Origin of the sequence: Neobacillus piezotolerans, assembly GCF_003362805.1 — a bacterium.
GTDB lineage: Bacteria > Bacillota > Bacilli > Bacillales > Cytobacillaceae > Bacillus_D > Bacillus_D piezotolerans.
In genome coordinates this window covers 1-55,888 of the sequence record NZ_QNQT01000017.1, presented here as the reverse complement: position 1 = coordinate 55,888, position 55,888 = coordinate 1, and the positions used below count along the sequence as shown (strand labels likewise).

Sequence of the window (55,888 nt, the reverse complement as noted above, 5' to 3'; positions counted from 1 at the left end):
TGTTCTTCCAAACTTCTTCTTCTTATCCAGTTTTGAGGGAATGAAATTTCTCTTGAAAAAACCTGAAAAGGCATTATAATAGAATATGTCTAATTCATTGTCTGGCAGTTATGGCGAGAAGGCCACACCCGTTCCCATACCGAACACGGAAGTTAAGCTTCTCAGCGCCGATGGTAGTTGGGGCCTTGCCCCTGTGAGAGTAGGACGCTGCCGGGCTATGATTATTAGGTTCACAACAGAGTATGAATTTCATACTATTCCGCAGTAGCTCAGTGGTAGAGACGAGCATCCCTGCCACGAATAAGCTGCGAGTTGTGCACGCCGAGCCGCTTCTTGCGGGTCTTCCTGAGGCGGGAACACAATTGCAATACTGGAGTATAGATATACTAATTATTCCGCAGTAGCTCAGTGGTAGAGCAATCGGCTGTTAACCGATCGGTCGTAGGTTCGAGTCCTACCTGCGGAGCCACTTTTAAAAATTTGGAATAATGCTTCCATAGCTCAGTAGGTAGAGCACTTCCATGGTAAGGAAGAGGTCAGCGGTTCGAGCCCGCTTGGAAGCTTATTTTTATGAAGGCCCCTTGGTCAAGCGGTTAAGACACCGCCCTTTCACGGCGGTAACACGGGTTCGAATCCCGTAGGGGTCACCATTTATATGGAGGATTAGCTCAGCTGGGAGAGCATCTGCCTTACAAGCAGAGGGTCGGCGGTTCGATCCCGTCATCCTCCACCATAAATTTTAATAGTATTCTATTATGCCGGTTTAGCTCAATTGGTAGAGCAACTGACTTGTAATCAGTAGGTTGGGGGTTCAAGTCCTCTAGCCGGCACCATTTTTTCGGTGGGGTAGCGAAGTGGCTAAACGCGGCGGACTGTAAATCCGCTCCCTCAGGGTTCGGCGGTTCGAATCCGTCCCCCACCACCATTTCCTGAATAGGTTCAAACGAAAAGAGCTATACTATGTATGTTCTTTTTATGTTGTATGAGCACTCCGGTTTCGGGGACAATAATATTATTGGGCTATAGCCAAGCGGTAAGGCAACGGACTTTGACTCCGTCATTCGTTGGTTCGAATCCAGCTAGCCCAGTCTTTTTTTATTTAGAGCAACGAGCATAGCTTTATAAATTAGCTATGAATTGCGAAGCATTTGACTTACTAATTTTAATTTTAGGGGACTTTATCCCATATCGAGCCATTAGCTCAGTCGGTAGAGCATCTGACTTTTAATCAGAGGGTCGAAGGTTCGAGTCCTTCATGGCTCATTTTGTTGTTTAAATGAACCTTTTGTAGTATAGTATTCATATACGCGGAAGTAGTTCAGTGGTAGAACACCACCTTGCCAAGGTGGGGGTCGCGGGTTCGAACCCCGTCTTCCGCTCCATCCGGGGCCTTAGCTCAGCTGGGAGAGCGCCTGCTTTGCACGCAGGAGGTCAGCGGTTCGATCCCGCTAGGCTCCACCATCACATCTTACATAAAGACCTTTTTGCCTTAAATCCATTTGGATTTAAGGCTTTTTTGTTCTTTTAAAAACTTTAGATACTCCGGCCTGTGTTTTGTTGTTCACTAGGTTTTGATGGATAAGCAAATCCAGATGAGTAAAGTCAGTAAAGTTAAAATGCGCGAAGGATTTCACTCAAAATTGCGTTGTGCGACAAAGAGATTAGATCGGGAAAGCAACAATTCTGCTTCCATTTTAAAGTACAAAAAAGTATTAAGCTTACCCGCGATCCTGTATATATATTCAAAGGTTTGTCGAGTTGAGTCAGTGGAAAGCAAGCGGTTACAATATGTAATAAAGGGGGAGTTTAAAATGAAAAAGTTGTCCATTATTGGAATGCCAATGGACCTTGGGCAGTTGCGAAGGGGAGTGGATATGGGTCCAAGTGCAATCCGCTATGCTGAAGTTGTCGAACGGCTGAAAACATTGTTTGATGAAATAGAGGATTTGGGGGATATACCTGTCGGAAGGCCCGAGGTTGTCATCGACAGGGAGTCCAAGTTAAGGAATCTTGAACTTGTTACTGAGAAGAATGGCAAGCTCGCCGAAGAAGTGGATAAAGTTGTGCAAAGGGGTTGGTTTCCGCTAGTCCTTGGGGGCGACCATAGCATAGCAATTGGCACATTGGCTGGCGTTTCCAAACATTATAAGAACCTTGGCGTCATTTGGTATGACGCGCATGGTGATTTAAATACGGCTGACACGTCGCCTTCCGGGAACATCCACGGCATGCCTCTTGCGGTCAGCATGGGAATCGGGCATAAAATGCTGACGGAACTAGGCGGCTACTGCCCTAAAGTTAGCCCGGAGAATATTGTCATTATTGGCGCGAGGGCGCTTGATGAGGGAGAAAAGGACCTGATTAAGGAAAAAGGCATTAAAGTTTATACAATGCATGAAATTGATCGAATGGGCATGGCAAAAGTAATGGAGGAGACAATTGCCTATCTTAAAAACAGGACGGACGGAGTCCATTTGTCTCTCGATTTAGACGGGCTCGATCCCCAGGATGCACCCGGGGTAGGAACTCCTGTATTTGGCGGAATCACCTACCGGGAAAGCCACCTGGCGATGGAAATGCTGGCCGAAGCCAACTTGATTACTTCAGCGGAATTTGTTGAGGTGAATCCTATTCTTGATGAACGGAACAAAACGGCAAAAGTAGCTGTGGAACTGATGGGATCTCTATTCGGCGAGAAGCTTTTGTAAGGGCAATATTGTAAAAAACAAGAAACCAGCTGTCACTTTGATGAGTAGCAGCTGGCTTTTTAAATGGATTACGAACTTAATTTATTTTTGATTAATCATGAGATGGTATGTGTTCAGCAAAGAGTCCAGTTTGGTGCTGGCCTCGATTACGTTTCTGTCTGTAAGGGATGCTTTGGAAGCAAGCTGGACCATTTCTCTCCGGGATGTTTCAATTTCCCTGGCCAGACGGGATAGCTGACAATGCATGGGTACCAATTCCTTTCTCAAAGTTACTATTTTTATCTCCGTTCTTTCATAATTTCAAACCTCAGAGATAGATATATGGTAAGATTTTGTTAAAATTGTTTTTAAATAAATGAAACCTTTTTGCAAGCGGTTCGTACTATCGCATAGCCGCAATTGGAGGCGGAGGTAAAACATTGGATGCTCTTGTCAAAAAAAGAATAAAACAAATAAAAAAAGGCGACCAGGATGCATTTGCCGAGATTGTCGAGCTGTACAAGGATAAACTGTACCAGCTGGGATACAGGATGCTTGGGAACAGGCATGAGGCAGAAGAAATCGCCCAGGAAGCCTTTATCAGGGCATATGTCAATATTAACAGCTATAACCAGGAATATAAATTCTCGACATGGCTGTACAGGATTGCGACCAATCTCTGTATTGACAGAATCCGTAAAAAAAAGCCGGATTATTATTTAGATGCCGAGATGGCCGGAACGGAAGGACTGACCCTCTATTCCAGGATCCCATCTGATTCCCCCCTTCCTGAAAAAGAGGTAGAGATGATGGAACTTCAGGAGACCATCCAGGGGGAAATAGTGAAGCTGCCCGAAAAATACAGGTCAGTCATTGTCCTGAAATATATCGAAGAATTGTCGCTTAACGAAATAAGTGAAATACTCGATTTGCCCCTTGGTACGGTAAAAACCAGGATTCATCGAGGGCGGGAAGCATTAAGGAAACAATTACGACATGTATAAGAGGTGAATAATGTGAACTGTCCTGAGGAAATAATTGTTTATATGCATGAATATCTTGATGACGATTTAGATCCAGAGCATGAACAGGTATTAAAGGATCATTTGGGCACGTGCAAAGCCTGCCAGACCGTCTTCCATGAAATGAAGAAGACGGTTGCCCTTATTCGTAGTACCGCCAATGTCCATGCTCCTGATAATTTTACCCAATCGGTTATGGCAAAGTTGCCCAAGGAAAAGAAAAAGATTGGAATGCAGCGCTGGATGAAGCGGCACCCGTTTGTTACAGCGGCCGCGGTCTTTATTTTCCTAATGGCTGGCAGTCTTTTCTCTGCCTGGGATAGTGACCGTGAATTCTCGACCACTAACGCTGGCCAGGTCGTCGTTAAGGACCATACAGTAATTGTCCCGGCAGGTAAGGTTGTAAAAGGGGACCTTATTGTAAAAAATGGCGATATAAAAATTGAAGGGGAAGTTCAGGGTAATGTCACTGTAATAAACGGGGAACAATACCTTGCTTCCGCGGGAAATGTGACGGGGAAAATAGAAGAGGTCGACCGCGCCTTCGATTGGATTTGGTATCATATTAAAAAAACGGCAACAGAACTTGTAAGCCTGGATGGCAAAAAGGAGCCTGACAAAAAATAAGCCACATCGGTGGCTTATTTTTGTTATCGGCCTACCGAGGGAACGATTTGCGTTTGGCACAGCACTCCTCGTTCTGAATCATTTTATGGTATAATGAGAAAGTTACATATGATATTGAATTGTTAGTATTTTTTTCAAAACGAAGCTGGCACCAAGTTGCCGGATGCATCAGGCATTCGGACATATGCTTTTTCACTTTAATAAGGGCTGGTTTTTCGGCTCTTTTCCTTAAATATACGACCGGAGGAAAACCAATGTCTTTTGGAGATTTTTCACTTTTTAAATCTTTGGCCAGCATAGTCGACATTGCCATCGTCTGGTACGTCGTCTATAAACTGATTATGTTAATAAAAGGGACAAAGGCGGTCCAGCTTTTAAAAGGGATCTTTGTCATTCTAATAGTGAAGGTACTCAGCGACTTTTTTGATTTAAGGACATTAAGCTGGATTGTGGACAACATTATTACATGGGGTTTCCTCGCAATCATCATCATATTTCAGCCTGAATTAAGAAGAGCGCTTGAACAGCTCGGCCGCGGACGGTTTTTTTCGAGAAGCAGCGGGCAGGAAGAGGAAGAACTCGAAAAAACGGCGTCCGCCATTTTCAAGGCCACCGATTATATGGCGAAGCGGAGAATTGGGGCTCTTATTTCAATTGAGCGGGAAACAGGGATGACTGACTATATTGAAACAGGCATCCGGCTTGATGGGAAGATTTCTTCAGAGCTGTTAATCAATATTTTTATTCCGAATACGCCTCTGCATGATGGGGCTGTTATCTTGCAAAAAAATAATGTAGCCGCAGCCGCATGTTACCTGCCATTATCGGAGAGCCCGTTCATTTCGAAGGAGCTCGGGACAAGGCATAGAGCAGCGCTCGGAATCAGCGAGGTGACCGATAGCATCACCATCGTTGTGTCCGAGGAAACAGGAAGCATCTCGCTTACAAAGAACGGGGAGTTGTACCGGGATTTAAGCATGGATACCTTCAAGGATATGATAAACAATGAAATTGTAGGAAAAGACAGGGGAAAAACAACATCTTCAACCCTTTGGAATTGGAGGATGAAGAAAAATGGATAAAATGCTGGATCACAGCTGGTTTGTAAAAGTTGTCGCCCTGTTGCTCGCATTCCTGCTTTATTCCTCTGTACCGGCAACCGAAGGAAAGAAGCCGAATGAATTTTACGTACCGGGCGATGAGACGGCGGAAACGATAAAAGATGTTCCCGTCAATGCGTATTATGATACAAAAAATCTCATCGTAACGGGGATACCCGATACAGTGAACCTAAAAATTACCGGGCCGAAGAGCCACGTCCAAAATGCTAAAGCATTGAGGAATTTTGAAGTGTATGTGGACCTCGAGGGGGCCCAGATTGGGAACAGGTCTGTTAAACTGAAGGTTCGCGATTTATCTGATAAACTGGATGCGGTGGTTTCTCCATCAACGGTGAATATTTCAATCCAGGAGAGAATAACGAAGGAATTCAGTGTCGAACCCGAGTACAACACCTCAATGGTAAAAGACGGGTTCGCGGCGTCATCGCCAAAGGTTAACCCGGATAAAGTGAAGATCACCGGCGCGAGGGATATCATTGACAGCATCACCTATGTAAAAGCCACTGTTGATTTGAAGAGGCCAATTGAACAAACCACAACAAGGGATGCAAAAATACGGGTATTTGACAGAGAACTGAACAAACTCAGTGTCATTGTTGAACCTGATTCGGTAGAAGTGACCATTCCAATCAAAAGCTTGACGAAGCAGGTGCCGATCAATATCGTCCAAAAGGGCTCCCTGCCAGACGGACTGGTACTTGAATCAATTGACGCCGATGTGAAGGAAGCTGTCATCACCGCCGATGAGGACGTCCTTGCCGCCACAAAGGCAGTAAGGGCAGAGGTAGATTTAAGCAAAATAAAAGAGAGCGGAACGGTAACTGTTCCGGTTATCATTTCGGAAGGAATTAAAAAGGTTTCTCCTGAACTTGTCAAAGTAACTGTCAAGGTACGATCTGATGAAGAGGAAAAGCAGATTTCTTCCATCCCGGTGAGCATCAGGGGCCTTTCCCCCGATCAAAAGGTTGTTTTCAAAGACCCGGAGGGCGGAAATACAAGCCTGCTTGTCTATGGTCCAGCCGATAAAATAGATTCGATCGGACCTTCCGACTTCCGGCTTTTTGTTGAACTTACGGGTTTGGATGAAGGCGATCATGATGTTGACATAGAGGTCGACGGGCCTAAAGATGTTTCCTGGAGGATGGCCAAAACAACGGCTACCATTACAATAACAAAAACAGATGCATAACCACCATTTGATGTGGATTCAGTAGAAGGAGCGATTGTAGAATGGGAAAATATTTCGGGACCGATGGAGTACGGGGTGTCGCCAACAGCGAACTGACACCGGAACTTGCTTTTAAATTGGGAAGGTTTGGGGGATTCGTCCTCACGAAAGACAAAGAGAGGCCAAAAGTGATTATCGGGCGTGATACCCGCATATCCGGCCATATGCTTGAGGGTGCGCTTGTCGCTGGCCTCCTTTCGATTGGAGCTGAGGTAATGAGGCTTGGCGTTATCTCCACTCCTGGAGTAGCATATCTAACCAAGGCTTTGGGAGCGCAGGCGGGCGTAATGATTTCAGCTTCGCACAATCCTGTTGAAGATAACGGAATTAAATTCTTTGGTCCGGATGGATTCAAACTTTCCGATGAACAGGAAAATGAAATTGAACAGCTGATGGACTTGCCGGAGGACAACCTTCCCCGTCCAGTGGGTGCCAGCCTTGGCCTTGTGAATGACTATTTTGAGGGTGGACAGAAATATCTGCAATACCTTAAACAAACGGTTGATGAAGACTTTTCCGGCATCCATATCGCGCTTGATTGCGCGCACGGGGCGACATCTTCTCTGGCAACCCATCTGTTTGCCGATCTTGAAGCAGACCTATCAACGATGGGAGCTTCGCCAAACGGCCTGAATATTAACGCGGGAGTCGGATCCACCCATCCAGAGGCACTGGCTGCTTTTGTAAAGGAAAAGGATGCGGACATCGGGCTTGCATTTGACGGAGATGGAGACCGAGTCATTGCAATTGATGAAAACGGAGCTGTCGTGGATGGCGACCAAATCATGTACATTTGCGGCAAGTATTTAAAGGAACAAAACAGGCTGAAGCACTCTACGGTCGTATCAACCGTTATGAGCAACCTTGGATTTTATAAAGGGCTAGAGAGGAACGGCATTCAAAGCGTCCAGACAGCAGTTGGCGACCGCTATGTCGTTGAGGAAATGAAGAAGAATGGTTACAATCTTGGCGGAGAACAGTCGGGGCATATCATTTTCCTTGATTACAATACAACCGGTGATGGGCTTTTGACCGGCCTTCAGCTTGTGAATATCATGAAAGCGACAAAGAAGCCGCTATCCGAGCTGGCGAACGAAATCCAGAAATTCCCGCAAATCCTTGTCAACATCCGGGTAACAGACAAATACCATGTTACCGACAATGACAAAGTAAAAGAAATCATTACCCAGGTTGAAACGGAGATGGCTGGAAACGGGCGCATCCTTGTCCGTCCATCGGGGACAGAGCCACTTGTGCGGGTCATGGCGGAAGCTCCGACAGAGGATCTGTGCAGGGACTATGTCAACCGGATTGCAACGGTAGTAGAAGCAGAAATGGGTCTAAAGGAGTAGTGCTTATCCAATGCATAAGGGAACGGAAGTGTTCCCTTATGCATATTTTATTATCATCCAAGCAGTTTTTAGTCCAATCTCCCTGGGTAAAAAACAAGGAACTCTTCATCTTGACGCATACACTATCTTCATGTAACATGTAAACTGCTTGTTTGCTAAATAGTTTTGAAAAAAATTCCAATTTATTCAAGAATAGAAAGGTGGACAGGGGTTTGCAAAGTTATAAAAGCGCCAGAACTAACCTGGACGAAGAAGGGGTTAGTTGACGAGGTGGAGGTTTATCGAATGTTTCGGCGGATGCCTCCCGGCCGCAGCGCACGGCCGAAAATTGCTCCTTAAATCATTGAGGCGACTCAATGGACAAAGGGACGCAAGCTGCGCACTCATAAAGGATGATTTGCCAAGGCATCCTAATAGAGAACAATACGGAGATAAGGGGGCAAGCTTTGCCCTCGGCACGGTCTTGCCCTCTTTGCAACAGGAGGACTAGAATATGTGTGGAATCGTTGGATATATAGGAAATAAAGATTCAAAAGAAATTTTGCTGAAAGGCCTTGAAAAGCTTGAATACCGTGGTTATGATTCTGCGGGAATCGCTGTCATGAGCAACGAAGGCGTTCAGGTATTCAAGGAAAAGGGCCGGATTGCGGATCTGAGGAAAATCGTTGACACATCCGTCATCGCGAATGCCGGAATTGGCCATACCCGCTGGGCAACCCATGGCGCGCCAAGCACCAGGAACGCCCATCCACACAGGAGCGGCACGAGCAGGTTTACACTCGTCCATAACGGTGTAATCGAGAACTATTCGGAGCTTCAGCGCGATTATTTGCAGGGTGTCGAGCTACAAAGCGATACAGATACGGAAGTCATCGTCCAGATGATCGACCTTTTTGCGAATGAGGGCCTGAGCACGCTTGAGGCGTTCTGCAAGACGCTTACCCTTCTTAAGGGTTCGTATGCACTTGCTTTGCTCGATGAGGAAGACAACGAAACCATCTATGTCGCGAAAAACAAGAGCCCGCTGCTTGTAGGCCTTGGCGATATGTTCAATGTTGTCGCCAGCGACGCAATGGCGATGCTTCAGGTAACCGATCAATTTGTAGAGCTAATGGATAAGGAAATTGTCATCGTAAAGAAGGATGAAGTGACAATCCAGAATCTGAAGGGCGAAACTATCAGCCGCTCGCCATACAAGGCCGAGCTTGATGCAAGTGATATCGAAAAGGGCACTTACCCTCACTATATGCTGAAAGAGATTGACGAGCAGCCGCTTGTCATGCGTAAAATTATCCAGAAATACCAGGATAAAAACGGCGGCTTATCGATTGATAGCGAAATCGTTGAGGCCATCACTGCAGCTGACAGGGTTTATATTATTGCCGCGGGTACTTCCTACCATGCGGGGCTTGTCGGTAAGCAAATGATTGAAAAGCTCGCAGGAATACCGGTCGAGGTCCATATTTCGTCCGAGTTCGGCTATAATATGCCGATCCTGTCCGAAAAGCCGCTGTTTGTTTTCATTTCTCAAAGCGGTGAGACAGCCGACAGCCGCGCCGTCCTTGTACAGGTAAAGGAAATGGGTTATCCGGCCCTGACAATCACGAACGTTCCGGGCTCGACGCTTTCCCGTGAAGCAGATTATACGCTTCTGCTCCATGCCGGCCCTGAAATCGCCGTTGCATCCACGAAGGCGTACACAGCCCAGCTGGCTGTCCTCGCTATTGTTGCCGAAGTTTCAGCGAAGAGCCGCGGCCGCGAAATCGGCTTCGATCTCGTCCAGGAGCTGGGCATTGTGGCGAATGCTATGGAAGCACTGTGCGATTCAAAGGAAATCATGGAGCACATCGCTCGGGAATTCCTGACTGTCACAAGGAACGCTTTCTTTATTGGAAGGGCAGTCGACTATTATGTGTGCCTCGAAGGTGCCCTAAAGCTTAAGGAGATTTCCTACATCCAGGCGGAAGGCTTTGCAGGCGGCGAGCTGAAGCACGGCACCATCGCCCTGATTGAGGAAGGAACCCCGGTCATCGCCCTAGCCACCCAGGAAAACGTAAATCTGAGCATTCGCGGCAACGTCAAGGAAGTGGCAGCCCGCGGAGCCAATCCTTGCATCATTTCCATGAAAGGGCTGGAAACAGACGAAGATACATTCGTCCTGCCAGTCGTTCATGAACAGCTCACACCGCTTATCTCTGTTATACCTTTGCAGCTTTTGGCTTACTATGCGGCCCTGCACCGCGATTGTGACGTCGACAAGCCAAGGAATTTGGCAAAATCCGTTACAGTGGAGTAGTTTGGAACTCACAACGGTAGTAAATTATTAGCCTGTCACTTTCTTCTTCCTCTGCTAAAAAGTCGGTACCTACTGTTAAATAGTTGGTACATTAGAGGAAAGAGCGAGAAGAAAAAAGAGCAGGCAGAACATATGTATTCAATTGGTAACTCAATAAAAATTCGGGCTGGATCCAATAGTGGTCCAGTCTTTTTTCTTTGTCCAATATCTCTTCAATCTCTCGACCAATAAGGGCCATTACGGGAAGAACTCTTTAACATTGGCAGAATATTTGTTATAGGCCAGAACGGAACTAAGAGGGCGAAAATCGAGGTTTTGGGGAAGACTTAATAACAGAAGAAAAAGTAACGGAAGGAGAGAAAAGGGGAAAGAGCGCTAGAACCACAAGGGTTTTGAGGGGGTGGGAGAGCGATGAGGGGGAGGAAAGAACGAATAGGCAGGTTATCAAAATTTCTGCCGTAATCGGCTATAATTTCGATGCTATTTCATCTGCTCTGTTAAAAAAGGAAGGCTGTCTCAATTTTCATTTGAGACAGCCCTTTTTATGAATAGGATAAGCAATTTCGGATTAACAAGTAATCTTGCTAGTTCCTGTTTTACAAACAAATGCCTGTTATGCTTTTCGAGGTGTTCCTTCAGCATTTGATACAATCGCATCAATTTGGATCAAAGCATCTTCAGGTAAAGCTGATACGCCAACTACTCTACGTGCAGGAGTACCTTGTGGGAAGAATGTTTTGTAAGCTTCGTCTACAGCTTCAATATCTTCAATATTTTTAACGAAGATATTCACTTTAACGACATCTTCCAAAACATGGTCGATGCTTTCTACAATTGCCTTGATATTCTTCAAGCACTGTTCAGTCTGCTCTTTTACACCGCCAGCTACCAATTCACCTGTTTTTGGATCCAAAGGTAATTGAGCTGAAAGGTGATTGTAATGAGAGAACGCTACAGTTTGTGTAGATAGAGAATTCTTTGGTGCGTTGTCAGTATTGTTCGCCCAGATGACAATGCCGTGTCTGTCTTCGATCGCCTGTGGAGGTGTACCGTCACCGTGCGACACGACTGCTTCGATTTGAACAGAAGCACCCAAAGGTAAAGCAGCAGCTTGAACTGTTGTACGTGCAGGGACGTAAGCCACAGCCCTAGCAATCGCTGAATCCGGGAAGAACCTAGAGTAAACTTCATTTACAGCTTCAGTATCAGCCAAGTCTGTAAGGAAAACGTTGATTTTAACGATATCGTCAAATGGAACGTCGATACTTTCTAAAATTGCCTTGATGTTTTTCAAGCACTGTGCAGTCTGCTCTTTAACATCGCCAACAACCAAACGGCCAGTCTTTGGATCGATCGGCAGCTGAGCAGTAAGGTTATTATAGTGAGAGAACGATACAGTCTGTGAAGATAGCGGGCTGATTGGTGCATTTGACGTGTTGTTGGTAAGCTTGATAAGGTCGCCTGCTTGTGGTGCGTTCGGAATTGTACCTTCGCCATGCGAAACAAGCGCTTCAATCTGAACAGATGCACCCTTAGGAAGGTCTGCGACTGCAACTGTTGTACGTGCGGGAACATAAGTCGGGAAGAATGTTTTATAAACTTCGTCTACAGCGTCTACATCTTTAATATTCTTAACGAATACCGTGATTCTAACAATATCGCTCATAACATGATCGATGCTGTCTGCAATTGCCTTGATATTTTTAAAGCACTGTTCAGCTTGCTCTTTTATACCACCAGCTACCAATTGACCAGTTTTGGGTTCGATAGGTAATTGAGCTGAAAGATTGTTGTAATGGGAGAAAGCTACAGATTGTGAATATAGACCGTTACCGTTTGGAGCATTTTCTGTATTTTTTGCTGATACTGCGTTATAGCCGCTCATGATGTATTCCCCTTTTAGATAAATATTTATTAACTCAAGTATGTACCAAAAAAACCGGTTTAAACCAAGTTGATATGGATTTGAAGGCTGCTTTGGCTCAACTGACGGCGTTCTTCACGCAGTTGAAAAAAATTCTCACACAGACTTCATTTTTGAGCAAGTGTCCATTATAACAGGCTTTCTTTGTGTTTACTACATGTTTCGTGTGAATTGCTTTTTGAGTTGAGTTTTTTTCTGGAAAACAACAGTTAAGGGCTGCGAAAAGTAGATGAAACATTTCGAAGCAACCCTTTCTAATCTTTATCATTAGCTCAACGAAATTTCTGTCAGATGTTTTTAGAGGAGTCGGCTGACCATAAGCAGGGGGTGGGCTGGTATTGGATCATTCTCGCGGATTTGGGAAACAAGGGCATGGTATCTGCGGCCAACGAAGAAATTATCGAGTATGCAACCAGGGCAATTGCCATCCTTACAGAAATCGGGAATCTTCCGGGAATCGCCAGGGCATACGAAGCGCGAGCGATTGCCTATAAGAATAATGGTGACGATAACCGGGCCGAGGAGGACCTAAAAAGATCTACGACTACAATGGCTAAATAGGAACTTCTTTTAAAAAATATAACTGTTACTACTTACTCGTCTATGGGCGGGTTTTTGTTTTCGGCTGCCTCTCTTTAAAGGATAATCCCTCCATAACGAGAATAAGTAAAGGTATAACTTGTGGTGGAGGTAACTATGTGGCAAAGGGAGCTTGTTAGCACAGAGAGAGGGACATTTGAAATATTTGTTTGCGGAAGCGGGGAGCCGCTCTGCATAACGCATTTGTACAGTGAATTCAATGAACGGGGCAACTACTTCGCTGATATGTTCATCCAGTCGTTCAAAGTCTATCTTGTGAACTTAAAGGAGGCTGGCAATTCCAGCAAAGTTTGCAATGAGAAAGAACTGAGCATGGAAGAATGTCCTTGATTTGGAAGCATTAAGAAGCGCCTTGAATTTCGAAAAGTGGAGCTTTGCCGGACATTCGACCGGAGGGATGCTTGGCTTGGTTTACGCTTCCTCGTTTCCCGATTCCTTAACAAAAGTCATGGTGGGCGGGGCTTCGGCGTCGAGGGGTTATATGGAGCATAGCGGAAGCATCTATTGTGGAAACAATCCCCTTAACCCTCGCCTAAAAGAACTGCTTTCAACCCTTAAATCAGCGGAATCTTCGAGGGAGGAAAGGATGAACGCGGGCAGGGAATGGACCGAAATGTCGCTTTATAATCCGGGGAAATTTGAAGAGTACTTTTCAAAACCAAGTAGCGGAAAGGTCGTTCCAAACCGGCTGGACTATTATTCTTATACTGAGCTACCTGCTTATGATAGTAGAGAGAGAATTAGGCAAATACGCATTCCGGCTATTGTCTTTTGCGGAGAGCATGATTCGCAGTGCCCAGTTGATTTTTCAAAGGAAATAGCTGAGCTGATACCGAATTCCAAGCTTTATATTTTTCAAAAAAGCAACCATGCGCCGTTCCTTGAAGAACGTGAAGAGTTTCAAAATATGGTTGGGGATTTTTCTAAACTATAGTGCTGAAAACCCTTTTGTGGGAATTCAATCAAACGTTTGATTGAATTCGGGAAAGGCAGGAAAGAAGAGATAAAGTAAATGGGCGCCTGCCTTCTCTAAAAGAGTGCCTGGCGCCAATTACAAGTGGAATTATAGAATAGGATTGCGTTCGGCTTTTAACCCTTTCCTCCAGTGGCAAATGCTTATACCAAGCCAGAGTAACGGGAGGAACTGAACCAAAAGGAAGCGCAACATAAAGCCTGAGGTGGTATCGGTTGGTGGATTGGTTGGTAAATTCCCTATATAAATGCTTAACGGCAAGATAAGGAGATTGACCGCCACACTAAGGAATAAGGAAGCCAATACGATGGCTTTGCCGCTTTTGTCCACATGTCTCATTTAACCAACTCCTTTAAAAGGGTTAAGTAGGCCATTCTTGAAGTACATTTTCTGAATTATATAATAATTATATCAATTGTTGTAAATATAAATACATATTACAAAAATTTCCAAAACGCTCATCTTAAATCTTAATAGCTTGGCATTACTGCCTGTTTAAAAAGGGAGGAAAATTCGTGCTGACAGACCCAGCCACTCTTTCGGACTGGCTTCCGCCACATTCCATGGAATGGTACAAACAGATTGGAAACATGGAAGGCCAATATCGGTACACGTGGAATTCCACGGTATCGCAGCCGAATGGAGAGTCTATTTTCGATGCGGAAGTTTTGAAGATGGTAAAAGATAAAGAAGTCCTCGATATAGGGTGCGGTGATGGGGAATTCACGCACCAGTGCGCGGCGTTTGCAAAGGAGATTGTTGGCGTTGATGCAACGGAAACGTTCACCGCTGCCGGAAATAAAAAGAAACGGGCGAATGTCTCCTTTGTGACAGGGAATTCAAAGCATGGATTACCAGTTGAGAAGGGACCATTTGATTGCGCCTATATTCGTAAAGGGCCGACATCCGCATATCCTTTTTTAAAAAAAGCAGTTAAGGAGGGAGGAACTGTGCTTGGCCTTCACCCCGGTGACGACCTTGGGATGGAGCTGCCTCTACTATTTCCAACCTTTTTTGAAAAAAAAGAGGGTACACCAATCCTTGATCTGATTAGGAAACGCCTTGAAGCAGGAAGCTTTTCTTCAGCGGAGTTTGATCATATAGAGGCGACGGAATATTTACACACCCCACTTGATGTAATAAAGTGGCGCTGTTTTGGCCAAAAGCCAAGTATTTATAAACGAATGATTGAAGAAAACCTGCCGGAAATAACGAGGATTTTTGAAAAGAACTCCACCCCTGCTGGGCTGCCGATCACCTTCTCCCGGTACATTGTCCGGATAAATGTATAAGGGAGTTTACTTTTAACAGGGAAAAACATACAATAAAACTTGTAAGGAAATAGTTGAAAAGGAGGGGATTGCCATGAAAACTATGAAATTTATATCTGTGATTCGAATCGCGTTGGTCCATACCCCTCAAACTAGGAAAAATTAATTTGCAAGAGATTGAGTATACTAAAAGGCCTTCGTGATTCGGACGAAGGCCTTTATTTATGGAGTTCGTTATTTAGATGAAAATATTCGGAGGCGGATCAAATGGAAATCAGGCCATATCGATCAGGCGATGAGACAGGCTGGGTGCGCTGCAGGGTGCTGGCGTTTTTGGACACAGCCTATTATGAAAATGTTTTAAGGGAAAAAGAAGTATATGATAATCCCTCAATTGAACTTGTTGCGATAGAGAATGGACAGGTAATCGGATTAATCGATGTTGAATATGAGATTAAGGAAAGTACGGTGTGTTCAAGAGGGACGGGTTTAGGCGGTATGATATGGCATATTGCCGTCCATCCGGATTTTCGGAGACAGGGCATCGGGAAACAGTTATTGCTTGAAGCGGAAAAATTCGCAAGGGTGAATAGCCTAAACCGACTTGAGGCATGGACAAGGGATGATGATTGGGTAAATGATTGGTATGTGAAAAATCGATTCCAAAAGGTCGATTCGTACCTTCAAGTGTATATGGGTGGGAAAGAGGAAATGAGGCAGGCTTTGAGCAGCAGCCTTCCAGACTTTCATCTAGTTCAGGCATACGGCCATTATGTTGGCGAGAAGAAAGAGGATATACAGGGACGCTTTAAAAGGGTTCATGAATGTTCGTGCTATGAGAAAAAGCTTTAGACTAAGAGATAAACTAAAAGCGCTTGGTTCGCCAGGCGTTTTTAAATTTTTGAAACCTTTGTGAAAAAGGCTTGCTATCGAAAAAAGCGATGTGCTGTAAGGTATAATGGAGAGTACTAGTTAGAGGATCGGCAACCTTTTTAAGTGGTTCCAATTTAAATATTGTTGACGGATAAATGCCTAGGAAGGAAGATAGTGTGTGAGAAAATTCAATAGTTTGATTGCGTTACTGCTTTTAATATTGACGGCTGCGGGCTGCGCTGAAAAAGGGAAGCCTGAAGAAAAACAAATCGAGCTGACCGTCTCGGCGGCCGCGAGCCTGCAGGACGCCTTGAATGAAATCGCCTCTAATTTTGAAAAGGAACATGAGGGTATTAAAATAAACTATAACTTTGGCTCTTCAGGGGCATTGCAGCAGCAAATTTCCCAAGGGGCCCCTGTTGACGCCTTTTTTTCGGCAGCCGCAGATAAAATGGACAAGCTCGAGAAGGATGGGCTGATTGAAAAAAGGACCAATCTGGTAGGAAACGAACTTGTTCTGGTGGTTCCGAAAAATGCACAGAAAACCATCCGTACATTTGAGGAGCTGGAGAAAGCGGATAAGATTTCGATTGGGACGCCGGAATCGGTACCAGCTGGGAAATATGCAATGGAGACCCTTGAACATCTCGGAGTCTGGGATGCGGTTGGAGGAAAGGTTGTCTTCGCCAAGGATGTCCGACAGGTGCTTACGTATGTTGAAACGGCCAATGTCGACGCTGGTATAGTATATAAAACCGATGCGATGGCCTCCAAAAAAGTCGAGATTGCCGAGACGGCTGGAGAGGACTCACATGGACCGATCATCTACCCGCTTGGCATTATTAAGGACAGCCGCCACCTGAAGGAAGCAACGGAATTTTACGAATATCTAATAGGGAATGAGTCCATGAAGGTATTGGAGAAGTATGGTTTCAAAGGGCTGTAGGATACGTTCATCGTCCGCCCGATTGAGATTCCAGCACTGATAACCATCCTCGGCAAATACAGTTTCTGGCCAAAGAAGGTTGATTAAAGCAAAAGGCATCTGAAGATCCGATGCCTTTTGCTATTACTCAGAAGTTTTTGCCGGCAGAAGCCCACGGCCGATAAAATTGGCGGATACCGGCTTCTTTCCGATTTCCCTTGCCCAAACCGATAATTGGCCAATATGGTGTATTTCGTGCGCAATTACATGGCGCATGACCTCGCCCCATGTATCGGTCACAATTCGACCGTCCGGTTCAGTCTCTTGGTACAGGTTGTTTTCCATACTGGAGTCCCAGTTCCTGATGAATTCTTCCACCTCTACATGGAACTTTGCATCAAGCTCCCTTACTTTTTGAAGTGTGTTAAAGTCTTCAAATTTTTCCTGGAAATCTGACTTCCCTTGAATAATGCGGAACCAGCTCCATTCCACATCAATAATATGGAAAAGGGTTTTCAGGATTCCCCCAACCCCGCCGGTCCGTTCCGCAAGCAGATCCTCCTCGCTCACGCCTTCGCACCAGCGATACCATTCGTCTCTGACCATCCAGTTATACCGAAACAACGCTTCCATGAAATCCCTCCCTTTCAAACCCATCATACCTTGTTTCACTGTTAATGCCTATTTTTACCGTGGAATAAATCACTTCCTTAACAGGAAGGAAACTAATTTGGAATTACGATAAAGGGGATTGTATACATAAATAATCTGCCCCTGAAGCTTTTGGTGGATTTTGGATAAAAACAGGAAAATCCCTATTGTATTTATAGGTCTTTCCGCCTACTATTTAAGTAATATACATACATCATATTAAAGGATTAGGCAGAAAAAACAGGGGCATGGAGGCAGCTTAATGGATGGACAGTATAAGTCGCTTTATGCGTTAAAACGGGCAATTTATTTATGGGTTGTTCCTTGTGTTCTCGTTTCGCTTATCTTGAATAACTATTTGCAGAATAACGCGAAGGCAGAGTACCTTCTTGGCTTGGTTACTAATTCAGTGTTAATCGGCTGGTTCAGTATCAGCTGGTTCTTGTTATACAGGAATCGGGCCATTCGGTTTGTAGAACTATCAAACCTGATCCTTGTGACGCTTTACCACATAATCACATTTTATGATGCCGTCTATAATGTCCTCTTGGAGGAAAGGCATGATTCACTGGGGGATTTTATTATATGGATGCCAATCTTTATGATGTATATCTTTTTAACACTCAAGAACAAGCACGCCCTTTTGTTTGCTTTGGTTGTTCTAGCAATTACGATTGTGCCAGGTGCCGTGAATGCAGGAAGGTATAATGCGGAGGAAATCGACTCTCTTTTTCAGTTTTACATGGCGAATATCGTTTATATTGTAGTCTTGTATTTTACCCACCATTTGGTCGGGGTCTATTCACAGTTGGCTGTTGCAAAACGTGAGGCCTATACCGATTCATTGACCGGGATTGCCAACCGCTATCAAATCGATGAGTGGCTGAACAGCCATATCAGGGGATCGGACAATAACAAAGAAGGTTTTTCAATTATCTTTTTTGACATTGATAATTTTAAGACTATCAACGACCAATTCGGGCACCACGTTGGAGATGCTGTATTAAAGGAGTTTGTTTTTCTCATTAAGGACTGTATAAGTCCGGACCGCTTATTTGGCAGATGGGGAGGCGAGGAATTCATCCTGATAGTAAAGGAAGAGGAAGAGTCAGCTGCCTTGATTGCTGAAACGTTGAGGAAAAGGATCGAAAAGCATAAATTTGCGATAGCGGGCCGGGTAACATCGAGTTTTGGAATTACAGGCTACCAGCAAGGGGATACCATCGCCTCATTATTGGACCGGGCTGACAAGGCGCAGTATACTTCCAAAAAAGAGGGGAAGAACCGGGTTACTCTTACCTAGGGCGATCCCGCCTGGCCAATTCCGCAGTATTAACCGATTGCCATTTGAAAAAACGCATTAAAAAAAGCGCCGGATTTTGCCGGCGCTTTGGTGTATTCGGGATCAGGTTCCGGAGTGCGCGGGAACTGCTTTTTTTTCTGGTTTGGGTTCCTCTTCCAAATGGGTTGCGAATGTCCTTTTATAAACATGGTATGCTACAAGGAGAAGGACACAGCCTCCGCTGACCCCCATCAAGAGCCAAGATGGAACCTTTTCAAAAAGGAATCCGAAAAGGACAAGTCCAATTGGCATCATCCCGCCCGCTCCGGCCTCCAGGAGGGACATGACCCGGCCTCGCAGCTCGTCGGGCGTCTTCTTTTGGAGCAGGACGAATATGGGCATATTAATGACCATGCCAAGGGAAGACATGATTAATGCAAGGATAATCATATAAATGAAGATGAAACTATTTGATATCCCCGCTGCGGCTGGCAGGCTCGGAAGCCCGAATAAGATAATCGTAACCGACATGCCCGCAACTCCGCCGAGGATGGCCCGGTCCTTTCTTTTGATTTCAGGGCGGACCGAAAGGATAATGGCGAGAAGCAATGTACCCACGGAGAAAGCGCCTTCAATGATGCCCAGCTGGTAGGAAGGCATTTTCCGGACGACCATAACAATGTATGGAAGCGCGATTGGGGCGGCGGCGAACCAGAAGTTCAGTCCGATCGCAAAAAATACAATGTTCTTGATAAATGATTCATTTTTGACATATGTGAAACCTTCCTTTAAATCATGGAAAAATCCATTGCTTTCTCGTTTTTCCTTTTTCTCCGCGAACAGGTGGTAGTTAATGAACAGGCTGAATATCCCGGAAATGGTGAATGCGGCGACGTTAATGGCCATGAAGGAATTGACAGGGAATAAACCGAATAGCGCGCCTCCAAGGACCGGACCAAGAATATTTGATAAAGATACTGCTGTCTGGTTAAGCGACATCGCCTTCTGAAGATGGTCCGGGCCAACCATGTTATAGATGGTTGAGGTTACCGCTGTTGAGTAAAACGTGTTGAGGGATGTGAGGACGGCGGTCGCCAAATAGAGAAGCCATATTTCTTTCGTAACGAATGTAAAAAGGGCGAACACAATGCCGAGCCAGGCGGCACAAGCGAAATCGGTCAGGATAATTATTTTTTTCCGGTCAAAGCGGTCGGCAACTGTGCCAGCCAGGGGTGATAAGACAATCCTTGGGATGCTTCCCATTAAAAGCGTGATGGAGAAATTAAGCGCCGAACCAGTCTGGCTCAGAATATACAGCCCAATCGCAAAGCTGTAAATCGATGAACCAAGAACCGCGATTATTTTGGCGGGAACAAAGAGAAATAGATTTCTTTTGACAGCATGTTCCATGCATTACACGTCCTCTCCGGTCAGTTCCTTTTTGAATTCGAGTGAAAGCGTATAGGATGTACGCCCTTCCTTATGCGCGACGGTTTTCTTTAGCCATTTTTCAAGGAGGCTGTCATATTCCTCTTCAAACTCTTGCAATTCCTCATCCGAAAATTCCAGGCTGATTCCTTTTGTACGAATCCCTTTTCGGGCGGGGTCATTGGTGTTTAAATTAAAGTGGGTGGCTTTGGAACGGTAGTATTTTTCCACAATTCCCTTGTTTTCCCTTGTTTCAACTAGTTCGAGGATTCCCCCTTTATAAAGCTGCTGAATATGGTAATGGATGCTCCCCGCGGTTTTTCCGAGTTCATCGGCAACCTGTTTGGCTGTCATAGGAACTTCGCATAATAAGTAAATGATTTTTACTCTTAGCGAGGTTGAAATCAGCTTCTGCTGTTCCAGATTGATTTCCATTATTTTTGGTTCCATGGAATTTTTTCTCCCCAATCTAACTTTCTATTTCGATTTAAAATGATTATACGTTCTAAAAAATTAGAACACAAGAATTTTTTGGTAAATAATTTCGACATATTTCTTAAAATAGGAATTCGGAAGGTTAGTTGCATGATGAAGGGGAATTAATTAAAGACTAATGAAATGGAAACAAGGGAATATAGTATTTTGCAGACAATCGCTTGGATACTATCACGGTTGTACCAAAAGTATAAAAAGGAGGGTAAGGGATGGAAATGAAGTTTCATCGGCCACCCAATACATTTATCGGTAATGTCCATATAAAAGTGCAGGATCTCGGAAGATCACTGGAGTTTTATAAGCGGATCATTGGCTTTGACGTGCTGGAGCAATCAGGCATGAAGGCGGTGCTTGGAAGCGGAAAGAAACCCATTCTGACGCTTGAGCAGCCGGAAAATGCCGTTCCAAAACAGCCGAGAACAGCGGGCCTATACCATTTTGCGCTGCTTTTGCCAAGCCGTTTTGAGTTGGGAAAATTTTTGCGCCACATTCTTGAGCTCGGATATCCGATTGGAGCGGCGGACCATCTCGTCAGTGAAGCAATCTATTTGGACGATCCGGATGGGAATGGAATTGAAATCTATACGGACCGTCCTTCTTCTGTGTGGAAATGGGCCGGCAATGAAGTTGAGATGGCTACAAATCAGATAGACGCTCAAGGCATTCTCGCGGAAGCGGGGCAGAGCAAATGGGAAGGAATGCCCGCTGAGACGATTATGGGGCATATCCATCTGCACGTTTCCGATTTAACGGAGACAAGGAAATTTTACGGAGAAGGCTTGGGCTTTGATCTTGTAAGCCGCTATCCGCAGGCTTTATTTATGTCTACAGGAGGATACCACCATCATTTAGGCCTCAATACTTGGAATGGGGTAGGGGCTCCGCCTGCCGCGGCAAATAGTGCAGGCCTGAAACAGTTCTCTATTATGTTTCCGGGCGAAGAGAAAAGGAATAAGGCAGTGGGTAAACTTGAAAATCTCGGCTTCCCTGTAAGCGAAAATTGGACTGTAAAGGACCCGTCGGGGAATGAAATTCACCTGGGGGTTCACGAGTAAGCCTTGCCCATGGCGGATATCAACACAGCCATATTGTGTCAAATCCTATAAGTACAAAAGAACCTTTCCGGTGGAGGAAAGGTTCTTTTTGTTTATTGTTCTTCAAGTCCTGGAGTCCCGGCCGGAGGCTTCGGCTCAGTCTGCCTGATTTCCACATAAAGGATTTGATGCCCATCAATATCATTGACTTTAAAGGCATATCCTTCCTGGTTCAGGACGTCGCCAATTTTCACGTCGTACGTATGGGAAAGAATCCAGCCTCCCAATGTATCGATATCTTCTTCGGGAAGGGCAATCCCAAGGATATCATTTACATCCTCAAGGAGCACCTTCCCGCTCATAATGTAATGGCCTTCTTTAATTTTCCTTATATCGGCAACTTCATCGGCATCAAATTCATCACGGATTTCGCCGACGATTTCCTCTAAAATGTCCTCGACCGTCACGAGGCCGGCGGTTCCTCCATATTCATCGACCAAAATGGCCATATGGGTCCGCTCTTTTTGGAGCTTAACAAGAAGTTCGTGAATCGGGATTGTTTCGATAACATGGATGACCGGTTTAATAAAATTCGTAAGCGGCTTTTCTTTTAGCGCATCGGGTTTTAAGGTCGCGGTCAGGATTTCCTTGATGTTGACCATACCGGCGACATTGTCTTTATCACCGTTAACAACTGGGTAGCGCGTGTATTTTTCACGGCGGATGGTTTCAAGGATTTCCTCCATGCTGTCATCGATGGAAAAGGTGACTATTTCAGTTCGGGGGACCATGATTTCCTTTGCGATCCTATTATCGAATTCGAAAATATTATTAACATAGGTTAATTCAGATTGGTTGATTTCCCCTTTTTCGTAACTTTCGGAAATGATGATCCTCAGTTCCTCCTCGGAGTGGGCGAGCTCATTTTCGGAGGCTGGCTTTAAGCCGAAAAGCCCGACAAGGAATCGTGCCGAACCATTCAGTGCCCATATAAAAGGGTACATGACTTTGTAAAAGGTAATAATCGGCCTGGCAAAGAGCAAAGCGACTGCCTCGGCCTTCTGGATGGCAAAAGTTTTCGGGGCGAGTTCTCCTACAACCACATGCAGGAAGGTGATGAAAGCGAACGCAATCCCGAATGACAAAATATGTGAAACTGACCCGGTGACATTAAGGTTTTTAAACACGGGTTCCAGCAAAGCCATGACAGTCGGTTCGCCGAGCCAGCCGAGGCCCAGGGCAGTAATGGTGATGCCGAGCTGGCAAGCGGATAAATACTCATCCAAATGCGTGATGACATGTTTTGCCGCCTTTGCCCCTTTCCTGTTTTCTTCAATTAATTGATCAATTCTTGAGCTCCTTACTTTGACAATCGCGAATTCTGTGGTGACAAAAAAAGCTGTCAATGCAATTAAAATGAAAACAAGCAGCAAATTAAATACTATCAATGGAATGCCCTGAAACGCAGGGCTACACCTCCTATTTTTTCACGGCTTATATACCGTTTGCCGTATGGCGAAGTAAATCTCTATAAATATTATTAGCAAAACGGGAAGGGACTTGGCAACTTTAATTGTCTGGCTGCCCTGGGAAACATGTTGCTCCTTGGCGAAAGATATTTGGAAAAAACCAATCTTATTCTTCATTTTCTGACAACAAATACAATGGAATTGAGTTAATATTTTCATAAGAAAATATTAACCAGCACAACGAGGTCCCGTATAAAGGCAATTTATGGGGATTTGGCGGGAAAAAAGTTGGGAAAATCGGAGTAGGATTTTATTCCTGTGGTTATTTGTAAGGTTTTCCAGTATACTGAAAGAGTAAAAACGCACGAAAAATAGGCGTTTTTCACAGATTTCCTATCGAAAAATCCCGTTTTTATTTATATAAAATTCTGCCAAAAGGTACGGCGAGGTACATGGAAAACACCGCCAATAAGCCAGGAAGGATTTGCAAGGCCTTTCTGGCTTATTCTATAAGGGGGAATCAATGGTGGAGGTTTTTGAAATTACAAAAGAAATCAGCCAGGATTGCCTGTTGCAAGGACATTTTCCGGACAAGTCAAGTATTAAAATAAAGACAGAGGATGACATTATGTCAGCCAGGCGGATAGCGCGTGAATTTTCACATGGCCTTGGTTTCAGCGCATTCGACCAATCCCGCATCATTACACTTATTTCCGAGCTCTCGCGCAATATCTATAAATATGCCGGACAAGGCTATATTTCCATCGAAACGGTTAAAGGCCCTAACGGGTCGAAAGGCGTTAAAATCCATGCCGTCGATTGCGGGCCAGGAATTTTAAACGTAAACCGGGCGATGGAACAAGGCTATTCAACCTCTGGCAGCCTTGGGGCCGGGCTTCCCGCCATCAAGAGAATGGCCGATGAATTCTCTATCGAGACAGCCGAGGGTAAGGGAACGTATGTAAAAATTATAAAATGGCTTAATTAACTTGGCCAATTTTCATCACAAACATATTCCATATACCACCCAAAATCCATCCTTAAACATAAGGATGGATTTTTTTTAAAAAAATAAAGGCTGCCCCATTTAATAAGGGCAGCCCATAAGAGAAATTATAGAGTTGCTGGTTGGCCATCTTTGACTTCTGCAAGGTATGCAGCAGCCTTGGTTTCGTCGTATTGCTTTTCCCACTTCGACATGACAATGGCGGCAAGCGAGTTGCCGACAACATTCACTGCTGTCCTGGCCATGTCAAGGATCCTATCGATACCAGCGATAAACGCGAGCCCTTCAAGCGGGATGCCCACCGTTCCGAGTGTCGCCAAAAGGACGACGAATGATACTCCTGGAACACCGGCAATCCCTTTGGATGTCACCATTAATACTAGCAAAAGCGAAAGCTGCTGGCTGATGCTGAGATCGATGCCATACATCTGTGCAATGAAGATTGCCGCGAGAGCCTGATAAAGGGTTGACCCGTCCAGGTTAAAGGAGTAGCCTGTCGGGATAACAAAAGATGTGATGGCTTTCGGGCAGCCGAACTTCTCCATTTTTTCCATCAGCTTTGGCAGGACTGTTTCCGAACTGGCCGTAGAATAGGCAAGGATCAGCTCGTCCTTAAGGATTGTAAACAGATGGAAGATGTTGATTCCAAATAACCTGGCAGTTAAACCAAGGATGACTAACACGAAGAAAATCATCGTTCCATAGGTAATTAATAAGAGTTTGCTGAGCGGAATGAGGGAACTGACCCCGAATTTGGAGACAGTAACGCCAATCAACGCGAAAACCCCGAAAGGAGCAAACTTCATAATTTGATTCGTAACATAAAACATCGCATCAGCAGTGCCCTGGAAAAATGCCAGGACGGGTTTCCCCTTTTCGCCAATTGCGGCTACACCAAGGCCAAAGAACACGGAGAAAAAGATGATGGCGAGCATATCGCCTCTTGCAAGGGAATCAATAATATTAGTAGGAACTATGTTTACGAACGTATCGGCCATGCTATGGCTTTTAACCTCTTCTGTCGTGGACATATAGCTGCCGATATCGCCTTTAGTGAGGGAGCCCATATCAATCCCTGTTCCAGGATGGAAAATATTAGCCGAAAGCAATCCGACCAAAATGGCGATTGTCGTGATAACCTCAAAATAGAGGAGGGTTTTGCCGCCCAATTTTCCAAGTTTTTTAATATCGCCTACCCCGGCGACACCAACAATGATACTGGAAATGACGATTGGCACGACAATCATTTTAATAAGGCGTATAAAAATAGTACCAATTGGCTGTAAATAAGCCTGTACAGATGGATTTCCGTAAAAAACAGCCCCAATGGCGATACCGAAAATAAGGCCAATCAGGATTTGCCAAGCCAAACCTATTCTTTTCATAGATCTATCCCCTTTGCTCGTAAGTTGCACCTTCGAAAAAAACATATTCTTCATTTTAAATTCCGGAAAAATTCAAGTCAATGTAAATATACGGCAGTGTGATGAGCAGCAAAAGATGTCAGAAAAAAAACAATTTTGGCATGAGGGATTGTGGGAGGCAATCCAATGCCTTGGGGGATTTGTGAAATGATAAAAAGGGATGATTTTACTTTAACAGGTTTTCTGTTGAATTTTGTGACAAAACAGGGACAATTTTAAGCATTCGACATATTTTTTTTTGCAAAAAAAAATGCCGGGAGTCCGGCAATCGATCATTTTTTTCGTTTAATGTAAATGTAGACAGCGCCGAGGACGATGGCGGCCCCTAGTGCCGGAAGGACATATGGCTGTGCGACTTCCTTAATATTCGCCCAGTTTTCACCTAGGACAACTCCAAGATAAAGGAAGAAGATTGTCCATGGAACGACTGCCGCGACAGTGTAAAGGATGAACTTTGACACGGGCATTTTCGAAATGCCTGCCGGAATGGAGATCGCATGCCTTACAACTGGAATGAATCTGGCGGAAAAGATGACGCCCGCGCCATATTTTTTGAACCATTCTTCGGATAAATCAATGTGGTGGCGATTGATGAATACATACTTTCCGTACTTCTCGAGAAATGGACGGCCCCCGTAATAACCGGCCCAATACAGGAACAGCTGGGCAAAAGTGCCGCCGATTGTCCCGGCAACCACCGCGAGCGGAAAATTGATCGTCCCCTGTGAAATCATATACCCGCCATAGCCAAGGACAATTTCACTCGGGATGATTTCAATCATGAGGCCGAGGGCAATCCCGAAATATCCGAGTTCGGACAGGGCAGTCAATATACTAAAAATAAACTCTTTCATGTCGCACCTGCTTAATAGTAATATCGTATTCTAGTTTATCTCAGAATGGGGAGAGATACAATTACGGCCTTCGCTTGCCTGAAAAATGGAAAAGGGAGTATGGTAGGGATGAAAAAGGATGAAAGCGGGAGGGGTATAAAATGCAGATAGGGGTCATCGGGCTCGGCGATATCGCCCAAAAAGCGTATTTGCCTATTTACGGGAAAATGGATGGAGTTCAATTCCATCTCCATACGAGGAACGTGAAAAAGCTGGACGCTCTTGGTGACAAGCACAGGTTTACCCGGCGTTATGCCAGGCTGGAGGATTTACTTGAGAGCGGAATATCGGCGGCGTTCGTCCATTCTTCAACCGAATCGCACGCCGCAATTGTCCGTGAGCTTCTGCAGCGGGATATCCATGTATTTGTTGACAAACCGATTACCGACCAATTATCCGAGGCTGAAGGACTTGTCCGGCTCGCAAATGAGCGGAAGCTGATATTAATGGTTGGATTTAACAGGCGATACGCCCCGGCAATCCGGGCATTAAAGGAAGTGGCCCAACCCAATATGGTCATTGTCCAGAAAAATCGTCACTCACTTCCTGGAGAGATCCGCTCCTTCATATACGATGATTTTATCCATGTGGTGGACACCATTCGCTTCCTGTTTCCTTATCCAATAGACAAGGTTATTGTAAACGGAAGGCAAGAGGGGGGAAAACTCTGCCATGCCGTTGTCCAGCTCGTCTCACGAATGGGAACCGCGATTGGGATTATGAACAGGGACAATGGAACTATGGAAGAAATCGCGGCAGTGATGGGCCCTTTGGAAAAACGGACAGCATATAACTTATCAAGGTTAATTGTATCGAAAGGCATTGAAGAAACTGAAATTCGCGGGAATGATTGGGAAGAAACGCTTGTAAAGCGTGGCTTTCCCGAGATGGTGAATGATTTTCTTCAAGCGGTCCGGACCGGAACCTCTCCGAAAATTTCCGCTTTTGACGCACTGGAAACCCACAGGCTATGTGAAGAAATTATTGTGAAATTGTCCGGGGATTTCAATCAAACGTTTGATTGAAATCTGCAGGATCTTTGTACCGAAACGGTTAGCGCTGTAAAGGGATTTTTCTTTATTCGTTTTCAAAAGCTATTTTAAAAAAACCACTGCCTGAAGTGCTCCGGCAGTGGTTTTACATTCTTACAGGTTATGAAAAGGATTATCGGGGTCATTCGGGTTATGGTTGTTTGGGTCGGTGAATGGTTTGTTTTGATTGTTTGGTCCCGGTTGCCCGCCTGGATTCATTTGGTTCCCTGGCTGCCCACCAGTACCCATCTGAAATTCGCCCTTACCCGCGGGTGGTTTTACAACCGTTGTCTGTTCAAGCTTTTGGTCGAAGCGCGCGAGATATTTTGCCGCGAACTCCCGGCCCCCAAGGCCGAAGGAAAGACCGAATGCGAGAGCGAGGCCTCCCAATGTCAAAATAAAGGCGGCATTGACGATGGAAGCGGCAACCCCAAGCTGGTCCAGTGCCATGAAAATCGAAATGGCAATGACTGCATATTTCGCTACAGAGGAAAGCAGGCCATAATGTGGGCCCTGAAGCATGCTTGCCAGAAGATTTTTGACAAAGTTGCCGACCCAAAGACCAACCATCAAAATAATTACCGCCGCAAGCACATTTGGCAAGTAGGCAATCACACCGGTGGCTAGCGTAACTAGGAAATCCAGGCCGACTAGGTTCAGTGCTTCAACTGTGAACAGCAGAACAATGAGTACTTGCGCGACTGTCCCAACAATCTTTGATAAAGATACTGTCGCGGCCGCGCCTTTCCCAATTCCAATTCCTCTCAGGAAGCCGTTGAAACCGGCTCTGTCGAGCAATCCTGAAACAAAGCTATTTACCCATTTCCCAATCCAGATGCCAACAAGCACCATTAGGATGGCGACAATAATATTCGGGATCATCGCCAGGACATCATTCAGCATATGGATGGCAGGAGTGGAAATCCCTTTTAAATCAAGCCGTTCGAGCGCTGCGATGACAGTCGGAATAAGGATTAGGACAAAAGCGATTGTCCCGATTACCGAGGATAGGCTTGTTCCTTCAAACAGCCGTTTCGCGCCAAACCGTTCAACTAGCCTTTCCAAGCCAATCCCTTGGAGCAGATTGGTGACAATATCGCGGACAAGCTTAGCGATGAACCAGCCGACCAGGATAATCAGGGCGGCGGAGAATAGCTTTGGCAGGAAGGAGAGCATGCTGCCGAGCATATTGGAAAAAGGTTCGGAGATGCCGTGGATATTAAGCGCGGCGAGCACTCCCGGAAGGAACATGAGCAAGACTAGGTAAAATACAATCTTGGCGATTCTGTCTGCGAGCTGGCCGGGCCCTTCGCTATCTTTTGTGATGTTCAGCTTCTGGGCCAATTGGTGGACCCTCAGTGTCCGGCCGCCTTTTTTAATCAAGTAACTTAAACCGGTAGCCAAAAGCCATGCAACCGCCAGGATGAGCGCTGCCTTTAACAGGCTCGGAATCGCTGAGGTTATCGCTGTAAGCATGGCTACAAGCGGCCCGGCAATAATGTTCAATCCAAGAATGTTGAAGAATAGGATGAAAACGAACACTAAGAGCAGATAATAGATGACCTTGCTGATAATTTTTTCCGACGAAAATTTCTTGTCCGTAGCGGATGCAAACAAGCGATTGTCGAGATTCGATTTAAGCAATGCTTTGTATACGCCTTTTTCAATCGCCTTTGCAATAAACCAGCCGATAAGAAGAACGGCAAGCGCGACGAGGAAATCGGGAAGGCTGTACACGATCCGATCCCAGCCGCTCCAAAATTGATAGTTATTTTCCAATATTCTTCACTCCTTCTGATTTTCGATATATTCGGGATATTGGTGATATACCCGACAACGAACTGGCTAAACTGTTAACTTTTTTGGGAATGTTAGCACGGAGGGAGAAGGTGGGTATAGGAATGAAAATGGAAATGGAAATCATCATGAGGAGGAGAGGGGCATGGCCACTTTTAAACGGGCGGTCCTGATTTACAACGGCAACGCGGGCCAGAAGAGTATAAGGAAAGCGCTGGGTGAATGCATCCCGATTCTGAGCCCCGGAATAGAAGAACTGTTGCTTTTAAAAACGGAACGGCCAGGCCATGCCCAGGAGCTTTGCTCGAAATATGGTGAGTGGGCGGACCTTGCCATCATCCTTGGAGGGGATGGAACTGTCCATGAAGGCATTAATGGCCTTTGCCCGCTTGAGAAACGGCCGCTGCTGGCCATTTTGCCAGGAGGGACATGCAATGATTTCGCAAGGACTCTCGGCATCCCGCAGGATATCCAAAAAGCCGCGGAGGCGATTCTTTCGGGAACCCCCATTCCGATTGACGCCATGGAAATCAATGGCCAGTACGCCCTGAATTTTTTAGGGATCGGACTCGTGGCGGAGGCGTCCAATAATATAAAAGGATCCGAGAAAGCGCTTCTAGGGAAGGTAAGTTATTATTTAAGCGCCATGAGAACAATGAGGGAGATGGAGCCATTCCGGTATACGATTGACTGTGACGGGGAGCGCTTTGCCGGGGAAGCGGTTATGGTCCTAGCCGCGAACGGGCGGTATATCGGGACAAATGAGCTGCCATTCCAAAATATTGAAATTGATGACGGAAAGGCGAATATTTTTATTATCAAGAATACGAGTTTGGCGCTTGTGAAAGAAATATTGGCTACGGATGTTACACTCCCTGATGGCGGCCCGGCGAATGAACTGCTCCATTGCAGCGGAAGGAAGATTGCAATTCATACGGCAGGAGCGATGGATGCTGATACGGATGGGGAGGTATACCTTGAAACCCCTGTGTTAATTAACGTGTTAAAACACCACTTATTCGCCATCGCCCCATAAAATAATACAAAAAAAGGGGCGGATGCCCCTTTACATTAGCTTGTGTATGAACAATGTCGCGATTCCGAAATAGGTGATGAGGGAAAAAATATCGTTCAGCGTTGTAATCAGAGGCCCTGAAGCGACGGCCGGGTCTATTTTAAAATGATAGAGGACGATAGGAATGACCGTTCCCGCGAGTGTCCCGATAATCAATGTCAGGAAAAGTGAGCTTCCCACGACAATGCCTAGTATGAAGTTGCCCTGCCAGACATAGGCGATAACAGAAATAAGGATGGAGCACGTTAAGCCAATGATCAGGCCGACTCCAAGTTCCCTTCCGATCAGGCGGGTGATAACCTTTTTATCAATATCGTTCGAAATCAGCCCACGGACGACAACGGCAAGCGACTGTGTCCCGGTATTCCCGGTCATGCCGGAAATCATTGGCATGAAGAATGCGAGTGAAACTGCTTTTTCTAACGTTTCTGAATAGGAACTGATGATTTTTCCCGAGACCAGACCTATAAACAGGAGAAGTATGAGCCAGGGAAGCCTCCTATATGCGGCAACGAATGCCTTTGTGTCAAAGTCGATTGATTTACCAGAGGCCGAAAGTTTTTCGATGTCTTCGTTCGCCTCCTGGATCACAACGTCGATAATATCGTCGACGGTCACGATTCCAACAAGTACATTTTCAGCATTCACGACTGGTATGGCCATGAAGTCATACCGTTCAATCATCCTTGCAACTTCTTCCTGGTCCATCATATCGGATACGGAAATGACCCGTTCGTACATAATAGTATTAATGGCCTCATCCGCGTCGGCAATAAGCAGGTCTCGGTAGGAAACTACGCCCACGAGTCGCCTTTGTTCATCGATTACATATAAATAATTGAGGGTTTCGGCAAAATCGGCAAATGACTTGAGCTTGCCGACTGCTTCCCGGACTGTATAGTAATTCCGGATCCAGACAAACCGGTTTGTCATTAGCCTACCCGCTGTTTCCGGCGGATAGTTCATGATATCCCGGACGATTTTCGACTCTTCTTTTTTCATCCCGGACAGGAGCGCGGTTATTCTTTCTGGCGATAGCTCTTCAAGGAGGGAGGCAAGGTCGTCATTATCCATTAGGTCAAGGACTTTGCTTGTCTTTTCTATCCCCAGTTTATTCAGTACTTCATGCTGCTCATCTGTGTCAAGCTCCTCGAGTAAATCGGCGAGAAGATGCGGGTTCAGGAAAAGGAGGAAGCGTGTCTTGTGTTTTTCCGGAAAGCTTTCATAAAGCTTGGCCACGTCATAAGGCTGGAGTTCATCAAGAATCGCTTCGAAGTCCTTCTTTTTGTTTTCTTTGATGGCTTTGATTACCTGAAGGGTAATCTGATCCCCTGTCATGTTCTTAATCATGCGCTCACGCTCCTTTCCAGCAGCCTCGCTGCCATGTTTCATTATATGAAAATTGGCGGTGATTTGAAAATAAAAACCGAAAAAAGGCGGTTTGGAATTTGTTCTGTCACAGGATTCCCAAAATTTCGGGTAAATAGGCAAACGGCTCAGGGGCACCTTTTGTTTTAGGATTAAACATGTGTTTTTGTAAACGAATTGAAATGCGAATTTTCTCCCGGATTTTGTTATGATGGGTAGGGAACTTTAATTCAGATTGGAGGAGTATGCCTTTGAAAAAGCATAGTCGGGACTTACGCGACCTCATCTATGTCCATTTAAATCAGCAAGCCCAATATGTTATGTCCTGCGGCATCGAATTCAGTGAATTCGCCGCTGCTTTTTCAGGCTTTGCAAATCATCTCCTTTTATTGAAACACCAATTCGATGATGGGGAATTCAACCGCCATACAAGGCTTGAATATGTACCTAGGGATAAGATAGAAAAGCTTGCCCGTGAAGATGTAAATGGCTATGGGGACTTCTGCTGGGTCGATTTTGACGAAGAGGAAGGGCTCAATGAACTGAACGGCCAGGACCTTGCGGAATTGCTCTATCTTGGACACATCAAACAGCATTTAAAGCCTCCTTTTTATAATCAGCTTGGCAACCGGTTTGTTTACCTTGCCCATGACGATGGCTGGTTCAATAAGACGTATTATCGAAATCTGCTGGACTTTTTCACCATGCTGAGCAATGTCATTCCTTTAAAGCTTGGCGATTTGAAAGTGGAGAAAACCCTTTTCGGCATCAGGAAAAAACGTTCTTATCCAATCGTAAACAAGGAGCTGCTTCTCCCCCTTACGTCATTTATGAAGGAAGGTATCTGCATTTCAATCAGGGATGCCGATACCCAAAGGGGCAGGGTCGAAATCCCCATCTGGATCGTCGGCGATTTTGCGAACATGGACGACATGGCGGAAGCGTATGGGAGGTCTGTCAGAAAACCGTGCCATGCGAAACTCGTTTTTGATAAAAAAACAAAGGATTGGCGATTGTTCGTTAGTTAATCCAGACGGGCGTTATCAAGCTGGCAGCCCTTCGCATTCCATCCGGCTACATAAAAGGATTGGCGGTCCGAAAAGGATTATTTTTGCATACACCAGCCAAAAAGGGAAAAAGCCATAAAGCAAGTTTTTAAAAAGCTTTTCGGTATTGGGAATGGCAATATTCCAGTTGATTGGTTTTTGGCCGGGCCGCCGCCTTCATAAACTGATAAGAAACAATACGATATCTTACCTATCTTCCTTTCCGTGGTGGTAAAATAGGAAAGCCAGATTCATATAGCAGAAAAAATTGCCCATGATTTGCTTGAGGGCATTAATTTACGGAGGTTATCGCATGAAAACAAAACTGGGGTTATTATATGGCGGAAAATCCGCGGAGCATAAAGTTTCTTTGCAAACCGCCATGGCTGTAATCAAGGCGCTTGATGTTGAAAAATTCAATATTTATCCAATCTATATAACTGAAGAAGGAAGGTGGGTAAAAGGCCCGCAGCTTCAGGGGCCGGTCAGCTCTGTAAAAGAGTTGGAATTTTCCCCGGAATCGGAAGAAGGCAAGCTTGCCCCGGCTATTTTTGCCGGACCGCAAAGTGATGGCGGACTTGACGTGATTTTCCCGCTATTGCATGGGCCGAATGGGGAGGACGGGACTGTGCAGGGGCTTTTGGAATTGCTCAACCTTCCTTATGTTGGGAACGGTGTGCTCGCGTCCGCGGCGGGCATGGATAAAGTGATTATGAAAAATATTTTCGCCGAAGCAGGCCTTGCCCAGGTCGATTACACTTCCTTCATCCGCAGTGAGTGGGAGGCTGATAAGGCCGGAGCTTATGAGAAAGTTGAGCAAAAGCTTGGGTATCCATGCTTCGTGAAGCCCGCTAATCTTGGTTCAAGCGTCGGAATCAGCAAATGCCGGAACCGTGCGGAGTTGGAGCAAGCGTTTGGGGAAGCGTTCCTCTTTGACAGGAAGGTAATTGTTGAAGTGGGTGTCACCGCAAGGGAAATAGAAGTCGGCGTTCTAGGCAACGACAATCCGGACGTTTCGGTTGCCGGTGAAATCGTCCCAAAAACCGACTTTTATGATTATAAAGCAAAATACGAGGATGGGGACACAGCTCTCATCATACCGGCGGATATTGACGGCGCGGCGTACGAGCGGATCAAGGAAATGGCGGTCAAAGCCTTCAAGGCCCTTGATTGCTCGGGGCTTGTAAGGGCGGACTTCTTCCTGGCCGAAAATGGAACCGTCTTGATCAATGAAGTGAATACAATGCCTGGTTTCACTCCAGTCAGCATGTTCCCGCTTCTTTGGAAACATACCGGAGTGGAATATCCGGAGCTTATTGAGAGGCTGGTTAGCCTGGCCCTTGAAAGGCATGCGGAAAAACAAAGCATCAAATATACATTTTAGGAAAATGGCGGGCGGGACACGGCAGGAGCAGTGTCCTTTTTATGGCGATTGATGATACATTGGGCCATTTTGCGTTCTAAGTAGGAGGTAATCCGATTGATTCGGAAAACGATAAATGAAATCACAAAAATGATTTCCGTCCTGAACGATGCCTCACCCTTTGGTGAGTCAAGGATAAGCGGAGTTTGCATCGATACCCGTAAAATACGAAAAGGCAATTTATTCATCCCGTTTAAAGGTGAAAAGGTTGATGGGCATGAATATGTGGAAAGCGCGATTGAAAAAGGCGCCGCAGCAGCCCTTTGGCAGAAAGATGTACCGAATCCGCCGCAAGGCCTTCCGCTTCTAATTGTTGACAATTGCCTTGAAGCGCTTCAGGAACTGGCTAGAACCTACCGCCGCCAGCTTGGCGTAAAAGTAGTGGGGATAACAGGCAGCAACGGAAAAACAACCACTAAGGATATGGCTGCAAGCCTGCTCTCGGTAAAATACAAAGTGCAAAAAACGGAAGGCAACTATAATAACCATCTCGGCCTTCCACTGACAGTCCTGAATTTGGATGAGGACACGGATATCGCTGTCCTTGAAATGGGTATGAGCAGCCGCGGCGAAATTTCATTTTTAACCAGGCTGGCAAACCCCGAGGCTGTCATTATTACGAATATTGGAGAGTCCCACTTGCTCGATCTCGGGTCAAGGGAAGGAATCGCCGAAGCAAAGCTTGAAATTCTCGAGGGCCTGAAGGAAGGCGGAGTCGCGGTCATGAATGGGGACGAGCCGCTCCTGATGGAAAGGGTTTCCGGAAATGACGGCCATTATCTGCTGCAAACGTTTGGCCGTGGTGAATCAAATACTATATACCCTGTAGAAATTACCCAATCCGCGCATGGGAATGAATTCAGGGTGAACCTTTCGGATGGGCGTTTTTATCTGCCAGTCCTCGGAACGCACAATATTATGAATGCGCTGGCGGCCATGCTTGTCGCCCGCCACTTCTCTTTGTCATTCGAGGAAATGAAGGTTGGCTTGAAATCCGTAACGCTTACGCAGATGAGGATGGAGCTTTCGGAAGGGCGGAACGGGGAAAAAATCATCAACGATGCCTATAATGCAAGTCCGACTTCGATGAGTGCGGCGATTGAGCTTGTCGCCAATTTAGGCGGGTACGCGAAGAAGGTTCTTGTGTTGGGGGATATGTTGGAATTAGGACCGCTCGAGAAGGAATACCATCTTAAAATTGGTGAAATGCTTGACCCGGGGAAGATTGACCTCGTCTTTACTTATGGAAAGCTAGGTTCCCTGATTGCAGAAGGTGCGAGGAAGGTATTGGGGCAAGAGAGGGTTTATGCATTCGAAGACAAGGAAATGCTAAGCAGGGAAGTAAAAAAACATACGGATTCCCATACACTGGTTTTGGTTAAAGCTTCAAGGGGAATGAAATTGGAAGAAGTAGTCGCCTCCCTTCAAAAAGAAGGAAACCGTTAACGCATCATCATTCAACTAGCAACCGGAGTGATCAGGTATGATAGGCTGTTTATTCATCCATGGTTTTACCGGGGCTCCGTATGAAGTAGAACCGCTCGCGGACTATCTTAAAAGCATGCATCCCGGGTGGGCTTTCCGGATACCGACTTTGCCGGGGCACGGTGAAACCCTTTCCCTTCGCGGAATAAAATTCAACGAATGGATCTCCTGCGCTGAAAAGGAATATCTGGAGTTGGCTGAACAGTGCGATCAGGTATATGTGATCGGCTTTTCAATGGGCGGGCTGATTGCCGGATACCTTGCGGCGAATTACAAAGTGGATAAGCTGGTCCTTCTCAGCGCCGCTGCTTATTACCTTAATCCAAGGCAGATGGCTGCTGAGCTGAGGGAAATGGCCCGGGATCTGATTAACGGAACTTTGGAGGAAAATGAATTATTTTTGCGCTATAAACGAAAAATAACCGAAACCCCATTGTCCGCTGCCCTGCAATTCAGGAAGCTGGTCGGTTTCATCCGGCCGCAGTTGTCCCTGATCAAAACCCCAACCTTTATTGCCCAGGGGGAGAGCGATGGATTGGTACCTCCGAAGAGCGCAGAATTCCTGTATGAATCAATATCGTCGGAGAAAAAGCAGCTATCCTATATAAAAGAATCAGCCCACCATATTTGCCACTGCCGGGAAAGAACTGCCCTTTTTTCCCAGGTAGACGACTTTCTGGAGGGAATACCCGCCCTGCCTGAATCCTGTTAGCGCAGGTTTGCTTAATTGCAATATCCGGCTGGAAATGGTATGATAAGCACCAACGTGTCTAAAAGGTTGTCATATCAGGGCATACTCCTTTGGGAGAATGTCTTTTTTTTGCTAAAATAGGGAATTGAAAACGGAACAGTGCTCTTATGTGAATTCGGGACGTTTTTCTGCACGTATAAACTATATTTACAGGTACACATGAAGGAGAATGAAAACATTGACCAAGTTTGAAGATTTAGGCATCAGCCAACAAACCCTAAAAGCTGTCCTTAAAATGGGCTTTGAAGAGGCAACGCCAATCCAGGCGGAAACCATTCCGTTGAGCATGGAAAACAAAGACCTTATCGGGCAGGCCCAAACTGGAACAGGGAAAACCGCTGCCTTTGGGATTCCGCTCGTTGAAAAAATCAACCCTTCCAACCATGCCATCCAGGGAATCATCATTGCCCCAACCCGTGAGCTTGCCATCCAGGTTTCCGAGGAACTTTATAAAATCGGTGCTGGCAAACGGATTCAGGTGCTTCCTATTTATGGAGGCCAGGACATCAGCCGCCAAATCCGTTCATTGAAAAAAGGCCCGCATATCATTGTTGGTACTCCTGGGCGTATCCTCGACCATATCAACAGAAAGACAATGCGACTTGACCAGGTTCATACAGCCATTCTTGATGAAGCGGATGAAATGCTGAACATGGGCTTCATTGAAGATATTGAAACAATCCTCGCCGAGATTCCTGCCGAGCGCCAAACACTGCTGTTCTCTGCCACTATGCCGGCACCTATTCAGAGAATGGCCGAGAAGTTCATGAAAAACCCGCAAATTGTCCGTGTAAAAGCGAAGGAAATGACTGTTCCATCAATTGAACAGTATTATCTGGAAGTGCAGGAAAAGAATAAATTCGATGTCCTGACAAGGCTTCTTGATATCCAATCGCCGGAACTGGCCATCGTATTCGGCCGGACAAAGCGCCGTGTTGATGAGCTTGCCGAGGCGTTGACGCTCAGGGGCTATACAGCTGAAGGAATCCATGGAGACCTAACACAGGCAAAACGTATTTCCGTGTTAAGGAAATTCAAGGAAGGTTCCATCGATGTCCTGGTAGCGACAGATGTTGCCGCGCGCGGACTCGATATTTCAGGCGTTACCCACGTATACAATTTTGATATCCCGCAGGATCCCGAGTCATATGTCCATAGGATTGGACGGACAGGCCGCGCGGGTAAAACAGGCGTTGCTTTAACATTCATCACGCCGCGTGAAAAGTCTTATCTGGCAGTAGTCGAGAGGACAACGAAGCGCAAGATGGAACGGATGAAGCCGCCAACCCTTGATGAAGCGCTTGAAGGGCAGCAAAAAGCGGTTGTCGAGCGGATTGAACAAACAATTGAGTCCAATAACCTTCAATACTACAAGCAAGCTGCGGCTGAGCTTCTTGAGAACCATGATGCTTCGACAGTTGTTGCAGCTGTGTTGAAGATGCTGACGAAGGAGCCAGACCAAACTCCTGTCAAACTGACTGAGGAATCGCCTCTTCCACAAAGAAGGGACCGTGACCGAAAGCCATTCAACCGTGGCGGCCGCGGAGATTCCAAAGGCGGCTATGACCGCCGCAAAGGCTCTGGCCGCTACGGCGGCGAAAAGCGCCCATACGAAAAGCGCACTGGCGGAAAGCCGCGCAGCTTTAATAAACAGTAACCTTTCAAGACACAGGGTCCCGTTTTTTGGGAGCCTGTGTTTTTTGTTTCCAGTTTCTTTTGGGAGAGCGGATTTCAGTTTTTGCGGCCAAAATAATAGTAACCATTATATTGGAGGGTTGTGAAATGACGGTAGTCAGGCTTGGATATGTCGCGATGAGCACGCTTGTTAAGCACTGCTCCCCATCACAGACCATGACGTTCGCCCAATTCAAGCGGCTTAAAGACAGGGAAGCCGCAATCCGGAAGCTGGAACGGATTGCCCTTTCCAACCTTGCGAATTGCCTCCGGCTGCTTCGGCATAATTTGGCTAATGACATCCGCTTTTTCCGGTTTAGCTCGCGGCTCATTCCACTCGCGAACCATGAGGAATTAACCGATTGGGATTACATATCCCCACTTGAGGAGGGGTTTAAGGATATTGCGGCCTTTTTGAGGGAGCACCCGGCCCGTATCGATTTCCATCCGGACCATTTTGTCGTCCTGAATACGAATAAGCAGGATATTCTAAAAACGACCATCCAGACACTTTCGATGCATTACCGTATGTTAAAGGAAATGGGCATCCCCCCTTTGCACCGCTGTGTCATCCACATTGGCGGGGGGTATAAAGATAAAGAAAAAGCATTGGAAATGTTCATTCACAATTGGGGTTATCTCCCGAGGAAATTGCAGGAAATGATTATGCTTGAAAATGATGATACGACCTTTACCATAAAAGAGGCCCTATATTTGTGTGAAAAGCTGGGCATCCCTTGTGTTTTTGATTACCATCACCACCTGGCCCATAATGGCGGCGAGGGATGGGAGGAAGAGTGGGAGAGGGTGGTGCGCACATGGTCATTTTCACCCCTCCCCATTAAAATGCATATTTCGAGCCCAAAGTCAGAAAAAGAGTTCAGGGCCCACGCGGGGTATATCGATTCCCGGATGTTCCTGGAATTTTTGCGGAAAGTAAAAGGGTCGGTGCCTGAGATCGATTGTATGATAGAGGCCAAGGAAAAAGATGCCGCCTTGTTCAAGCTTATGAAGGATTTAAGGAAAGAGGCTTCGATTGAAATCATCGATCAGGCTTCATTCAGGATCAAGTAGTCCATCTTCCGGATGCAGCCCGGCGATTCCTTCGGTATACTGAAGGCAGAAGAAGAAGGGAATCGGAGGATAAAGATGATTTCACTGCCGGAAAATCGAATTTCGCGCAAGGCGCTCATTGTTTGGCGCATATCCGGAGCGCTTGGCACATTGTTCGTCTGGGTTCCAGCGGCCTTCGTTGCCGTTCTTTCTCGTATATTTGGATGGCCGCTTTGGATTCCCGCAACACTCTGCCTGATTGCGCTGACAGCCACTGTTTTTATGGTTTTGGTGTTGCCGCCTTTAAGATGGAAGCGTTGGCGCTATGAAGTAAGGGAGCAGGAGATCGAGCTCCAGTACGGGATATTTGTCATCAGGCGATCTCTTGTTCCAATGGCGAGAATTCAGCACGTCGAAACATTCCAAGGGCCAATTTTACGCAGGTATGGGCTCTCCACTGTGATGGTATCCACGGCAGCCACGATTCATGAAATACCAGCCGTTGAAGAAGAGGAAGCGGAATCATTAAGGATGAAAATTTCAAGGCTAGCAAGGGTGGCGGAAGATGATGTTTGAACCGAAGAGGCTTCATCCCGTCGCTGCCGCAGTCAACGCCATCAGGCAAATAAAAGGATTGATTGTCCCGTTCGCGGCTTTCCTCTTTTTAGGGTCAAAGTCCGAGCTTGATGTTTTTTATTATTCCGCCGCTGTCTTGGGCGTTATTACGGCTCTGATAGCAGGCGTTTTATCGTGGTTTCGTTTTACCTATAGGGTGGAAGGGAATGAACTCCGGCTTGAGTATGGGGTCTTCGTTAGGAAGAAAAGATACATACCATTGGAAAGAATTCAAAGCGTGGATCGGACAGAAGGGATTTTGCAGCGCCCGTTCGGCCTTGTACAAATAAAAATAGAGACGGCGGGAGGCGGAGCCGGAATGGAGGGCTCCGAGGCTGTACTGTCGGCAATCACAAAACAGGATGCCGCGCTCCTGGAGGAAGCCATCGCGGCCGGAAAGGCGGATAAAGCCATCACCAAAGACCTGGCAGGTTTCCAGGAGGTTAGAGGGGCAATTTATACAATGCCCCTATCAAGCCTGTTCCTCATGGGTTCCACTTCGGGGGGAGCGGGTGTGGTCATTTCAGCTTTGCTTGCCTTCTTCTTTCAATTCGAAGAATTCATTCCATATAAAAGGGTTTTTAAAAGCTTTGAGCAGCTTGCTTCAAATGGAGCGGTTTTTATCAGTATCCTTGTATTCTTCTCCTTGCTCGCCGCCTGGTTTTTGGCAATCGCGGGGATGATGGTGAAGTATGGGAATTACTCGATTATGAAAACGGAAGAGGAGTTGATTGTTTTGCGGGGGCTTTTGGAAAAAAAGAAAATAACCATCCCGCTTAAACGGATCCAGGCCGTGCGGATTACACAAAATCCGCTCAGGGAGCTCCTTGGGTATGCCGCTGTCCACGTCGATAGCGCCGGAGGATCTGTCCTTGATAAAAACAGTTCCCGGATCATGCTCCTGCCGCTTGTAAAACTTGAACAAATTGAAGAGATATTCGCTGGGCATCTGCTGAATTATGAGTTTAACACAAATCTTACCCCGCTCCCCGGCAGGTCGTTAAAAAGATATTTGTTTCGGTACTTGATTTTTACTATACCGCCCGCCGGAATTGTGGCTGGTTTTTTCCAGCCGTGGGGAAGTCTCGCTCTGCTTGTGCCAGCCGTCTCGGCAATCTTAGCGTATGCCAGGTTTAGGGCCGCTGGCTGGGGAATAAAAGGTGAACAGCTTTCCCTTAGGAAGAGAATTTTGGGTACCACAACAGTGTATATCCAAAAAAATAAAATCCAATCAATTGACATAAAAGAAAACTATTTTCAAAGGAGAATGAAACTCGCCAGGATTGATGCTTTTACCAAGTCCGGCTCCGGAGTTGCCGGGGGCATGGTACTGGACATCGAATTGGCGGACGCCATGGAGATTTACAGGTGGTACTCCCGTTCAACTGAATAAACAGGTGAACCAATCAGGGGGCTCGTGCTGTTTCCGTTATTTGCGGCCCATGCCCGCACCAAGCAGGAACCCCGCCAAAAGCCCGAAAAGATGGGCGGTAATATTGATGTTAGGCTGTAGAAAAGTCATGACGACACTGATGGCGGCTATTGTGAGGATCAACTGGCTGTCTTGGCGGGACATCCCTTTTTTTCGAAGCAAAACAATCGCGATATAATAACCGAACAATCCGAAGATAGCCCCGCTCGACCCAACATGGCTGAAGGTCATCGGTTCAAGAATATAAGTCGCGAAATTGGCCGCGATGCCGGATACGAAATAGACGGCCAAAAACTTCACGCCGCCAAGCATTTTCTCGAGGCCAGGGCCAAAAAGGACAAGCGAAAAGCTGTTGAACAGCACATGGGAAAATCCTGCATGCATGAATATTGGGGTGACAAGCCTCCAAAGTTCCCCCTCGGCGATATAAAGATTTACCCCTGTAAAGGTTGAAATGAACCAATAGTTTGGAAAAATAGGAAGAATGGTCGCCAGATAAAAAAATAGATTGATGGCGACAATTGCAGATACAAGCGGATAATAACGGATGAATTGGCCAAAGCTTTCGGTTCTCGTAAACATGGGGCTCCTCCTATGCGTGCAAAATTATGCGATACTATCATCTTAGCCGGAAGTCGCATGCAAATCCATTCAGGTAAATCGTATGCTTGCAAATTAGCTGTTAGAAGGAAGTTGGACAATGATAAAAGGGATTGGAATCGATTTAATTGAAATTGGCCGGATCAAGGAACTTATTGAAAGGCAAGAGCGTTTTCCCGGCCGTGTATTGGCCGGCAGGGAGAATGAGGAGTACAGCTTATTGCCGACAAGAAGAAGGGCTGAATACCTGGCGGGCAGGTTCGCGGCGAAAGAGGCTTTTGCCAAAGCTCTCGGAACCGGCATTGGCGCCTCGCTATCTTTCCAGGATATCGAGGTAGGAAAAGACGAACTTGGAAAACCGTATTTCGTCCGCCCGGAAAAGGTGAAGGCCCACTTATCCATCACCCATACAAAAGAATATGCGGCTGCGCATGTTGTCATCGAGGAGAGCTGAATTCGCTCTTCTTTTTTTGCTTCCTAAATGGGTATCCCATAATTCAATCCATTCGTTAACATATTGTCCATGGTTGTCTCATATATTCGTAATGACACGGGGAAGACAGGCAGCAGGGCGACCGGATGCCGCTTTCCAAAACGATGATATGAGAAAAGAAGGGGTTGAAGGAATGAGGAAAAAGGTATTGCTCGTTATTGCCGGGTTGCTGGCTGTTTTGGCCCTGTCCGCCTGTGGTCCGAAATCGCAGGAGTCCGTCCGGGAGCAGCTTGCGGGTAAACTGGAAAAGCTGTCGGGGTATAAAGCAAATGCAACCATGACACTATCAATGGGTGCCAAGCCGCAAGTGTATAAAGTGGAAATTTGGCATAAAGATCCCACCTATTATCGTGTAAATCTGAAAAATGCCAAAAAGGACCAAAGCCAGATGATTCTCAGAAATGACGATGGGGTTTTTGTCCTAACGCCGGCGTTGAAGAAAAGCTTCAAATTCCAAAGCGACTGGCCAAAAAACAGCAGCCAGGCCTACCTGTATGAATCACTCATAAAGGATATAGTAGCCGATAAAGAAGCGAAATTCTCATCCACAAAGGAATACTATGTGTTTGAAACTAAGACCCGGTATCAAAACAACCATATGCTTCCAACACAGGAAATCAAATTGAATAAAAAGGATCTTTCACCCGCAATGGTCAGGGTCATGGACTCAGACAGGAACGCACTTGTAACGGTTGAATTTTCCAAAGTGAAATTGAATGCCAGCTTTAACAAGGATGATTTCGAAATGAAGAAAAATATGACAAGGGCTCAGCTTGGAACGCCTGTAATGGCTGAAGCGGGCAAGCAGGACACCTCCTTTACAGTAAAATACCCAGCTAAAGACATTGAAGGAGTTTCCCTTCAAAAGGAAAAAGAGGTTGCGATCGAGGATGGAAGAAGGGTCATTTTAACATACGGCGGAGCCAAAACGTTTACGCTAGTCCAGGAAAAAAGGATTGCTGAACCTGCTTTGGCATCGTACCCAATGGAAGTAAACGGCGAACCGGTCGACCTCGGCTTTACGATCGGAGCGATTACAAACCACTCGCTGACCTGGACCCAGGACGGCGTCGACTATATGATAGCCTCCAATGATCTGACAATGGATGAAATGGCTTCCATTGCGAGGACAGTGGAGGGTGAAATGTCAAAATAAGAAACTACCCGATTGTTGCAGGCGGGCCCGGTAATGGGTCCGCTTTTTGCATTCATGATAATGCATGAAATTTGTCCAGTTGCGCAAGGTATGATTTGGCAACATTACATTGAAAGAAGGAAATGCGTTTTTCTTTTCCAACGGGCGCCTGCGCTTTTCTTTCTGGAAGGATTGGCTGAAGATACCATTCCTTTTTTTTAAGGAGGCAGGCCCCCTTTATGATAAAATGATTTAATTAGAAAAAACGAATCGATTGCCAGGGAAGTGACGGAATGGAAAAGGAAGGCCTTTTCTACAGGGATACATGGGCCGAAATTGATTTGGGCCACATCGAACAAAATATCTTATCAGTCAGGGGTCTTTTACCAAAAGGGGTTAAGGTCATTGCTGTCGTAAAAGCCAACGCATATGGGCATGGCGGTGTGGAAGTCGCGGAAACCGCACTCGCCGCCGGAGCGGAATATTTGGCCGTTGCCTTTTTGGACGAGGCCCTGGCTTTAAGGAAAAAAGGGATTGACGCCCCGATTTTAATCCTTGGGGCGACAAGGCCGGAAGACGTCAAAGTGGCCGCCGCGAACCGGTTGACGGTCACAGCCTTCAGTTTTGATTGGCTCAATGAAGCCTCGGACCATCTCGGTGAATATGATCTATCCATTCATCTAAAAGTGGATACGGGGATGGGGCGGATCGGCTTCAGGGAGGAAGGAGATTTGAAAACCGCGGAATCGTTCATCCAAAATGATGAAAGGTTCAAGCTTGAAGGGGCATATACCCACTTTGCAACAGCGGATGAAACCGGTACGGACTATTTCCATTATCAGCTCGAGGAATTCGAACGTTTACTCGGCGTGCTTAGCGTGCGCCCGAGCCTCATCCATGCAAGCAATAGTGCAGCGGCAATCAGGTTCCCTGAAGCTAGGTTCAATGCAATCAGGTTAGGTATTGCAATGTACGGGCTCTCCCCCTCTCCTGAAATGAAACCCGAGGTGCCTGGAAACCTGAAAGAAGCATTTTCGCTCCACTCGCGGATCGTCCAAATCAAGAAACTGAAAAAAGGCGAAAAAGTCAGCTATGGCGCAACATATGAAGCGCCTGGCGATGAATGGATTGCGACGATACCGATTGGCTACGCCGATGGATGGATCAGGAAGCTTCAAGGCCAGGAAGTCCTTGTCGGAGGGAAGAGGTCGCCGATTGTCGGCCGGATTTGCATGGACCAATGCATGGTCAGGCTGGAGGAATATGCGCCGCCTGGCACGGAGGTCATATTGATTGGGAGGCAGGGAGAAGAATTTGTCGGAATAGACGAAATCGCAAGCAACCTTGAAACAATCAACTATGAAATTCCGTGCATCATTTCAAACAGGGTCCCTCGCCTGTATAAAAAAGACGGGGAAATGCTAGGGCTTCGAAACAATTTGTTGGCGAATTAATGGATTAAAACCGAAATTTTTTGCCAATACTACATGTTGATTACGGAATTGGCTTTGCAAGCCCAGCAAATCATGGTATTATTAAAACTGGTAGAAAATATGGCAACTTCTTGTCCAGCTCAAAGCCGGCAAGGATAAAAATGCCTATTAAAAAAGAGAAATGGCTTTTCCCGCTATTAGTAGCGGAATAAACGGTCTTTAAAGTGATGGTGGAGGTGTAGCTTGTGTCAGAGACTGGCGCAACAACGGAAATCCTGGTAAAATTGCCGCAACATCTTTTAACCGAGTTGGACGGAATCGTAAAGCTTGAGAATGTGAACCGCAGCGAATTTATTTACCAGGCAACAAAGGCTTATTTACGCGAAAAGAAAAAGAGACAGATTCGCGAAGCCATGAGGCGGGGCTACATGGAAATGGCCAAAATCAACTTGACGATTGCATCGGAAGCATTCCTCGCAGAATATGAGGCGGAACACACTGTTGAACGTCTTGTAAGCGGAGGATAATCCTTTGATTGTTAAACGTGGTGACGTTTATTTTGCGGACCTATCCCCGGTTGTTGGTTCCGAACAAGGCGGCGTCCGGCCTGTACTTGTCATCCAGAACGACATCGGGAATCGGTTTAGTCCCACAGTAATCATTGCGGCGATCACGGCGCAAATCCAAAAGGCAAAGCTGCCAACCCATGTTGAAATCGATGCGAAGCGTTATGGTTTTGAACGGGATTCAGTCATCCTGCTGGAACAGATCCGTACAATCGATAAACAGAGACTGACGGATAAGATTACCCATCTTGATGACGAGATGATGGAAAAAGTGGATGAAGCTTTGCAGATTAGCCTGGGTCTTATCGAGTTTTAACCAACTACGCTCTTTATGGGCGTATTCTACATAACCACCTCATATGAACATTCTGATTCAGGCAGGCTCCACAGAGGGGGCCTGCCTTTTTATTTTTTTGAAAATAACGGTTTAACCCGGGTTTAATTTGGGTAAATAACATAGTCGTTGAGAATTTATTGGTACGCGTAATAAAACAGATAGTTTGGAATTGACTGTTTATAATTGTTATCATTTAATTGAGATAAGATAGAGATATTTGAAGGTTTTTTGACAAATTAAAACGAATATGGCTTTTTAGGACAAAATATAAAAGAGAAGCGTCCCGAAAAGATGGGGAGGACTAATGGAGAACCTAATATTGGACTATGTGAGAGCACAAAAGAGCGAGCTTGCAAATGAATGGACCGAAAGGATGAAGACCGAAGCGGACGAGCGGGTGTTAAAGCTTGTATCCGAACAAGTCTTTAACGGGACAAGCTCTGAGTTTATCGATCTCATTGGCTCAAGCCTTGGGGGTTCGAAAGATGAGTTTCGCGCAAAGCTGAGCGAATTTGCCGAAAAAGTGGTAAGGCTTGGCTGGCCGCTTCATTTTGTCATAGAAGGCGTCAGGACATTCAGCAAAATGGTTTTTGAAGGCATGCAGAAAAAAGGCTATGTCACCGATGAAAACCAGATGGCTGTTGTCTATGCGTTTGACCGCTGGATCAGCCCGCTGCAAAACGAAGTGGTCGATATTTATTCAAGGACCTGGGAGAGGACCGTTTCGCTTCAGAAAATCGCCCTCCAGGAACTGTCGGCGCCGCTGATTCCTGTCTTTGAGAAAATTACGGTTATGCCGTTGGTAGGAACCATCGACACGGAACGCGCCAAGCAGATTATGGAAAACCTTTTGACAGGCGTGGTCAAGCACGGATCCGAAGTAGTGTTGATCGATATAACAGGGGTGCCGGTTGTCGATACGATGGTCGCCCACCATATAATCCAGGCTGCCGAGGCCGTGCGCCTCGTTGGCGCGAAATGCATGCTTGTCGGCATCAGGCCCGAGATTGCGCAAACCATCGTCAACCTTGGGATTGACCTTAATCAATTCACCACTAAAAATACATTAAAAAAAGGCGTTGAAGCCGCCCTGGAATTGACCAATCGGAAAATTATAAAGGTGGAGGGTGCAAAATGAGAATGAGAATACCTATTTTAAAGCTGCACGATTGCTTGCTTGTTTCCATTCAATGGGAGTTGGACGATCAGACAGCCCTCCAATTTCAGGAGGATTTGCTCCATAAAATCCACGAAACGAGCGCCAATGGGGTTGTTATAGATATTACCTCGATCGATTTTATCGACTCCTTTATCGCCAAGGTGCTTGGCGATGTCATTAGCATGTCCAAACTGATGGGAGCCAAGGTCGTTATTACGGGGATCCAGCCTGCGGTTGCAATTACGCTGATTGAACTGGGAATTGGATTGGAAGATGTCCTAACGGCATTAGACTTAGAAAAAGGTTTGGAGAAATTACAACAGGAATTGGGGGATTAGCTAAATGAGCATCCAATCCTGTGTAAAGATCCTAAATGAGTGGGACATTGTGGCTGCCCGCCAGCTAGGCCGCAATGTTGCCAAAGAGCTTGGGTTCGGCACGGTGGACCAGGCAAGAATTACAACCGCAATAAGTGAGCTGGCTAGAAATATTTACTTATATGCAGGCCAAGGGCAAATTTGCATAGAGAAGATTTATGATGGCCCGAAATCAGGCCTTAAGGTAATTGCTGTGGACAGCGGTCCCGGCATCAATGATATCAGGCAGGTTATGGAGGACGGCTTTTCGACTTCCGGTGGCCTTGGAGCTGGCCTTCCTGGAGTGAAACGGCTAATGGATGAATTCGACATCCTCTCTTCGCCTGGAAAGGGAACGGATATTAGAGCAGTGAAATGGCTCCGTTAGGGGGAAGAATGATGGATTTGCGGGAAAGAATGGAATCGAAGTACCGAGAAATTTTAATCGACTACCTGAATGACCAATCCGAGCAAACCTTGTACCAAGGGCAGAAGTTTAGCAGGGAACTGATAGAGAAGAAAATTTCCCCCGAGGAAATCGTAAGCCTTCACAAAAGCCTCTTGCTTGACCTTTATCCCAGCGTACCTGAAAGTGTAATCCATTCTTTTGACGTCCTTTTAGAAGTAATGGTCGGTTACGGGCTTGCCTACAGGGAACACCAAAGCCTAAGAAACAAGCAAATGGAATACCGAACCGAAATGGAAATAGCTGCGAATGTCCAGCAAACACTCCTAGGAACTTCCATTCCGGAAGTAGAAGGGATGGATATCGGGGCGATCAGCGTTCCGGCAAGGCACATGAACGGCGATTATTTCCACTTTGTCGAGGATGACAACCATTGCGTGAACGTTGCGATAGCCGATGTCATCGGAAAGGGAATCCCGGCCGCGCTGTGCATGTCGATGATTAAATATGCGATGGACAGCCTACCGGAAAACAGGCATGCGCCGCATATGGTTCTTGAAAGCCTGAACAGGGTCGTTGAACAAAACGTGGATCCAAGTATGTTCATCACGATGTTTTACGGAATGTACAATCCAGGCAATCATATTTTTTATTATTCCTCAGCCGGACATGAACCGGGATTTTACTATAATGCCGAAACAGCCGAATTTACGGAAATGGAAGCGAAGGGACTTCTTTTGGGCATTGACAAAAAAACGAAGTATCAGCAGTTTGAACGCCATATCAATCCGGGTGATATGATCATCCTGATGTCGGATGGAGTGACGGAATGCCGGACGGAAGAGGGATTCCTTGAAAGGGATGCCCTTATTGGCTATATCCGGAAGTATATCCATCTAAATGCGCAGGAAATCGTGAACAATATTTACAAAGACCTTGAAAGGCTCCAGGATTTCCAATTAAGGGATGATTTTACTCTGATTATCCTGAAAAGGAGCGTTTAACAGCCGCGAAAACGGGTAAAGTGACTAAGCGGTAAGTAAATAGACAAGGGGTGGGTCAATGTGGACATCAAATTAGATGTGAACGAATCCAATGATTTTGTTGAAATATATGTGAACGGTGAGATAGACGCCTACACAGCTCCAAAGCTCCGTGAAGCGGTTTTCCCGCTTTCGGAAAAAGAAGGAGTCAAAATGGTAATCGACCTTTCCGAGGTATCCTATATGGACAGTACGGGCCTTGGGGTCATCGTCGGGGTATTCAAATCGGTCCGCGGCCACAACGGCGAATTCAAGCTGGTCGGGCTTTCGGAACGGTTAATCAGACTTTTTGAAATTACAGGTCTGGCTGACATCATAGATATCAACAGCCAGATAGAGGGTGGAGTGCAATGAGCCAGGCGTTTGACTATATTGAAATGAGAATCCCGGCTAAGCCCGAATATGTAGGAGTCATTCGCCTTACACTTTCCGGCATTGCAAGCCGGATGGGGTTTTCATACGATGATTTGGAAGATTTGAAGATAGCAACAAGTGAAGCGTGTACCAATGCGGTCCAGCATGCATACAAAAACAAGGACCATGGCGAAGTGATTGTCGGTTTCGGCCTTTACGCGGACCGGCTTGAAGTGATGGTTGCTGACAACGGGCAAAGTTTTGACTTCGAATCTGCCAGGCAGGGCCTTGGCCGTTATGAAGACAATGATTCCGTGGAGTTTTTGCGTGAAGGAGGCTTAGGGCTTTACCTGATTGAAACGCTTATGGATGAAGTAAGGATTCACCATAAAGAAGGTGTTACGGTCTTTATGACAAAGTACCTCGAAGGAGAGCAGGTGGAGACGGATGTCGAAACAATCTCAACCTAACTCCTCAGGGAAACAGGAAATAAACGACCTCATCAAAGCGTATCAGCTCCATCAGGATGACTATGCCCAGGAGCAGCTGGTCCTTCACTATAAAAACCTTGTTGAAACAATCGCGCGTAAATATTCCAAAGGGCGTTCCTTCCATGAAGATATTTTTCAAGTAGGGATGATCGGCCTTCTTGGTGCAATCAGAAGATATGACGAATCGTTCGGGAAAAGTTTCGAAGCGTTCGCGGTACCGACCATCATCGGGGAAATAAAACGATTCCTGAGGGATAAGACATGGAGTGTCCATGTTCCAAGAAGGATCAAGGAGCTTGGCCCGAAAATCAAAACAACTGTCGAGGAACTAACCACCACGCTCCACCGTTCCCCAAAGGTAAATGAAATTGCTGAAGCCCTCGAGGTAACCGAGGAAGAAGTCCTTGAAGCGATGGAAATGGGTAAAAGCTACCAGGCGCTTTCTGTCGACCATTCGATCGAAGCGGATTCAGACGGAGGCACTGTCACCCTGCTTGATATCGTCGGCAGTGTGGACGAAGGATATGAAAAAATTAACCAGAGGCTTGTCCTTGAAAAAGTCCTCCATGTCCTGAATGACCGTGAAAAGAAAATCATCCAGTACACCTACCTGGAGAATATGAGCCAAAAGGATGCGGGCGATAAGCTCGGCATATCCCAAATGCATGTATCCCGCTTGCAGAGGCGGGCAATTAAAAAGCTTCAGGAAGCGATCCATGCGGAGGCCAATAACTCGGAGTGTCTTTCATGAACCATCTTGTAAAAAACAACATTGAGGTTTATGCGCATCAAACAGCCAAAGAAGGAAAAACCCAATGCGGGGACAGCTACTTCTTCATTGCAACCGATGAGTATTTCGTATGTGTGCTCGCCGACGGCCTTGGCAGCGGCCAATACGCCTATGAAGCATCGAATGCGGTGGTCCTGGCAGTGGAAGCAAACCACCATGAAGACGTAGAAACTTTAATGAAATTTTGCAACGATGCCCTTGCCAATAAAAGGGGAGCCGCGGTTTCCGTTCTAAAAGTCTATTTCCAAGCAAGGGAGTTTGTGTACAGCTGCGTAGGAAACATCCGCTTCTTTTTGTATTCCTCAAAAGGAAAGCTGACCTATCCGCTGCCAGTCACCGGCTACTTGTCTGGAAAACCGCAAACTTACCATACACAGCGCTTTTCCTATGACCCCCACTCCAAATTCCTGATTTTCTCGGATGGATATGACTTTCAGGGAGTGAAAGCCCTCCTAAAGGGCCTTTTCCCTGTCGCCATGATCGCCGACGAAATAATACGAAAATATCCAACGAAATCAGATGACGCGACATTCATCATCGGGAGCCTGCAATAATGCAGGCTCTTTTATTTTTTTAAAAATGGGCCCATGCCCATGGATGACCGGAACATTCCCTACACACTATTTTGCCATTTAGCGGCTGCCGCGATGTTTCTTCCAATCCCGATAGTTTGATACAATGGAAAAGGAAGCAAGAATGAGTGGAGGAATCGTTAAGTGAATGAAACAATCACAAAGCACGATGAATTTTCAAAACTAATTGCCAAGGAACAGAGCCTGTCGCTCAAGCAGGTCCAAAATGTCATGTCGCTCGTCAATGAAGGAAACACAGTCCCTTTCATCGCCCGTTATCGGAAAGAACAGACAGGCGCGCTTGATGAAGTTCAAATTCGCAACATCATGGAAAGATGGCAATACTTGCAAAGTCTCGGCCAGCGGAAGGAAGAAATCCTTCGCTCCATTTCTGAGCAGGGAAAACTCACTGGCGAATTGGCTAAACAAATAGAAATAGCAACAAAGCTCCAGGAGCTGGAGGATCTATATAGGCCGTACAAGCAAAAGCGCCGCACGAAGGCGACGGTCGCGAAGGAAAAGGGGCTTGAGCCATTGGCGGACTGGATTCTCACCTTTTCGGCCAATTCCGTTGAAGACAAGGCGAAAGAATTTATATCGGAAGAAAAGGATGTCCTCTCAATTGAAGATGCGATATCCGGAGCTAAGGATATAATAGCCGAACGCGTTTCGGATGATGCGGAAAGCAGGAAGTGGATCCGAAAAGAAACGTTCAAAACTGGCACGGTTGTCTCGGTAGCAAAGGACGCCGAAAAGGATGAAAAGAAAGTTTTTGAAATGTACTACGAATATGAAGAGCCTGTCAGTAAAATCGTCCCGCATCGAATCCTTGCCCTGAACCGTGGGGAAAAGGATGAAATTTTGCGCGTCGGGATTAAAACCGCGACTGATTCAATCATGAACTATCTAACAAGAAAATGGATTGTAAAACATCATTCCCCATCCGCCCCTGTGGCTGCGGAAGCAATTGAAGATGGCTACAAAAGGCTCATCCAGCCATCGATCGAGAGGGAAATCCGTAATGAGCTGACTGAAAAGGCCGAGGAGCAGGCCATACATATTTTTGCTGAAAACCTTCGGAAGTTGCTGCTTCAGCCGCCGCTGAAGGGAAAAGTGGTACTGGCAGTCGACCCTGCGTACCGGACAGGATGCAAGCTCGCTGCCATCGATGATACCGGCAAAGTGCTGAAAATCGATGTTATCTATCCTCATCCTCCAGTTTCAAAACGACGCGAAGCAAAAGATAAATTCACGGCAATTTTATCAGACTATGAAGTTGAGATGGTTGCAATCGGGAATGGGACAGCTTCAAGGGAAACAGAGCAATTTGTCGCGGATATTCTAAAAGAAGTGAACCGTGAAATATTCTATTTGATTGTCAATGAGGCTGGAGCAAGTGTATACTCCGCTTCGGACATTGCCCGGGAGGAATTCCCGCACTTGCAGGTAGAAGAGCGGAGTGCGGTTTCGATAGGAAGGCGTCTGCAGGACCCGCTGGCCGAGCTTGTGAAAATTGATCCTAAATCTGTTGGAGTCGGCCAGTACCAGCATGACGTTTCGCAAAAGAGGCTGTCGGAATCGCTCCATTTTGTCGTAGAAACGGCAGTTAACCAGGTTGGGGTGAATGTGAACACCGCTTCACCTTCGTTGCTCCAATATGTAGCCGGGCTTACAAAAACAACAGCCGCGAACATTGTAAAACAGCGGGAAGAAGAAGGGAAATTCGTCAGCCGTTCGCAATTGAAGAAAATCCCGCGCCTTGGCGCCAAGACGTATGAGCAGGCCATCGGATTCCTGCGCATCCTTGATGGGACAGATCCGCTTGATCGGACGGGCATCCATCCTGAAAATTACAGCGCGGTGAAAAAACTTCTTGCTAGCCAAGGCTTTACGACAAAAGACCTTGGAAGCGGAAGGCTGAAAGAAGCATTGGGGCAGCTTGATCACGGAAAAGCGGCTGAAGAACTTGCAATTGGGGAAATAACGTTGAAGGACATCATCGACGCACTCATCCGGCCTGAACGGGATCCCCGTGATGAACTGGATGCGCCACTCCTGAAAAAAGATGTGTTAAAACTCGAGGATTTACTGCCTGGAATGGAACTTCAGGGGACAGTAAGGAACGTTGTCGATTTTGGAGCCTTTGTAGATATCGGCGTTAAGCAGGATGGGCTTGTGCATATAAGCAAGCTAAGGAAGCAATTTGTCAAGCATCCCCTTGACATCGTTTCAGTCGGTGATGTCGTGACTGTGTGGGTTGATTCAGTCGATAAGCAAAAAGGCCGTGTCTCCCTAACGATGATCCAACCTGAAGCCGCGAAAGGGAATGAATAGGGATATGGCTTTGCGCCCATCACGGGAGTTGGCTATGTAGGAAGTACAACGCAAAACGGCGTGCCTGGAAACTCGGCACGTCTTTTTTAAAAGGAAAGGCGGGAGGGGAATCACTTGTTAGATTAGGAAGGATTCTTTTTTCGATAGAAGAACCAGCATTGGTTAAGCAGCTTAATCTGATATCGGTTTTTTTCGTAAAATGCCCGCCTCATCCTATTTTGAAACCATGTCGGCATTGAAGTCCACTCCCCGGGTACCATAATGTTTTTTCATTTTATGCTATAATAGGTTGTCATGTTCTACAGGGAGAGAGGTATATGGCCAATGGAAAACCAGGAGCTTCAGGAATTGACTGAAAAAATTTCACAAGAGCAATTTGGCCTGCCCTTCCTTCACAAAGCTGTTTTCAATCCCAGGCTGCGGACGACAGGCGGCCGGTATCTCCTGAAAAGCCATGACATTGAAATAAACAAACGTTATTTGGAACAGCTGGGGTATGAAGAAATGATCGGCATCATTAAACATGAATTATGCCACTACCACCTTCACCTCCGCGGAAAAGGATATAAGCATAGGGACGCGGATTTCAGGGCCCTGTTGAAAAAAGTAGGGGCGCCAAGATTCTGCGGCCAGCTTCCTGAAAGCGGGGCAACGAATAAAAGCAAGAAGATTATTGTCTATGAATGCTCGGGCTGCGGAATTGTTTTTAAAAGAAGGCGCAGCATAAATACAGCCAGATATGTGTGCGGAAAATGCAGGGGAAAACTGCGTAAAGTAAAAGAAAATGATGCCTGATAACGATGGCAGCATAGCCAAAAATTATCTATTTATCTTTCTTGACATTAAGGTGAGCCGTCATTATAATGGTAAGAGTCGACGGAAGGAACAACAAACTTCCTGGACGGTAAAACCCAGTCACAGCTGGCTTTGGCTTGCTTAGGCGGGGACACATAACGCAATCATTATGTATAGATCAATTTTATTATTCCGCAGTAGCTCAGTGGTAGAGACGAGCATCACTCACCTGAATAGGCTGCGAGTTGTACACGCCGATCCGCAGCTTGCATAGGCTTACTGAGGCGGGGACACAGAATGATAGCATTGTGTATAGATCAATTTTATTATTCCGCAGTAGCTCAGTGGTAGAGACGAGCATCACTCCCTGAATAAGCTGTGAGTTGTACACGCCGAGCCACAGCTTGCATAGGCTTACTGAGGCGGGGACACATAACGCAATCATTATGTATAGATCCATTTTATTATTCCGCAGTAGCTCAGTGGTAGAGACGAGCATCACTCCCTGAATAAGCTGTGAGTTGTACACGCCGAGCCACAGCTTGCATAGGCTTACTGAGGCGGGGACACATAACGCAATTATTATGTATAGATCAATTTTATTATTCCGCAGTAGCTCAGTGGTAGAGCAATCGGCTGTTAACCGATCGGTCGTAGGTTCGAGTCCTACCTGCGGAGCCATTAATTTTGGGGAAGTACTCCAGAGGCTGAAGAGGCGCCCCTGCTAAGGGTGTAGGTCGGGTAACCGGCGCGAGGGTTCAAATCCCTCCTTCTCCGTTCGGATTTTATAATAATGGCCCCTTGGTCAAGCGGTTAAGACACCGCCCTTTCACGGCGGTAACACGGGTTCGAATCCCGTAGGGGTCACTTTTATTCATTGGGCTATAGCCAAGCGGTAAGGCAACGGACTTTGACTCCGTCATTCGTTGGTTCGAATCCAGCTAGCCCAGCCATTTTTTAAAACGAGCCATTAGCTCAGTCGGTAGAGACGAGCAGCGCTTCTATGAATCCGCTGCGAGTTGCGGAGTGGAACGAAAGAACCACGGAGCACACGGCTAGATGCTTATAAGTTTTAGTGAACTATTCTTAATACGAGCCATTAGCTCAGTCGGTAGAGCATCTGACTTTTAATCAGAGGGTCGAAGGTTCGAGTCCTTCATGGCTCACCATTTAATATGCGGGCGTGGCGGAATTGGCAGACGCACCAGACTTAGGATCTGGCGCCGCGAGGCGTGGGGGCTCGACTCCCTTCACCCGCACCACAAAATACCAGTTGCGAAACTTAATAATGAGTGGTATGATTAATCTTGTCGCTGTTTTACAAAATGCGGTCGTGGCGGAATGGCAGACGCGCTAGGTTGAGGGCCTAGTGGGGGCAACCCCGTGGAGGTTCAAGTCCTCTCGGCCGCACCAAAAAAATGTTGACAAACAACATTGGTGCGTGTAATATTAATTAGGTCGTTTTCGAAATGTGCGCCCGTAGCTCAATTGGATAGAGCGTCTGACTACGGATCAGAAGGTTATGGGTTCGACTCCTTTCGGGCGCGCCATATTACGGGAAGTAGCTCAGCTTGGTAGAGCACTTGGTTTGGGACCAAGGGGTCGCAGGTTCGAATCCTGTCTTCCCGACCATTCGGGATATATTATATGCGGGTGTAGTTTAATGGTAAAACTCCAGCCTTCCAAGCTGATG

At 46.2% G+C, this 55,888-nt stretch carries 53 protein-coding genes, 19 tRNA genes and 1 rRNA gene; 61 read left to right on the top strand and 12 right to left on the bottom strand.

Features of this window, described 5'->3' with window-relative positions:
* The first annotated feature begins 100 nt into the window (after positions 1 to 100).
* The 12 genes from rrf to rocF all read left to right on the top strand — a co-directional run bounded on the left by rrf (position 101) and on the right by rocF (position 2,708).
* A 5S ribosomal RNA gene (gene rrf / locus DRW41_RS21440) occupies positions 101 to 216 on the top strand.
* 178 nt (positions 217 to 394) lie between these two features.
* Positions 395 to 469: transfer RNA gene (locus DRW41_RS21435), tRNA-Asn, on the top strand.
* A gap of 21 nt (positions 470 to 490) precedes the next feature.
* A tRNA-Thr gene (locus tag DRW41_RS21430) sits at positions 491 to 563 on the top strand.
* A gap of 12 nt (positions 564 to 575) precedes the next feature.
* Positions 576 to 650: transfer RNA gene (locus DRW41_RS21425), tRNA-Glu, on the top strand.
* A gap of 7 nt (positions 651 to 657) precedes the next feature.
* A tRNA-Val gene (locus DRW41_RS21420) sits at positions 658 to 733 on the top strand.
* Positions 734 to 757: 24 nt separating this feature from the next.
* A tRNA-Thr gene (locus DRW41_RS21415) sits at positions 758 to 833 on the top strand.
* A gap of 7 nt (positions 834 to 840) precedes the next feature.
* Positions 841 to 925 (top strand) — tRNA-Tyr (locus DRW41_RS21410).
* Between the two features lie 91 nt (positions 926 to 1,016).
* Positions 1,017 to 1,088 (top strand) — tRNA-Gln (locus DRW41_RS21405).
* Between the two features lie 102 nt (positions 1,089 to 1,190).
* Positions 1,191 to 1,263 (top strand) — tRNA-Lys (locus DRW41_RS21400).
* 44 nt (positions 1,264 to 1,307) lie between these two features.
* Positions 1,308 to 1,382: transfer RNA gene (locus DRW41_RS21395), tRNA-Gly, on the top strand.
* A gap of 3 nt (positions 1,383 to 1,385) precedes the next feature.
* Positions 1,386 to 1,461 (top strand) — tRNA-Ala (locus tag DRW41_RS21390).
* A gap of 350 nt (positions 1,462 to 1,811) precedes the next feature.
* The gene (gene rocF, locus DRW41_RS21385) at positions 1,812 to 2,708 is read left to right on the top strand and encodes an arginase (protein WP_115454048.1); all 897 of its coding nucleotides are present in this window, start codon (positions 1,812 to 1,814) and stop codon (positions 2,706 to 2,708) included.
* 81 nt (positions 2,709 to 2,789) lie between these two features.
* Here the strand turns inward: rocF and DRW41_RS21380 are convergent, their stop codons facing one another.
* Positions 2,790 to 2,954, bottom strand: a complete 165-nt coding sequence (locus DRW41_RS21380; RefSeq protein ID WP_115454047.1) for an aspartyl-phosphate phosphatase Spo0E family protein — start codon at positions 2,952 to 2,954, stop codon at positions 2,790 to 2,792.
* Between the two features lie 173 nt (positions 2,955 to 3,127).
* Between DRW41_RS21380 and sigW the strand changes: the two genes are divergently transcribed.
* From sigW to glmS, 6 genes are all read left to right on the top strand, one after another.
* Positions 3,128 to 3,691, top strand: coding sequence for an RNA polymerase sigma factor SigW (gene sigW / locus DRW41_RS21375; protein WP_115454046.1), 564 nt, complete (start codon positions 3,128 to 3,130; stop codon positions 3,689 to 3,691).
* A gap of 12 nt (positions 3,692 to 3,703) precedes the next feature.
* Positions 3,704 to 4,336, top strand: a complete 633-nt coding sequence (locus DRW41_RS21370) for an anti-sigma factor family protein (protein WP_115454045.1) — start codon at positions 3,704 to 3,706, stop codon at positions 4,334 to 4,336.
* 254 nt (positions 4,337 to 4,590) lie between these two features.
* Complete coding sequence (gene cdaA / locus DRW41_RS21365; RefSeq protein ID WP_115454044.1) at positions 4,591 to 5,418, top strand: diadenylate cyclase CdaA; 828 nt, start codon at positions 4,591 to 4,593, stop codon at positions 5,416 to 5,418.
* Positions 5,411 to 6,646 carry a CdaR family protein gene (locus DRW41_RS21360; protein ID WP_115454043.1) on the top strand — a complete coding sequence of 412 codons (1,236 nt, stop codon included), beginning with the start codon at positions 5,411 to 5,413 and terminating at the stop codon, positions 6,644 to 6,646. Before cdaA ends, DRW41_RS21360 begins: the two co-directional genes overlap by 8 nt.
* A 41-nt stretch (positions 6,647 to 6,687) precedes the next feature.
* Complete coding sequence (gene glmM, locus DRW41_RS21355; RefSeq protein WP_115454042.1) at positions 6,688 to 8,037, top strand: phosphoglucosamine mutase; 1,350 nt, start codon at positions 6,688 to 6,690, stop codon at positions 8,035 to 8,037.
* 493 nt (positions 8,038 to 8,530) lie between these two features.
* Entirely contained in the window at positions 8,531 to 10,333 is a 1,803-nt protein-coding gene (gene glmS / locus DRW41_RS21345; RefSeq protein WP_115454040.1) for a glutamine--fructose-6-phosphate transaminase (isomerizing), read from the top strand.
* A gap of 613 nt (positions 10,334 to 10,946) precedes the next feature.
* Here glmS and DRW41_RS21340 read toward each other — a convergent pair.
* On the bottom strand, positions 10,947 to 12,218 hold the full coding sequence (locus DRW41_RS21340; RefSeq protein ID WP_115454039.1) for a RidA family protein: 1,272 nt from the start codon (positions 12,216 to 12,218) through the stop codon (positions 10,947 to 10,949).
* A gap of 330 nt (positions 12,219 to 12,548) precedes the next feature.
* Here DRW41_RS21340 and DRW41_RS21335 point away from each other — a divergent pair, with 330 nt between their 5' ends.
* From DRW41_RS21335 to modA, 6 genes are all read left to right on the top strand, one after another.
* Positions 12,549 to 12,818 (top strand): hypothetical protein, encoded by a 270-nt coding sequence (locus tag DRW41_RS21335; RefSeq protein WP_142752260.1) that lies wholly within the window; start codon positions 12,549 to 12,551, stop codon positions 12,816 to 12,818.
* Positions 12,819 to 12,953: 135 nt separating this feature from the next.
* Positions 12,954 to 13,187: a hypothetical protein gene (locus DRW41_RS23720; protein ID WP_342772012.1), complete on the top strand. Its 234-nt coding sequence runs from the start codon at positions 12,954 to 12,956 to the stop codon at positions 13,185 to 13,187.
* A 1-nt stretch (position 13,188) separates the two neighbouring features.
* A complete protein-coding gene (locus DRW41_RS21330) occupies positions 13,189 to 13,791 on the top strand; it encodes an alpha/beta fold hydrolase (protein WP_342772011.1) in 603 nt (200 codons plus the stop codon).
* Between the two features lie 554 nt (positions 13,792 to 14,345).
* Positions 14,346 to 15,122 (top strand): class I SAM-dependent methyltransferase, encoded by a 777-nt coding sequence (locus tag DRW41_RS21320; protein WP_245959521.1) that lies wholly within the window; start codon positions 14,346 to 14,348, stop codon positions 15,120 to 15,122.
* A 246-nt stretch (positions 15,123 to 15,368) separates the two neighbouring features.
* The gene (locus tag DRW41_RS21315; protein ID WP_115454036.1) at positions 15,369 to 15,953 is read left to right on the top strand and encodes a GNAT family N-acetyltransferase; all 585 of its coding nucleotides are present in this window, start codon (positions 15,369 to 15,371) and stop codon (positions 15,951 to 15,953) included.
* 199 nt (positions 15,954 to 16,152) lie between these two features.
* A complete protein-coding gene (modA, locus tag DRW41_RS21310; RefSeq protein WP_115454035.1) occupies positions 16,153 to 16,920 on the top strand; it encodes a molybdate ABC transporter substrate-binding protein in 768 nt (255 codons plus the stop codon).
* Between the two features lie 123 nt (positions 16,921 to 17,043).
* On the opposite strand, the gene DRW41_RS21305 is transcribed toward modA, so the two are convergent.
* Entirely contained in the window at positions 17,044 to 17,532 is a 489-nt protein-coding gene (locus DRW41_RS21305; RefSeq protein WP_115454034.1) for a DinB family protein, read from the bottom strand.
* A 280-nt stretch (positions 17,533 to 17,812) separates the two neighbouring features.
* Here DRW41_RS21305 and DRW41_RS21300 point away from each other — a divergent pair, with 280 nt between their 5' ends.
* Positions 17,813 to 18,853 (top strand): GGDEF domain-containing protein, encoded by a 1,041-nt coding sequence (locus tag DRW41_RS21300; protein WP_115454033.1) that lies wholly within the window; start codon positions 17,813 to 17,815, stop codon positions 18,851 to 18,853.
* A 102-nt stretch (positions 18,854 to 18,955) separates the two neighbouring features.
* On the opposite strand, the gene DRW41_RS21295 is transcribed toward DRW41_RS21300, so the two are convergent.
* Both DRW41_RS21295 and DRW41_RS21290 read right to left on the bottom strand, forming a co-directional pair.
* Positions 18,956 to 20,242 carry an MFS transporter gene (locus DRW41_RS21295; protein ID WP_115454032.1) on the bottom strand — a complete coding sequence of 429 codons (1,287 nt, stop codon included), beginning with the start codon at positions 20,240 to 20,242 and terminating at the stop codon, positions 18,956 to 18,958.
* Between the two features lie 3 nt (positions 20,243 to 20,245).
* A complete protein-coding gene (locus DRW41_RS21290; protein ID WP_245959520.1) occupies positions 20,246 to 20,710 on the bottom strand; it encodes an ArsR/SmtB family transcription factor in 465 nt (154 codons plus the stop codon).
* A 260-nt stretch (positions 20,711 to 20,970) separates the two neighbouring features.
* Here DRW41_RS21290 and DRW41_RS21285 point away from each other — a divergent pair, with 260 nt between their 5' ends.
* A complete protein-coding gene (locus tag DRW41_RS21285) occupies positions 20,971 to 21,810 on the top strand; it encodes a VOC family protein (RefSeq protein WP_115454050.1) in 840 nt (279 codons plus the stop codon).
* 92 nt (positions 21,811 to 21,902) lie between these two features.
* On the opposite strand, the gene DRW41_RS21280 is transcribed toward DRW41_RS21285, so the two are convergent.
* Positions 21,903 to 23,237 (bottom strand): hemolysin family protein, encoded by a 1,335-nt coding sequence (locus DRW41_RS21280; RefSeq protein ID WP_115454031.1) that lies wholly within the window; start codon positions 23,235 to 23,237, stop codon positions 21,903 to 21,905.
* Between the two features lie 649 nt (positions 23,238 to 23,886).
* Between DRW41_RS21280 and DRW41_RS21275 the strand changes: the two genes are divergently transcribed.
* The gene (locus DRW41_RS21275) at positions 23,887 to 24,246 is read left to right on the top strand and encodes an anti-sigma regulatory factor (RefSeq protein ID WP_222928862.1); all 360 of its coding nucleotides are present in this window, start codon (positions 23,887 to 23,889) and stop codon (positions 24,244 to 24,246) included.
* Positions 24,247 to 24,371: 125 nt separating this feature from the next.
* Here the strand turns inward: DRW41_RS21275 and gltP are convergent, their stop codons facing one another.
* Positions 24,372 to 25,649, bottom strand: a complete 1,278-nt coding sequence (gltP, locus tag DRW41_RS21270) for a glutamate/aspartate:proton symporter GltP (protein ID WP_115454029.1) — start codon at positions 25,647 to 25,649, stop codon at positions 24,372 to 24,374.
* A gap of 311 nt (positions 25,650 to 25,960) precedes the next feature.
* Positions 25,961 to 26,542 (bottom strand): undecaprenyl phosphate transporter UptA, encoded by a 582-nt coding sequence (uptA, locus tag DRW41_RS21265; RefSeq protein WP_115454028.1) that lies wholly within the window; start codon positions 26,540 to 26,542, stop codon positions 25,961 to 25,963.
* Positions 26,543 to 26,682: 140 nt separating this feature from the next.
* Here uptA and DRW41_RS21260 point away from each other — a divergent pair, with 140 nt between their 5' ends.
* Positions 26,683 to 27,606 (top strand): Gfo/Idh/MocA family protein, encoded by a 924-nt coding sequence (locus DRW41_RS21260; protein ID WP_115454027.1) that lies wholly within the window; start codon positions 26,683 to 26,685, stop codon positions 27,604 to 27,606.
* 120 nt (positions 27,607 to 27,726) lie between these two features.
* Here the strand turns inward: DRW41_RS21260 and DRW41_RS21255 are convergent, their stop codons facing one another.
* Positions 27,727 to 29,391, bottom strand: coding sequence for a mechanosensitive ion channel (locus DRW41_RS21255; RefSeq protein WP_115454026.1), 1,665 nt, complete (start codon positions 29,389 to 29,391; stop codon positions 27,727 to 27,729).
* 163 nt (positions 29,392 to 29,554) lie between these two features.
* On the opposite strand from DRW41_RS21255, the gene DRW41_RS21250 reads away from it, so the two are divergent.
* Entirely contained in the window at positions 29,555 to 30,445 is an 891-nt protein-coding gene (locus DRW41_RS21250; RefSeq protein ID WP_115454025.1) for a diacylglycerol/lipid kinase family protein, read from the top strand.
* 30 nt (positions 30,446 to 30,475) lie between these two features.
* On the opposite strand, the gene mgtE is transcribed toward DRW41_RS21250, so the two are convergent.
* Entirely contained in the window at positions 30,476 to 31,834 is a 1,359-nt protein-coding gene (mgtE, locus tag DRW41_RS21245) for a magnesium transporter (RefSeq protein WP_115454049.1), read from the bottom strand.
* 269 nt (positions 31,835 to 32,103) lie between these two features.
* On the opposite strand from mgtE, the gene DRW41_RS21240 reads away from it, so the two are divergent.
* From DRW41_RS21240 to DRW41_RS21205, 8 genes are all read left to right on the top strand, one after another.
* Positions 32,104 to 32,880, top strand: a complete 777-nt coding sequence (locus DRW41_RS21240; protein ID WP_115454024.1) for a hypothetical protein — start codon at positions 32,104 to 32,106, stop codon at positions 32,878 to 32,880.
* A 331-nt stretch (positions 32,881 to 33,211) separates the two neighbouring features.
* Positions 33,212 to 34,282 carry a D-alanine--D-alanine ligase gene (locus DRW41_RS21235; RefSeq protein ID WP_115454023.1) on the top strand — a complete coding sequence of 357 codons (1,071 nt, stop codon included), beginning with the start codon at positions 33,212 to 33,214 and terminating at the stop codon, positions 34,280 to 34,282.
* Positions 34,283 to 34,378: 96 nt separating this feature from the next.
* On the top strand, positions 34,379 to 35,767 hold the full coding sequence (locus DRW41_RS21230; protein ID WP_115454022.1) for a UDP-N-acetylmuramoyl-tripeptide--D-alanyl-D-alanine ligase: 1,389 nt from the start codon (positions 34,379 to 34,381) through the stop codon (positions 35,765 to 35,767).
* A 37-nt stretch (positions 35,768 to 35,804) separates the two neighbouring features.
* Positions 35,805 to 36,518 carry an alpha/beta hydrolase gene (locus tag DRW41_RS21225; RefSeq protein WP_115454021.1) on the top strand — a complete coding sequence of 238 codons (714 nt, stop codon included), beginning with the start codon at positions 35,805 to 35,807 and terminating at the stop codon, positions 36,516 to 36,518.
* 217 nt (positions 36,519 to 36,735) lie between these two features.
* Positions 36,736 to 38,214, top strand: coding sequence for a degradosome RNA helicase CshA (gene cshA / locus DRW41_RS21220; RefSeq protein ID WP_342772010.1), 1,479 nt, complete (start codon positions 36,736 to 36,738; stop codon positions 38,212 to 38,214).
* A gap of 125 nt (positions 38,215 to 38,339) precedes the next feature.
* Complete coding sequence (gene uvsE, locus DRW41_RS21215) at positions 38,340 to 39,305, top strand: UV DNA damage repair endonuclease UvsE (RefSeq protein WP_115454019.1); 966 nt, start codon at positions 38,340 to 38,342, stop codon at positions 39,303 to 39,305.
* A gap of 75 nt (positions 39,306 to 39,380) precedes the next feature.
* On the top strand, positions 39,381 to 39,860 hold the full coding sequence (locus DRW41_RS21210; protein WP_115454018.1) for a PH domain-containing protein: 480 nt from the start codon (positions 39,381 to 39,383) through the stop codon (positions 39,858 to 39,860).
* Positions 39,853 to 41,292: a PH domain-containing protein gene (locus DRW41_RS21205; protein ID WP_245959519.1), complete on the top strand. Its 1,440-nt coding sequence runs from the start codon at positions 39,853 to 39,855 to the stop codon at positions 41,290 to 41,292. Before DRW41_RS21210 ends, DRW41_RS21205 begins: the two co-directional genes overlap by 8 nt.
* Positions 41,293 to 41,328: 36 nt before the next feature.
* On the opposite strand, the gene DRW41_RS21200 is transcribed toward DRW41_RS21205, so the two are convergent.
* Complete coding sequence (locus DRW41_RS21200) at positions 41,329 to 41,913, bottom strand: rhomboid family intramembrane serine protease (protein WP_181884663.1); 585 nt, start codon at positions 41,911 to 41,913, stop codon at positions 41,329 to 41,331.
* Between the two features lie 118 nt (positions 41,914 to 42,031).
* Here DRW41_RS21200 and acpS point away from each other — a divergent pair, with 118 nt between their 5' ends.
* The 14 genes from acpS (at position 42,032) to DRW41_RS21130 (ending at position 53,400) form a co-directional block, all read left to right on the top strand.
* Positions 42,032 to 42,385, top strand: a complete 354-nt coding sequence (gene acpS, locus DRW41_RS21195; RefSeq protein ID WP_115454016.1) for a holo-ACP synthase — start codon at positions 42,032 to 42,034, stop codon at positions 42,383 to 42,385.
* 172 nt (positions 42,386 to 42,557) lie between these two features.
* The gene (locus DRW41_RS21190; RefSeq protein ID WP_115454015.1) at positions 42,558 to 43,580 is read left to right on the top strand and encodes a LolA family protein; all 1,023 of its coding nucleotides are present in this window, start codon (positions 42,558 to 42,560) and stop codon (positions 43,578 to 43,580) included.
* Between the two features lie 272 nt (positions 43,581 to 43,852).
* On the top strand, positions 43,853 to 45,013 hold the full coding sequence (gene alr / locus DRW41_RS21185) for an alanine racemase (RefSeq protein ID WP_115454014.1): 1,161 nt from the start codon (positions 43,853 to 43,855) through the stop codon (positions 45,011 to 45,013).
* A gap of 224 nt (positions 45,014 to 45,237) precedes the next feature.
* On the top strand, positions 45,238 to 45,519 hold the full coding sequence (locus tag DRW41_RS21180) for a CopG family ribbon-helix-helix protein (RefSeq protein ID WP_053364852.1): 282 nt from the start codon (positions 45,238 to 45,240) through the stop codon (positions 45,517 to 45,519).
* A gap of 4 nt (positions 45,520 to 45,523) precedes the next feature.
* Complete coding sequence (gene ndoA / locus DRW41_RS21175) at positions 45,524 to 45,874, top strand: type II toxin-antitoxin system endoribonuclease NdoA (RefSeq protein ID WP_019156408.1); 351 nt, start codon at positions 45,524 to 45,526, stop codon at positions 45,872 to 45,874.
* A 325-nt stretch (positions 45,875 to 46,199) separates the two neighbouring features.
* The gene (gene rsbRA / locus DRW41_RS21170; protein WP_115454013.1) at positions 46,200 to 47,033 is read left to right on the top strand and encodes an RsbT co-antagonist protein RsbRA; all 834 of its coding nucleotides are present in this window, start codon (positions 46,200 to 46,202) and stop codon (positions 47,031 to 47,033) included.
* 2 nt (positions 47,034 to 47,035) lie between these two features.
* Positions 47,036 to 47,392 carry an STAS domain-containing protein gene (locus DRW41_RS21165; protein WP_027324001.1) on the top strand — a complete coding sequence of 119 codons (357 nt, stop codon included), beginning with the start codon at positions 47,036 to 47,038 and terminating at the stop codon, positions 47,390 to 47,392.
* A 4-nt stretch (positions 47,393 to 47,396) separates the two neighbouring features.
* The gene (locus DRW41_RS21160; protein ID WP_115454012.1) at positions 47,397 to 47,798 is read left to right on the top strand and encodes an anti-sigma regulatory factor; all 402 of its coding nucleotides are present in this window, start codon (positions 47,397 to 47,399) and stop codon (positions 47,796 to 47,798) included.
* A gap of 11 nt (positions 47,799 to 47,809) precedes the next feature.
* Positions 47,810 to 48,820 (top strand): PP2C family protein-serine/threonine phosphatase, encoded by a 1,011-nt coding sequence (locus DRW41_RS21155; RefSeq protein ID WP_115454011.1) that lies wholly within the window; start codon positions 47,810 to 47,812, stop codon positions 48,818 to 48,820.
* Between the two features lie 60 nt (positions 48,821 to 48,880).
* Positions 48,881 to 49,213, top strand: a complete 333-nt coding sequence (locus DRW41_RS21150) for an anti-sigma factor antagonist (protein WP_115454010.1) — start codon at positions 48,881 to 48,883, stop codon at positions 49,211 to 49,213.
* The gene (rsbW, locus tag DRW41_RS21145) at positions 49,210 to 49,683 is read left to right on the top strand and encodes an anti-sigma B factor RsbW (RefSeq protein WP_115454009.1); all 474 of its coding nucleotides are present in this window, start codon (positions 49,210 to 49,212) and stop codon (positions 49,681 to 49,683) included. Before DRW41_RS21150 ends, rsbW begins: the two co-directional genes overlap by 4 nt.
* A complete protein-coding gene (gene sigB / locus DRW41_RS21140; RefSeq protein ID WP_115454008.1) occupies positions 49,661 to 50,455 on the top strand; it encodes an RNA polymerase sigma factor SigB in 795 nt (264 codons plus the stop codon). Before rsbW ends, sigB begins: the two co-directional genes overlap by 23 nt.
* On the top strand, positions 50,452 to 51,048 hold the full coding sequence (locus DRW41_RS21135) for a PP2C family serine/threonine-protein phosphatase (RefSeq protein WP_115454007.1): 597 nt from the start codon (positions 50,452 to 50,454) through the stop codon (positions 51,046 to 51,048). Before sigB ends, DRW41_RS21135 begins: the two co-directional genes overlap by 4 nt.
* A gap of 174 nt (positions 51,049 to 51,222) precedes the next feature.
* Positions 51,223 to 53,400 (top strand): Tex family protein, encoded by a 2,178-nt coding sequence (locus DRW41_RS21130; protein WP_439330894.1) that lies wholly within the window; start codon positions 51,223 to 51,225, stop codon positions 53,398 to 53,400.
* 122 nt (positions 53,401 to 53,522) lie between these two features.
* On the opposite strand, the gene cmpA is transcribed toward DRW41_RS21130, so the two are convergent.
* The gene (gene cmpA, locus DRW41_RS21125; RefSeq protein ID WP_115454005.1) at positions 53,523 to 53,636 is read right to left on the bottom strand and encodes a cortex morphogenetic protein CmpA; all 114 of its coding nucleotides are present in this window, start codon (positions 53,634 to 53,636) and stop codon (positions 53,523 to 53,525) included.
* Between the two features lie 88 nt (positions 53,637 to 53,724).
* Here cmpA and DRW41_RS21120 point away from each other — a divergent pair, with 88 nt between their 5' ends.
* The 10 genes from DRW41_RS21120 to DRW41_RS21075 all read left to right on the top strand — a co-directional run bounded on the left by DRW41_RS21120 (position 53,725) and on the right by DRW41_RS21075 (position 55,827).
* On the top strand, positions 53,725 to 54,195 hold the full coding sequence (locus tag DRW41_RS21120; RefSeq protein WP_115454004.1) for a SprT family protein: 471 nt from the start codon (positions 53,725 to 53,727) through the stop codon (positions 54,193 to 54,195).
* Between the two features lie 606 nt (positions 54,196 to 54,801).
* Positions 54,802 to 54,876 (top strand) — tRNA-Asn (locus tag DRW41_RS21115).
* A gap of 8 nt (positions 54,877 to 54,884) precedes the next feature.
* Positions 54,885 to 54,972: transfer RNA gene (locus DRW41_RS21110), tRNA-Ser, on the top strand.
* An 18-nt stretch (positions 54,973 to 54,990) separates the two neighbouring features.
* Positions 54,991 to 55,062: transfer RNA gene (locus DRW41_RS21105), tRNA-Glu, on the top strand.
* Between the two features lie 11 nt (positions 55,063 to 55,073).
* Positions 55,074 to 55,148: transfer RNA gene (locus DRW41_RS21100), tRNA-Gln, on the top strand.
* 140 nt (positions 55,149 to 55,288) lie between these two features.
* Positions 55,289 to 55,364 (top strand) — tRNA-Lys (locus DRW41_RS21095).
* 8 nt (positions 55,365 to 55,372) lie between these two features.
* Positions 55,373 to 55,457: transfer RNA gene (locus tag DRW41_RS21090), tRNA-Leu, on the top strand.
* Between the two features lie 65 nt (positions 55,458 to 55,522).
* Positions 55,523 to 55,608: transfer RNA gene (locus DRW41_RS21085), tRNA-Leu, on the top strand.
* A 60-nt stretch (positions 55,609 to 55,668) separates the two neighbouring features.
* A tRNA-Arg gene (locus DRW41_RS21080) sits at positions 55,669 to 55,745 on the top strand.
* Between the two features lie 5 nt (positions 55,746 to 55,750).
* Positions 55,751 to 55,827: transfer RNA gene (locus tag DRW41_RS21075), tRNA-Pro, on the top strand.
* Positions 55,828 to 55,888: the final 61 nt, after the last annotated feature.

Coding starts and splice junctions, on each gene's coding strand:
- rocF (WP_115454048.1), top strand. CDS start 1,812: ATGAAAAAGTTGTCCATTATTGGAATGCCAATGGACCTTGGGCAGTTG.
- DRW41_RS21380 (WP_115454047.1), bottom strand. CDS start 2,954: ATGCATTGTCAGCTATCCCGTCTGGCCAGGGAAATTGAAACATCCCGG.
- cdaA (WP_115454044.1), top strand. CDS start 4,591: ATGTCTTTTGGAGATTTTTCACTTTTTAAATCTTTGGCCAGCATAGTC.
- DRW41_RS21360 (WP_115454043.1), top strand. CDS start 5,411: ATGGATAAAATGCTGGATCACAGCTGGTTTGTAAAAGTTGTCGCCCTG.
- glmM (WP_115454042.1), top strand. CDS start 6,688: ATGGGAAAATATTTCGGGACCGATGGAGTACGGGGTGTCGCCAACAGC.
- glmS (WP_115454040.1), top strand. CDS start 8,531: ATGTGTGGAATCGTTGGATATATAGGAAATAAAGATTCAAAAGAAATT.
- DRW41_RS21340 (WP_115454039.1), bottom strand. CDS start 12,218: ATGAGCGGCTATAACGCAGTATCAGCAAAAAATACAGAAAATGCTCCA.
- DRW41_RS21335 (WP_142752260.1), top strand. CDS start 12,549: ATGTTTTTAGAGGAGTCGGCTGACCATAAGCAGGGGGTGGGCTGGTAT.
- DRW41_RS23720 (WP_342772012.1), top strand. CDS start 12,954: ATGTGGCAAAGGGAGCTTGTTAGCACAGAGAGAGGGACATTTGAAATA.
- DRW41_RS21315 (WP_115454036.1), top strand. CDS start 15,369: ATGGAAATCAGGCCATATCGATCAGGCGATGAGACAGGCTGGGTGCGC.
- DRW41_RS21305 (WP_115454034.1), bottom strand. CDS start 17,532: ATGGAAGCGTTGTTTCGGTATAACTGGATGGTCAGAGACGAATGGTAT.
- DRW41_RS21300 (WP_115454033.1), top strand. CDS start 17,813: ATGGATGGACAGTATAAGTCGCTTTATGCGTTAAAACGGGCAATTTAT.
- DRW41_RS21295 (WP_115454032.1), bottom strand. CDS start 20,242: ATGGAACATGCTGTCAAAAGAAATCTATTTCTCTTTGTTCCCGCCAAA.
- DRW41_RS21290 (WP_245959520.1), bottom strand. CDS start 20,710: ATGGAACCAAAAATAATGGAAATCAATCTGGAACAGCAGAAGCTGATT.
- DRW41_RS21285 (WP_115454050.1), top strand. CDS start 20,971: ATGAAGTTTCATCGGCCACCCAATACATTTATCGGTAATGTCCATATA.
- DRW41_RS21275 (WP_222928862.1), top strand. CDS start 23,887: ATGTCAGCCAGGCGGATAGCGCGTGAATTTTCACATGGCCTTGGTTTC.
- gltP (WP_115454029.1), bottom strand. CDS start 25,649: ATGAAAAGAATAGGTTTGGCTTGGCAAATCCTGATTGGCCTTATTTTC.
- uptA (WP_115454028.1), bottom strand. CDS start 26,542: ATGAAAGAGTTTATTTTTAGTATATTGACTGCCCTGTCCGAACTCGGA.
- DRW41_RS21260 (WP_115454027.1), top strand. CDS start 26,683: ATGCAGATAGGGGTCATCGGGCTCGGCGATATCGCCCAAAAAGCGTAT.
- DRW41_RS21250 (WP_115454025.1), top strand. CDS start 29,555: ATGGCCACTTTTAAACGGGCGGTCCTGATTTACAACGGCAACGCGGGC.
- mgtE (WP_115454049.1), bottom strand. CDS start 31,834: ATGATTAAGAACATGACAGGGGATCAGATTACCCTTCAGGTAATCAAA.
- DRW41_RS21235 (WP_115454023.1), top strand. CDS start 33,212: ATGAAAACAAAACTGGGGTTATTATATGGCGGAAAATCCGCGGAGCAT.
- DRW41_RS21225 (WP_115454021.1), top strand. CDS start 35,805: ATGATAGGCTGTTTATTCATCCATGGTTTTACCGGGGCTCCGTATGAA.
- uvsE (WP_115454019.1), top strand. CDS start 38,340: ATGACGGTAGTCAGGCTTGGATATGTCGCGATGAGCACGCTTGTTAAG.
- DRW41_RS21210 (WP_115454018.1), top strand. CDS start 39,381: ATGATTTCACTGCCGGAAAATCGAATTTCGCGCAAGGCGCTCATTGTT.
- DRW41_RS21205 (WP_245959519.1), top strand. CDS start 39,853: ATGTTTGAACCGAAGAGGCTTCATCCCGTCGCTGCCGCAGTCAACGCC.
- DRW41_RS21200 (WP_181884663.1), bottom strand. CDS start 41,913: ATGTTTACGAGAACCGAAAGCTTTGGCCAATTCATCCGTTATTATCCG.
- acpS (WP_115454016.1), top strand. CDS start 42,032: ATGATAAAAGGGATTGGAATCGATTTAATTGAAATTGGCCGGATCAAG.
- DRW41_RS21190 (WP_115454015.1), top strand. CDS start 42,558: ATGAGGAAAAAGGTATTGCTCGTTATTGCCGGGTTGCTGGCTGTTTTG.
- alr (WP_115454014.1), top strand. CDS start 43,853: ATGGAAAAGGAAGGCCTTTTCTACAGGGATACATGGGCCGAAATTGAT.
- rsbRA (WP_115454013.1), top strand. CDS start 46,200: ATGGAGAACCTAATATTGGACTATGTGAGAGCACAAAAGAGCGAGCTT.
- DRW41_RS21165 (WP_027324001.1), top strand. CDS start 47,036: ATGAGAATACCTATTTTAAAGCTGCACGATTGCTTGCTTGTTTCCATT.
- DRW41_RS21160 (WP_115454012.1), top strand. CDS start 47,397: ATGAGCATCCAATCCTGTGTAAAGATCCTAAATGAGTGGGACATTGTG.
- DRW41_RS21155 (WP_115454011.1), top strand. CDS start 47,810: ATGGATTTGCGGGAAAGAATGGAATCGAAGTACCGAGAAATTTTAATC.
- rsbW (WP_115454009.1), top strand. CDS start 49,210: ATGAGCCAGGCGTTTGACTATATTGAAATGAGAATCCCGGCTAAGCCC.
- sigB (WP_115454008.1), top strand. CDS start 49,661: ATGTCGAAACAATCTCAACCTAACTCCTCAGGGAAACAGGAAATAAAC.
- DRW41_RS21135 (WP_115454007.1), top strand. CDS start 50,452: ATGAACCATCTTGTAAAAAACAACATTGAGGTTTATGCGCATCAAACA.
- cmpA (WP_115454005.1), bottom strand. CDS start 53,636: ATGCCGACATGGTTTCAAAATAGGATGAGGCGGGCATTTTACGAAAAA.
- DRW41_RS21120 (WP_115454004.1), top strand. CDS start 53,725: ATGGAAAACCAGGAGCTTCAGGAATTGACTGAAAAAATTTCACAAGAG.